The 56,306-nt window shown below is 36.2% G+C and carries 53 protein-coding genes and 1 riboswitch; of the genes, 8 read left to right on the plus strand and 45 right to left on the minus strand.

What is annotated here, in order from left to right; all coding sequences use genetic code 11:
• Positions 1–125 precede the first annotated feature (125 nt).
• The 5 genes from ACFO3L_RS09845 to ACFO3L_RS09865 form a co-directional block, all read right to left on the minus strand.
• Positions 126–944 carry a carbohydrate ABC transporter permease gene (locus ACFO3L_RS09845; protein ID WP_379966752.1) on the minus strand — a complete coding sequence of 273 codons (819 nt, stop codon included), beginning with the start codon at positions 942–944 and terminating at the stop codon, positions 126–128.
• On the minus strand, positions 944–1,807 hold the full coding sequence (locus ACFO3L_RS09850; protein WP_379966755.1) for a carbohydrate ABC transporter permease: 864 nt from the start codon (positions 1,805–1,807) through the stop codon (positions 944–946). Before ACFO3L_RS09850 ends, ACFO3L_RS09845 begins: the two co-directional genes overlap by 1 nt.
• Before the next feature lie 70 nt (positions 1,808–1,877).
• Positions 1,878–3,197 carry an ABC transporter substrate-binding protein gene (locus ACFO3L_RS09855; protein WP_379966758.1) on the minus strand — a complete coding sequence of 440 codons (1,320 nt, stop codon included), beginning with the start codon at positions 3,195–3,197 and terminating at the stop codon, positions 1,878–1,880.
• Positions 3,198–3,588: 391 nt separating this feature from the next.
• On the minus strand, positions 3,589–4,353 hold the full coding sequence (locus ACFO3L_RS09860; protein WP_379966761.1) for a hypothetical protein: 765 nt from the start codon (positions 4,351–4,353) through the stop codon (positions 3,589–3,591).
• Entirely contained in the window at positions 4,331–4,897 is a 567-nt protein-coding gene (locus ACFO3L_RS09865; RefSeq protein WP_379966764.1) for a sigma-70 family RNA polymerase sigma factor, read from the minus strand. Before ACFO3L_RS09865 ends, ACFO3L_RS09860 begins: the two co-directional genes overlap by 23 nt.
• Before the next feature lie 118 nt (positions 4,898–5,015).
• Here ACFO3L_RS09865 and ACFO3L_RS09870 point away from each other — a divergent pair, with 118 nt between their 5' ends.
• Positions 5,016–5,933: an AraC family transcriptional regulator gene (locus ACFO3L_RS09870; RefSeq protein WP_379966767.1), complete on the plus strand. Its 918-nt coding sequence runs from the start codon at positions 5,016–5,018 to the stop codon at positions 5,931–5,933.
• A 48-nt stretch (positions 5,934–5,981) separates the two neighbouring features.
• Here the strand turns inward: ACFO3L_RS09870 and ACFO3L_RS09875 are convergent, their stop codons facing one another.
• From ACFO3L_RS09875 to ACFO3L_RS09910, 8 genes are all read right to left on the minus strand, one after another.
• The gene (locus ACFO3L_RS09875; protein WP_379966770.1) at positions 5,982–7,208 is read right to left on the minus strand and encodes a DUF1015 domain-containing protein; all 1,227 of its coding nucleotides are present in this window, start codon (positions 7,206–7,208) and stop codon (positions 5,982–5,984) included.
• Positions 7,199–8,395, minus strand: a complete 1,197-nt coding sequence (locus ACFO3L_RS09880; RefSeq protein ID WP_379966773.1) for a 3-phosphoglycerate dehydrogenase family protein — start codon at positions 8,393–8,395, stop codon at positions 7,199–7,201. Before ACFO3L_RS09880 ends, ACFO3L_RS09875 begins: the two co-directional genes overlap by 10 nt.
• Positions 8,396–9,481, minus strand: a complete 1,086-nt coding sequence (gene serC / locus ACFO3L_RS09885) for a 3-phosphoserine/phosphohydroxythreonine transaminase (protein WP_379966776.1) — start codon at positions 9,479–9,481, stop codon at positions 8,396–8,398. It lies immediately after the preceding gene.
• A gap of 946 nt (positions 9,482–10,427) precedes the next feature.
• Positions 10,428–11,459, minus strand: coding sequence for a Gfo/Idh/MocA family protein (locus tag ACFO3L_RS09890; RefSeq protein WP_379966779.1), 1,032 nt, complete (start codon positions 11,457–11,459; stop codon positions 10,428–10,430).
• Between the two features lie 23 nt (positions 11,460–11,482).
• The gene (locus ACFO3L_RS09895; RefSeq protein ID WP_379966782.1) at positions 11,483–12,451 is read right to left on the minus strand and encodes a sugar phosphate isomerase/epimerase family protein; all 969 of its coding nucleotides are present in this window, start codon (positions 12,449–12,451) and stop codon (positions 11,483–11,485) included.
• Between the two features lie 5 nt (positions 12,452–12,456).
• Positions 12,457–13,167 (minus strand): ThuA domain-containing protein, encoded by a 711-nt coding sequence (locus tag ACFO3L_RS09900; RefSeq protein ID WP_379966785.1) that lies wholly within the window; start codon positions 13,165–13,167, stop codon positions 12,457–12,459.
• On the minus strand, positions 13,168–13,917 hold the full coding sequence (locus tag ACFO3L_RS09905; protein ID WP_379966788.1) for a sugar phosphate isomerase/epimerase family protein: 750 nt from the start codon (positions 13,915–13,917) through the stop codon (positions 13,168–13,170).
• A gap of 10 nt (positions 13,918–13,927) precedes the next feature.
• Positions 13,928–15,001 (minus strand): Gfo/Idh/MocA family protein, encoded by a 1,074-nt coding sequence (locus tag ACFO3L_RS09910; protein ID WP_379966791.1) that lies wholly within the window; start codon positions 14,999–15,001, stop codon positions 13,928–13,930.
• A 356-nt stretch (positions 15,002–15,357) separates the two neighbouring features.
• On the opposite strand from ACFO3L_RS09910, the gene ACFO3L_RS09915 reads away from it, so the two are divergent.
• On the plus strand, positions 15,358–19,215 hold the full coding sequence (locus tag ACFO3L_RS09915) for an Ig-like domain-containing protein (RefSeq protein WP_379966794.1): 3,858 nt from the start codon (positions 15,358–15,360) through the stop codon (positions 19,213–19,215).
• 91 nt (positions 19,216–19,306) lie between these two features.
• Here ACFO3L_RS09915 and ACFO3L_RS09920 read toward each other — a convergent pair whose 3' ends face one another.
• From ACFO3L_RS09920 to ACFO3L_RS09995, 16 genes are all read right to left on the minus strand, one after another.
• Entirely contained in the window at positions 19,307–19,975 is a 669-nt protein-coding gene (locus ACFO3L_RS09920) for an ABC transporter permease subunit (RefSeq protein ID WP_379966901.1), read from the minus strand.
• 423 nt (positions 19,976–20,398) lie between these two features.
• On the minus strand, positions 20,399–21,334 hold the full coding sequence (locus ACFO3L_RS09925) for a nucleoside hydrolase (protein ID WP_379966797.1): 936 nt from the start codon (positions 21,332–21,334) through the stop codon (positions 20,399–20,401).
• A 24-nt stretch (positions 21,335–21,358) separates the two neighbouring features.
• On the minus strand, positions 21,359–22,450 hold the full coding sequence (locus tag ACFO3L_RS09930; RefSeq protein WP_379966800.1) for a BMP family lipoprotein: 1,092 nt from the start codon (positions 22,448–22,450) through the stop codon (positions 21,359–21,361).
• A 349-nt stretch (positions 22,451–22,799) separates the two neighbouring features.
• Positions 22,800–23,666, minus strand: a complete 867-nt coding sequence (locus ACFO3L_RS09935; protein ID WP_379966803.1) for an AraC family transcriptional regulator — start codon at positions 23,664–23,666, stop codon at positions 22,800–22,802.
• Between the two features lie 37 nt (positions 23,667–23,703).
• Positions 23,704–24,576 carry a fructokinase ScrK gene (scrK, locus tag ACFO3L_RS09940; protein ID WP_379966806.1) on the minus strand — a complete coding sequence of 291 codons (873 nt, stop codon included), beginning with the start codon at positions 24,574–24,576 and terminating at the stop codon, positions 23,704–23,706.
• A 255-nt stretch (positions 24,577–24,831) separates the two neighbouring features.
• On the minus strand, positions 24,832–25,416 hold the full coding sequence (locus ACFO3L_RS09945) for a YesL family protein (RefSeq protein ID WP_379966809.1): 585 nt from the start codon (positions 25,414–25,416) through the stop codon (positions 24,832–24,834).
• A gap of 23 nt (positions 25,417–25,439) precedes the next feature.
• A complete protein-coding gene (locus ACFO3L_RS09950; protein ID WP_379966812.1) occupies positions 25,440–27,077 on the minus strand; it encodes an ABC transporter in 1,638 nt (545 codons plus the stop codon).
• Between the two features lie 18 nt (positions 27,078–27,095).
• Positions 27,096–27,968, minus strand: coding sequence for a carbohydrate ABC transporter permease (locus ACFO3L_RS09955; RefSeq protein ID WP_379966815.1), 873 nt, complete (start codon positions 27,966–27,968; stop codon positions 27,096–27,098).
• A gap of 16 nt (positions 27,969–27,984) precedes the next feature.
• Positions 27,985–28,845 carry an ABC transporter permease gene (locus ACFO3L_RS09960; protein ID WP_379966904.1) on the minus strand — a complete coding sequence of 287 codons (861 nt, stop codon included), beginning with the start codon at positions 28,843–28,845 and terminating at the stop codon, positions 27,985–27,987.
• Positions 28,846–28,943: 98 nt separating this feature from the next.
• On the minus strand, positions 28,944–29,885 hold the full coding sequence (locus tag ACFO3L_RS09965; protein WP_379966818.1) for an ROK family protein: 942 nt from the start codon (positions 29,883–29,885) through the stop codon (positions 28,944–28,946).
• 16 nt (positions 29,886–29,901) lie between these two features.
• The gene (locus ACFO3L_RS09970; RefSeq protein ID WP_379966821.1) at positions 29,902–30,906 is read right to left on the minus strand and encodes a LacI family DNA-binding transcriptional regulator; all 1,005 of its coding nucleotides are present in this window, start codon (positions 30,904–30,906) and stop codon (positions 29,902–29,904) included.
• Positions 30,907–31,060: 154 nt separating this feature from the next.
• On the minus strand, positions 31,061–33,217 hold the full coding sequence (locus ACFO3L_RS09975; RefSeq protein WP_379966824.1) for a glycoside hydrolase family 3 N-terminal domain-containing protein: 2,157 nt from the start codon (positions 33,215–33,217) through the stop codon (positions 31,061–31,063).
• A 2-nt stretch (positions 33,218–33,219) separates the two neighbouring features.
• The gene (locus ACFO3L_RS09980) at positions 33,220–34,659 is read right to left on the minus strand and encodes a 6-phospho-beta-glucosidase (RefSeq protein WP_379966827.1); all 1,440 of its coding nucleotides are present in this window, start codon (positions 34,657–34,659) and stop codon (positions 33,220–33,222) included.
• Positions 34,660–34,824: 165 nt separating this feature from the next.
• Positions 34,825–35,556, minus strand: coding sequence for a MurR/RpiR family transcriptional regulator (locus ACFO3L_RS09985; protein ID WP_379966830.1), 732 nt, complete (start codon positions 35,554–35,556; stop codon positions 34,825–34,827).
• Positions 35,557–35,722: 166 nt separating this feature from the next.
• Positions 35,723–36,214 (minus strand): LURP-one-related/scramblase family protein, encoded by a 492-nt coding sequence (locus tag ACFO3L_RS09990; RefSeq protein WP_379966833.1) that lies wholly within the window; start codon positions 36,212–36,214, stop codon positions 35,723–35,725.
• A gap of 22 nt (positions 36,215–36,236) precedes the next feature.
• Positions 36,237–37,112, minus strand: coding sequence for an SPFH domain-containing protein (locus ACFO3L_RS09995; protein WP_379966836.1), 876 nt, complete (start codon positions 37,110–37,112; stop codon positions 36,237–36,239).
• 219 nt (positions 37,113–37,331) lie between these two features.
• Here ACFO3L_RS09995 and ACFO3L_RS10000 point away from each other — a divergent pair, with 219 nt between their 5' ends.
• Positions 37,332–37,802, plus strand: a complete 471-nt coding sequence (locus ACFO3L_RS10000; RefSeq protein WP_379966839.1) for a TspO/MBR family protein — start codon at positions 37,332–37,334, stop codon at positions 37,800–37,802.
• 63 nt (positions 37,803–37,865) lie between these two features.
• Here the strand turns inward: ACFO3L_RS10000 and trhO are convergent, their stop codons facing one another.
• The 5 genes from trhO to ACFO3L_RS10025 form a co-directional block, all read right to left on the minus strand.
• Positions 37,866–38,819: an oxygen-dependent tRNA uridine(34) hydroxylase TrhO gene (trhO, locus tag ACFO3L_RS10005; RefSeq protein WP_379966842.1), complete on the minus strand. Its 954-nt coding sequence runs from the start codon at positions 38,817–38,819 to the stop codon at positions 37,866–37,868.
• Between the two features lie 90 nt (positions 38,820–38,909).
• Positions 38,910–39,650, minus strand: a complete 741-nt coding sequence (locus tag ACFO3L_RS10010) for an ABC transporter ATP-binding protein (protein ID WP_379966845.1) — start codon at positions 39,648–39,650, stop codon at positions 38,910–38,912.
• A gap of 5 nt (positions 39,651–39,655) precedes the next feature.
• Entirely contained in the window at positions 39,656–40,654 is a 999-nt protein-coding gene (locus tag ACFO3L_RS10015) for an ABC transporter substrate-binding protein (RefSeq protein WP_379966848.1), read from the minus strand.
• Complete coding sequence (locus ACFO3L_RS10020; RefSeq protein WP_379966851.1) at positions 40,620–41,423, minus strand: ABC transporter permease; 804 nt, start codon at positions 41,421–41,423, stop codon at positions 40,620–40,622. Before ACFO3L_RS10020 ends, ACFO3L_RS10015 begins: the two co-directional genes overlap by 35 nt.
• Positions 41,392–41,688 (minus strand): thiamine-binding protein, encoded by a 297-nt coding sequence (locus ACFO3L_RS10025; RefSeq protein ID WP_379966854.1) that lies wholly within the window; start codon positions 41,686–41,688, stop codon positions 41,392–41,394. Before ACFO3L_RS10025 ends, ACFO3L_RS10020 begins: the two co-directional genes overlap by 32 nt.
• A gap of 101 nt (positions 41,689–41,789) precedes the next feature.
• Positions 41,790–41,887, minus strand: a riboswitch (TPP riboswitch).
• 114 nt (positions 41,888–42,001) lie between these two features.
• Here ACFO3L_RS10025 and ACFO3L_RS10030 point away from each other — a divergent pair.
• The 3 genes from ACFO3L_RS10030 to ACFO3L_RS10040 all read left to right on the plus strand — a co-directional run bounded on the left by ACFO3L_RS10030 (position 42,002) and on the right by ACFO3L_RS10040 (position 45,147).
• Entirely contained in the window at positions 42,002–43,462 is a 1,461-nt protein-coding gene (locus ACFO3L_RS10030; RefSeq protein ID WP_379966907.1) for an amidase, read from the plus strand.
• A gap of 96 nt (positions 43,463–43,558) precedes the next feature.
• The gene (locus ACFO3L_RS10035) at positions 43,559–43,723 is read left to right on the plus strand and encodes a maltose acetyltransferase domain-containing protein (RefSeq protein ID WP_379966857.1); all 165 of its coding nucleotides are present in this window, start codon (positions 43,559–43,561) and stop codon (positions 43,721–43,723) included.
• A 110-nt stretch (positions 43,724–43,833) separates the two neighbouring features.
• Positions 43,834–45,147, plus strand: coding sequence for an ISL3 family transposase (locus tag ACFO3L_RS10040; protein WP_379966860.1), 1,314 nt, complete (start codon positions 43,834–43,836; stop codon positions 45,145–45,147).
• A 70-nt stretch (positions 45,148–45,217) separates the two neighbouring features.
• On the opposite strand, the gene ACFO3L_RS10045 is transcribed toward ACFO3L_RS10040, so the two are convergent.
• The 11 genes from ACFO3L_RS10045 to ACFO3L_RS10095 all read right to left on the minus strand — a co-directional run bounded on the left by ACFO3L_RS10045 (position 45,218) and on the right by ACFO3L_RS10095 (position 54,742).
• Positions 45,218–45,862, minus strand: a complete 645-nt coding sequence (locus ACFO3L_RS10045; RefSeq protein WP_379966863.1) for a V-type ATP synthase subunit D — start codon at positions 45,860–45,862, stop codon at positions 45,218–45,220.
• Between the two features lie 6 nt (positions 45,863–45,868).
• Complete coding sequence (locus ACFO3L_RS10050; RefSeq protein ID WP_379966866.1) at positions 45,869–47,248, minus strand: V-type ATP synthase subunit B; 1,380 nt, start codon at positions 47,246–47,248, stop codon at positions 45,869–45,871.
• Positions 47,249–49,027 carry a V-type ATP synthase subunit A gene (locus tag ACFO3L_RS10055; RefSeq protein WP_379966869.1) on the minus strand — a complete coding sequence of 593 codons (1,779 nt, stop codon included), beginning with the start codon at positions 49,025–49,027 and terminating at the stop codon, positions 47,249–47,251.
• Positions 49,028–49,045: 18 nt separating this feature from the next.
• Positions 49,046–49,363, minus strand: coding sequence for a V-type ATP synthase subunit F (locus ACFO3L_RS10060; RefSeq protein ID WP_379966872.1), 318 nt, complete (start codon positions 49,361–49,363; stop codon positions 49,046–49,048).
• Positions 49,356–50,357 (minus strand): V-type ATP synthase subunit C, encoded by a 1,002-nt coding sequence (locus ACFO3L_RS10065; protein ID WP_379966875.1) that lies wholly within the window; start codon positions 50,355–50,357, stop codon positions 49,356–49,358. The genes ACFO3L_RS10060 and ACFO3L_RS10065 overlap by 8 nt, the downstream gene beginning before the upstream one ends.
• A 10-nt stretch (positions 50,358–50,367) precedes the next feature.
• Positions 50,368–50,964, minus strand: coding sequence for a V-type ATP synthase subunit E (locus tag ACFO3L_RS10070; RefSeq protein ID WP_379966878.1), 597 nt, complete (start codon positions 50,962–50,964; stop codon positions 50,368–50,370).
• Positions 50,965–50,974: 10 nt separating this feature from the next.
• Positions 50,975–51,448: a V-type ATP synthase subunit K gene (locus tag ACFO3L_RS10075; protein ID WP_379966881.1), complete on the minus strand. Its 474-nt coding sequence runs from the start codon at positions 51,446–51,448 to the stop codon at positions 50,975–50,977.
• A 1-nt stretch (position 51,449) separates the two neighbouring features.
• Positions 51,450–53,426 carry a V-type ATP synthase subunit I gene (locus ACFO3L_RS10080; RefSeq protein ID WP_379966884.1) on the minus strand — a complete coding sequence of 659 codons (1,977 nt, stop codon included), beginning with the start codon at positions 53,424–53,426 and terminating at the stop codon, positions 51,450–51,452.
• Entirely contained in the window at positions 53,427–53,738 is a 312-nt protein-coding gene (locus ACFO3L_RS10085) for a hypothetical protein (protein WP_379966887.1), read from the minus strand.
• A 300-nt stretch (positions 53,739–54,038) separates the two neighbouring features.
• Positions 54,039–54,407 carry an HAD hydrolase family protein gene (locus ACFO3L_RS10090; RefSeq protein WP_379966889.1) on the minus strand — a complete coding sequence of 123 codons (369 nt, stop codon included), beginning with the start codon at positions 54,405–54,407 and terminating at the stop codon, positions 54,039–54,041.
• 101 nt (positions 54,408–54,508) lie between these two features.
• Positions 54,509–54,742 carry an HAD hydrolase family protein gene (locus ACFO3L_RS10095; protein WP_379966892.1) on the minus strand — a complete coding sequence of 78 codons (234 nt, stop codon included), beginning with the start codon at positions 54,740–54,742 and terminating at the stop codon, positions 54,509–54,511.
• 201 nt (positions 54,743–54,943) lie between these two features.
• Between ACFO3L_RS10095 and ACFO3L_RS10100 the strand changes: the two genes are divergently transcribed.
• Both ACFO3L_RS10100 and ACFO3L_RS10105 read left to right on the plus strand, forming a co-directional pair.
• Complete coding sequence (locus tag ACFO3L_RS10100; RefSeq protein WP_379966895.1) at positions 54,944–55,885, plus strand: hypothetical protein; 942 nt, start codon at positions 54,944–54,946, stop codon at positions 55,883–55,885.
• A 32-nt stretch (positions 55,886–55,917) separates the two neighbouring features.
• Positions 55,918–56,223, plus strand: coding sequence for a hypothetical protein (locus ACFO3L_RS10105; RefSeq protein WP_379966898.1), 306 nt, complete (start codon positions 55,918–55,920; stop codon positions 56,221–56,223).
• The last annotated feature ends 83 nt before the right edge of the window (positions 56,224–56,306 follow it).

Below are 56,306 nucleotides of genomic sequence, written 5' to 3' on the forward strand. Positions count from 1 at the left end.
GGCTCCGCCCCCTCTTTTCTAATATCAAAAAAATCGATAGAGAAACAATTTTCTCTACCGATTCTGACGATTATTTTTACTCATTTTGGGTCCATCAACACTATTTGACGTACAACCTATTTTTCTTATTTAACAGCGCCGTCAGAAACGCCTTTAATAATTTGTTTTTGCATGAAGAAGTAAAAAATGATTACCGGTAAAATGGCAATCACTAATCCAGCTAACGCTAAATGCCATTGTTTGGTATATTGTCCAAAGAAAAAGAACATTTTCAATGGAATGGTTTGTGTCGTTGGTGAGTTAATAACTAACGATGGTAATAGGTAGTCATTCCAAATCCACATTGTATTTAATACCGCCACCGTTACTGTCGTTGGTTTTAACATCGGGAAAATAACTCTCCAGAACAATTGCCAACGATTGGCGCCATCAATAATTGCTGCTTCATCAAGTGCTCGAGGAATCGATTTCATGGCTCCATGGTATAAGAAGATTGACATACTTCCGCCAAAGCCAAGGTACATAAAAATGATACCGACTTGATTTAGCATTTGTGCTTTACCAAAAATGGTAATTAACGGAATCATCACCGATTGGAAAGGTACAAGCATCGCAGCAACAAATGTCATAAAAATAACAATACTCAATTTTGATTTCACACGCTCAAGTGCATAAGCTGCCATTGCCGAGAAAACAATAATAATCACAACTGAAACGACTGTAATGATTAATGAATTGGCTAATGTTTTCATAAAATCTAATTGAGCGAATGCTTCCGGATAATTTTCTAACGTAAAATTTTGCGGAATTTTTAGCGGATTGGTAAAAATCTCTTGTTTGGTTTTAAAAGAGTTGGTTAGCATTAAGTAAAAAGGAATCAACCATACTAGACCTAATGCTAGCCCAAGAAAGGCTTTTCCTATCTGTTTTGATCCTTGTTTCATTATGCTTCAACCTCTTTTCGTTTTGTGACATAAACTTGTGTTAGGGAAATGATTGCCACACATAAGAAGAAAATGACTGCTTTTCCTTGTGCATAGCCCATTTTATTTTCCACAAAAGCCGTATTGTAGATATTCATCGAAATCATTTGCGTTGACTTATAAGGTCCACCATTTGTTAAAGACAAGTTTTGATCGTACAGTTTAAAAGCGTTAGACAACGTCATAAACAAACTAACGGTAAATCCTGGCATGATTAACGGGAATTTAACAAACCAAAATTTTTGGAAATCAGTAGCACCGTCTAAATCAGAAGCTTCCAATAATGATTCATCGACCCCTTGTAAATAAGAGATGTAAATAACCATGACATAACCTGACATTTGCCAACACATAACGATAACCATTGCCCAAAAACCAGTTTCAGTTGTCGAAAGCCATGTTTTTAATCCAGGTGAATTAAAAATTTCACTTAAAGCAGAAAAAGCATTGATAAAAATAAATTGCCAAATGAAACCTAGGATAAGCCCACCAATTAAGTTCGGCATGAAAAAGATTGTACGTAATAAGTTTGCCCCTTTAAACTTATTGGTAACTAACAGTGCCAAACCTAATCCAATGACGTTAATTAAAACAATTGTCACTGCTGAAAACTTGACTGTAAACCACATTGCTGACCAGAATTCTTGGTCTTGCATCAATTTAATATAATTGCTCATACCGACAAATATCTCTTTTGAAACGCCATTCCATTCTGTGAATGAATAATAAATTCCATAGAAAAATGGAAGTATCACGACTAAAATGAGCGCAATTACTACTGGCGCGGAAAACATATAGAACCACGTTTTCTTTTGATGTGTCATCAAAATCCCCCCTGCTTATCTTTTAAAAGAAGAAGAGAAAGCGAAAAGCTCTCTCTTACTTCCGCATGTATTATTTTCTTTCTTCAGCCCATTTGTCTTTAGCTGATTGCATTGCTTCTTCCCATGTTGCATCTTTTGCTACATATTTTTGGATTTCAGCACCTAAAGTTTGCTCTCCCCAACCTGCAGGATAGCCCATGAATACCCAACCAGTTGTTTTGCCTTCTGTATAGTATGTGTATACATCTTTAGATAATGGATCAGAAATTTTATCTGTATCGTAGCCTTTGTATGCAGGAACGAATTTGAATTCTTCTAAAACAATTTGTTTACCTTCTTCTGAAGTGTATAAGTAATCTAAGAAATCTTTTGAAGCTTGGATTTCTTCTTCAGAACCATTTGGATTTACGCCCCAATACATTGGCACGCCAACTGGGATTGTTCCTTCCGTTACGCCATCAATTGGAATTGGTAAAATACCGATGTTTTCAGCTAACTCTGGATTAATATCTGCAATTGTTGGATATACCCAGTTTCCTTGTTGTGTCATCGCAACTTTTCCATTTGAGAATAATTGTTCAATTTGTTGTGAGTAGTCTAAACTATTCGTTGGTTGCACAGAGTATTCGTTACTAATATCAATATATTTCTTGAATTGATCGCTGTATTTGAATTCAACTGTTTTTGATTCAAATGCTTTCATCACGTCATTATCAAACTCAGCATTTAAGAACGCATTACCTGAATGAAGTCCTGTAATCCATAATTCTTTAGCTGCTAAAGCAAATGGTGCCTCTAAACCTAATTCTTCCTTCTTACTATCTAAAGTTTTTGCTGCATTTTCTAAATCTGTTAATGTTTTAATTGCTGTTGCATCAATGCCTGCTTTTTCAAAAATTTCTTTATTATAGATGACACCATATCCTTCGATGTTATATGGTAATCCTAAAACTTTTCCATCTTTCGTTGCGCCAGTTAATGTACCTTCTAATGCTTCACCAGCAGCTTTTGTATCACTTAAATCAATTAAGTTTTCTTGCCACATATTAACATCTTCTGGTCCACCAATATTATAAATATCTGGTTCATTACCTGATAAGAATTTAGATTTTAAAGCTGCACCGTAGTCAGAACCACCACCAACGGTTTCAATGTTGATTTTAACACCTTCATTGGCTTCTTCATATTTTTTTGCTAACGCTTCAAATTGATCTTTAAACTCGACTTTAAATTGGAAAATATCAATTTCAACTGCCCCTGCTTCTGAACCACTGTCTGGCGTTTTACCTCCGTCACCTTGCTCGGCTGCATTGCCACAAGCTGCCAATGTTAAAAGTAAGCCTGCTGTTAAAAATCCTGTTCCCCATTTTTTCATTCGTTTATTTATCATTTTAAAGCCCCCTTTTCTTTGATAAGTCTATTATACAACCGATTGCGGTAAAAAGCAAGCGATTTCAATATAAATTTTTAAGTTTTATATTTTATATCTATAAAGGATATTTTTTAAAATACATTTAAATTCCTTATTTACTGTATTCCCTCTTCAACGCAACCGGTTCCACAAATAATCAAATAACAATCACTTAATCGAATAATTTCAGGAAGATTAAGCGATTGTATTATTTAAAAATAACGTTAATCAAAAAGTCTCATCTTTTTGATTAACGTTCATTATTTTGAGCCCATTTTCACTTAAAACAACATCCGAAAAATAAATCCAAGGTGTTGAAGCTCCTATCTGATATTCTATATAAATTGCTTAAATCAGTTATTTTCATTGTTTATGGGTAGAAATAAATCATCATCGCCACATAAACAAAGTATAAGAATAACGCCCCAAAAAATAGCCACGATAAAATCGTTACAGTCTTAACACTAAAATTTATATTACTAAATACATATGATAAAAATGAATTCCTTGTTGCCTTGTTCGTTAATTCAATTGCATTCAAGGCTGGAATTTTTTCATGTAGTTCAAGGAATGCCTCGCCGTCTTTTTCCGTTAAAATCTCGGTGAATATCCGATTTCCGGCTTGAAAATCTAACGTGTAGTGAATGCTCTCTTCTTTTTCAAAACGTCCGATCGAGCGCCATTCACGATAGCTTGTTTGACTCTTTTTAAATTTAATTTTTTTTATCGTATTATAATCGTAAGTATAAAATAAATTTTTTTCAATAAACTCAAGCACGACCATGAAGTACATTTTTTTGTTCGTAAAAACGAGTAAACGATGCCCTCTTAACTCATGAAATGTATTCAAATAATCCCGCCCTCTAGGGGTTGTGACTTGCATCATTCCTGCCCAGCCCATCGTACCAGATGTGGAATTTTCTTCATTACTAAACGCCAAGTAACCGGCAATCGCTTCATTTTCCTCAAAATTTTGACTGAGTTCTTCCATTATTTCTTGAAGAATTACGTACATTTTTGTTCGTAAAAATAACTGCTTCTTCTCGTTGGACGTCAAATCTTCTTTTGGCATTTGTTTTTCATTTGGTTTGTTTAAATCGGATATGCTTTGTTTAAAAATATTCCGAATCGTCATGCGTTTTTCCTCCTTTCAATAGATGTTCCCTAAGTTTCTTTTTCCCACGCGACAAGCGATTATAAATGATTTCTGTCGTTAAATTTAAATTTTCAGCAATTTGTTTTGGCTCTTCATTATAATAATAGTAACTAAGGAAAATTATTTGATCTTCTTCTTTGAGTTCATCAATTAATGTCATAAAGTTTTCTTGCTCAAATGCTGTGTTTTCTTCAGCAGCTAATTCTGCCTGTTTTTCTTCTAATGGTATTAGGTGCTGGTGTTTAATATCTTTTTTCTTGTAGTCTAAAGCCGTTCGTTTAGCAATAACACTAATCCACGTATGAAAGCTACTTTTCTCCGCCGAATAATACTGAGCATTTTTCCATATTTTATAAAAGGTTTCATTGGCGACATCATCAACCAGCGCTTTATCTTCTGGGCGATTGAGAATTTGATGAATCGCCGAAATAATATTAAAACTAAAATGTTCAATTAGTAATTCCAAGCCAATGAAGTCTTTTGCTTTTAAGCGTTCAATAATTTCATTTACTTGATCTTCCATCACAGCACCCCCTTCTAATACTATATACGATTGCATCTCGTGGAATCTATCCAAAAAAGAATTTTTATGTTTTAATTTTAAAAAGATGGACTTTTTTTACACTAAACTTTTATAATCAATGCAAGGAGGGATACACCTGCCAAACATCAAAAAACAAGAAGGTTTCAAAGATCAGCGTTACATTGCCTTACCATCGACGAATTTACCTTTGTACTTAAACCACCCGCTTGTCCAACATACGTATATTACTGAGTTGGGATTTTATCCCTCTGCCAAATATCATTTTTGTGAACGCTTTGAAGGTAGTAATGAAACGATTCTAATTTACTGTTTAGATGGCGAAGGTACGATTGAATTTCCCAATCAGCAAATTACACATCTCGCACGCGGAAATTTTATTTGTATTCCTAAACAAACCTTTCACCGCTATTATGCAAAAGAAGAAAATCCATGGTCCATTATTTGGATTCATTTTAATACGACACAAGCGATTCATTTTCCAATTGACGAATTAAAATTAATGGACTTTTCTTCACCTGAAAAAAATTATTTATTGCAAAGTCATCTGATTGATTTATTCCAAATTGCCGAAAAGAATTACTCGATTGGCAATATGATTTGTCTTTCTCAGTTGCTTTTACTGATTTTAACTGAAGCTTATTTACTTGAAGACGGTGCCTCTTATGATAAAAAAAATCAGTATTTAACGCGTTGTATTCACTATATGAATGAGCATCTGGACGAGGAAATTTCACTCGAATCTTTCGCCGATTATTTAAAAATTTCACCCAGTTACTTGAATCATATCTTCCAACAATATACTGAGAAATCACCGATTCAATTTTTCATCCAACTGAAGATGGAACAAGTAGCTAAGTATTTAGAACTAACCGATTTAAAAATTTACGAAATCGCCCGTAAAGTCAGTTATAGTGATCCTTATTATTTTTCACGAATTTTCAAACGCACGATGGGTCTTTCTCCCAAAAATTATCGCCAACAACATTACTTGAAAAACGTCTTTATCGAAAAATAAGACCATCAACTCCCCCGATAATTGGGTGATTTGATGGTCTTATTGCTTTTATTTTGTTTCTAAATCATGTAAGAATAGGCCACTTAATAGTTTTGGCTCAAACCAAGTCGATTTTGGTGGCATAATTTGCCCCGCATCAGCGACAGCTAATAAGTCGCTCATTTGTGTTGGATACATCGCAAATGCTAAGTTCCAATCATCTGTTGCAATCATTTTTTCAAGCTCTTTTGAACCACGAATACCACCTACGAAGTCAATACGTTTATCACTACGGATATCCATGATATTAAAAATCGCTTCAAAAACATGTTTTTGTAAATAAGAAACATCTAAACTTTCAACGATATCAGATGAAATTTTATCATCTGGAATCGTCAACGTATACCATTGATTATCCAAATACATTTGGATTTCACGTGGATTTTCTGATGTGTTTTTTGTTGTTTTTTCGATTTCAAATTGTTGCGCTAAAATGTCTAAAAAGTTTTCTGGTACTGGAACATTTAAAACACGGTTATACTCTAAAATAGCTAATTCATCCGCTGGGAATAAAATCGATAAGAAATAGTCACTTTCTGGACTATTCGTTTGATTTTCACGCTTTTCAACGCCAACTTTAACCGCTGACTCGCTACGGTGGTGACCATCAGCGATATATAAAGCATCGACACCTTCAAATAGATTACTTAGATGCTCTGTTGTTTTTTCATCATCAATTAACCAAACTTGATGTGAAACATCATGATAACTCGTAAAATCATACAAAGTTCCATGCGTCCGTTTCCAGTTTTCAACAATTTCTTGGATTTCAGCTTGATTTTTGTATGTTAAAAAGATGGGACTTGTGTTGGCATCACAAGCTTTCATGTGATTAATTCGATCAATTTCCTTTTCATAACGGGTAAATTCGTGTTTTTTGATTTTACCTGCCATGTAATCATCAATTGATGTACAAGCTACGATTCCTGTTTGACTACGACCATTCATCGTTAGTTGATATAAATAAAAGTTTGGATGATTGTCTTTGACTAACCAACCTTTATCTAAAAAATCAGCTAAGTTGTCGCCCGCTTTTTGGTAGACGGCTTCATCATATTGTGACATTGTTTCTGGCATATCAATTTCGGCCTTATCAATATGGAAATAACTATACGGATTATTTTGAGCCAATTCTTTTGCTTCTTGAGAATTCACCACATCATATGGCAATTCAGCGATTTTAGCTGCTAACTCTGATTTAGGGCGGATCCCCTTAAACGCTTTGACTAAGACCATTCGTTAAAAACCTCCGAATTTTTAATTGTTCGTACACGAATTAAGTTCTCTTTTTGTTCCAAGTGGCGTTTCACTCGTTGCATTTTCAAGTCATCTGTTTCACTAACATCAACGAGCGTATAGGCATAATCGCCACGCCCGCGATTAACCATATTATCAATGTTAATTCCCAGTGAGGCAATTTCAGTTGAAATACGCCCTAGAACATTTGGCTTGTTGTAATGAACAATTGTTAAACGATACGGTGAATGAAATTCCATTTCAACAGTTGGGAAGTTGACGGAACGTTTAATCGCGCCTGTTTCTAAAAAGCGTTTCAATGTACGTGCTGCCATTTTAGCACAGTTTACTTCCGCTTCCTCAGTTGAAGCTCCTAAATGTGGTAAAACTAAAATTTTAGGGTTATTTAATAACTTCGCATCCGCAAAATCAGTGGTAAATCCAGCTAACTCATCGGCTTCAATCGCTTTTAAAACCGCTTGAGTATCTACAATTTCTCCACGAGAAAAGTTAAATAATTTGGCAGTTGTTTTCATCATCGCAATTTCTTTTTCGCTAATCATGTTATTTGTTGCATCATTCAATGGCACGTGAACTGTGATGAAATCACACGTACGGAAAACTTCTTCAATTTGTTGCGCACGCTTCACTCGACGAGAAATAGTCCAAGCAGTATCCACAGAAACATATGGATCATATCCCATCACTTCCATGCCTAAACGGTAAGCATCATTTGCAATCATCGCACCAATTGAACCTAAGCCAATTACGCCAAGACGTTTGCCTTCCAGTTCCGTACCGGCAAATTGTTTTTTATTTGCTTCCGCAATTTCTTCTAAATTATCGCCTTCTAATTGTTGAACCCAGTTTGCCCCTTGTAAAATTGGACGCACACTTAATAATAAACTTGCAACAACCAATTCTTTCACAGCATTGGCATTGGCACCAGGCGTATTAAACACAACAACGCCTTTTTTTGTTAAATCTTCAACTGGGATATTATTAGTACCGGCTCCTGCACGAGCAACTCCTAAAACACTCTCTGGAAAGGCATAGTCATGCAGCTTTTGACTACGTAATAAAATACCATGAGGCTCTTGATTTTCTTCATTGATGCCATAATTTTCGCTTTCGAAACGATTCAAACCCTCAGTCGCAATCGCATTAAATGTTTTAATTTGGAACATTTACTTTACCGCCTTTTCTTCTTCAAATTTTTTCATTAAATTAACTAATGCTAAGACGCCCTCTTTAGGAAAAGCATTGTATAAGCTCGCACGCATACCACCAACACTACGGTGACCTTTTAAGTTTTGCATATTGGCTTCAACTGCCAATTTATTGAACTCTTTATCCCATTCTTCATTACCTGTGACAAAAGGAATATTATTAATTGAGCGATCTTCTTTAGCAATTGGACTTGAAAAAATGGCTGATGAATCAATCGCATCGTAAATTAATTGGGCTTTTTCTTGATTGGCCTTTAAAATTGCTGGAACGCCACCTAAATCTTCTAACCATTCAAAAACTAATTTGGCAATATAAATGCCATACGTTGCAGGAGTGTTATACATTGATTTATTATCGGTTTGGACACGGTAATCAAGCATTGGCGCAAAAACCGGCTCGTCATTTAATAAATCGTCACGAATAATCACGACCGTCACACCTGAAGGGCCAATATTTTTTTGTGCACCTGCATAAATCATACCAAAATCGGTTACTTTATAGTCATTTGATAGAATATTTGAGGACATATCGGCAATAATCGGAACCGCTCCCACATCTGGAATCTCTTGAAAGGCAATGCCCCCAATGGTTTCATTGGTTGTAATATGTAAATAAGCCGCGTCTTGATCGACCATCTCTTTTGTTATTTTTGGTACATATGTGTAGTTTTTATCTGCACTTGAAGCAATTACTTCGACTTCCACACCAGGTACACTTTGTGCCGCTTCAATCGCTTTTTTCGCCCAAGTACCCGTATTCACGTATAATGCTTTTTTACCCACGGCTAAATTCAACGGTAACATCGAAAATTGTAGACTCGCGCCCCCTTGTAAAAATAAAACGTGGTAATTTTCAGGAATCCCCATTAGTTTTCTTAATCGAGCTTCTGCTTCATTAATAATGCTTTCGTACAAGGAGGAACGATGACTCATTTCCATTACGGACAACTGGCTCCCGTTATAATCCAAAAATTCTTTTTGAGCTTTTTCCAATACTGGTTTCGGTAAAATTGCGGGACCTGCTGAAAAGTTGTAAACTGTCATGTTGCATTCTCTCCTTTTATAAGTTGTATCGCTAATTATAGCAAAGTTTCAGCTTTTTACAAACTAAAAACAATCATTTTTGTCTTAAAAAGGAATAACGTTCGTGTTATTTTATTCGTTGAAGGGTTTTCATTGTGAATATTCGGTTATTGATTGTAAAAAGCAAATAACAAAAAAATTCTGAATTTTTTTAATATAATCACAATTTTCTTATCGCACGTATTTTGGGGCTGATTTTTCGACAAATGCATTTTTGTTCAATCACGGATAATCCACCAATGATTCATCAAAATATTATAGGAAAAACCGAACTCATCGGCCAAATTTGGGATCCCTCATCAGTCAGATACATAGACAAGGCTCTTTTCACTTCGCATCGTTTGATTCGAATAACTGAGTGCTTCCTTTTTTCGTCCTAAAAATAAGCGATAAAAAAACACTTTTGAATCGCTAACCAAGCTCTTTTGTTAAAGATGTTTTTCACAAAGTTTTTTGATAGAAAAAAAATGACGCCCGATAAAATGAAAGTACCATTTTTTCGGACGCTATTTTTTTATTTCTCATGTCATAACGCTCTAAGAAATAACCTCTTGATAAACGGTATTGAATAAGCTGGGATTCGGTAATAAGCTAAAATCTTCCAAAAGTAAAAAACACTTTTGAAAAGATTTCTTGCTTATTACTCATCCCAAAACGCTTATTAAATAACCTCTTGTTAAACGGTATTGAATAAGCTGGGATTCGGTAATAAGCTAAAATCTTCCAAAAGTAAAAAACACTTTTGAAAAGATTTCTTGCTTATTACTCATCCCAAAACGCTTATTAAATAGCCTCTTGATAAACGGTATAAAAAAATCAGTGACTCGGAAATAAGCCAATCTGGAAAAAATGAAAGTGCCATTTTATTTCCAGATGCGTGCTTATTTCTCATCACTGAACAATTTTTTTATGCCTCTTGTTTAAACATTTCATCGATTAGGGCTAGGACTGTGCGGACTTCTTCGTTTTTAACGATTGGTTCTGCGCCTTCACGGATAACTTCGTAAACGTTTTGGTAGAATGGAATGAAGTCTGCTTCTGAAGATGGTAATGGAATATTTTCCATTGCTTCTTCAGATGGTGGTGCCATTGTTTTGGTTAAACCAACGCCGGCTTGGATTGGTGTCGGTGCACTCACGCCTTCTGCATTGGTTGCACGAATCATTTCACCTGATAAATCCCAATCTTCAATTTTCGCTGTTCCTTCTATTCCTTTAACGTACCAACGAGGTAATTTCGTATAGTTACTTGTTCCAACTTCGACAATCGCGCGAACGCCATTTTCAAAAGTGATGTAAGTGAAGAATCCATCGTCAACTGGATCACCTAAAATATAGCTGAAATCAACATTCATTGATTTAATTGGGCTTTCAACTAACCACAATAATTGGTCAAGTAAATGAACACCCCAGTCTAAAAGCATTCCGCCACCGTGTTCTTTAAGGTGACGCCAGTCTCCTGGAATACCATTGGCACCTTGAACGCGTGATTCAATTTGGAACACTTCACCGATTGGTTTTTGTTGGTACATGTTGCGGACCATTAGGAAATCTGGATCCCAACGACGGTTTTGGTGAACCATGAATGTTTTTCCTGTTTCTTTTGCAACAGCTAAAATTTCATCGAGTTCTTCAACGTTCATCGCAACTGGTTTTTCACATAAAACATGTTTACCAGCACGCATGGCTGTAATTGCTAACTCTTTATGACTATCATTTGGTGTTGCAATTAAAATCCCTTCAACTACTTCATCATTTAGAATGGCTTCAAAATTATCATATGTTTCAAAACCTTCTGATTTGGCTGCTTCTAAACGAGCGCCATCAATATCATAAACACCTGTAATGTTTAAACGTTCTGCTTGTGTTGGAATTAAAGTACGTGCATGGTATGAACCCATGCCACCGTATCCGACAATTGCGAAATTTACTTTTTGCATCGTTTATTCCTCACTTTATTTTATTAAGCCCACCACATGTCCGTTGGTTGGTCTTTAATCATAATACTCTTCAAGTTTGTTACTGCGCGAGTTAATCCCTCGTCAACAGACATCAATGGATCTTCATGTTCAATACTTAAAACGTAATCGTAACCATATAAACGTAATGCTGAAATGATATCTGACCATTCTTTTAAGTCATGTCCACATCCAACTGAACGGAATGTCCAAGCACGTGTTTGAACATCACCATATGGTTGCATATCCGTTAAGCCATACATGTTAATGTTGTCTTGATCTAAATACGTGTCTTTGGCATGGAAATGATGGATCGCATTTTCTTTTCCAAGAATTTTAACTGCCGCAACTGGATCAATTCCTTGCCACCACAAGTGACTTGGATCTAAGTTACAGCCAATTGCTTTACCTGCAGCATCGCGTAATTTCAACATAGTGTATGGTGTGTGTGCTAAGAAGCCACCATGTAATTCAATACCAATTTTCACACCTGCAGCTTCTGCTTCTGTATTAATTCCTTTCCAATAAGGAATTAATTTTTTCTCCCATTGGTAATCGTAGTTATCTGCATATTCTGTTGGCCATGGCAATACTGGCCAGTTAACTTGCGTGTCTGTAGCATTTCCGCCAGAAACACCTGAGAAGCCATTAACAACCGGTACGTTCATTAAGCTTGCTAACTTAATTGTTTTACGAATCGTTTCGTCTGATTCTTGTGCTTCTTTAGCAACTGGTGAAATGGGGTTATTGTGGCAACTAAATGCTGAAATTTCTAAACCTTTATCAGCTAATTTCGCTAAATATTCTTTACGAGCATCGCTGCTAACTAATAATTTTTCAACATCAATATGTGCATTACCTGGGTTTCCACCTGTTCCTAATTCAACCGTTTGAATCCCTTTTTTTGAAACGGCATCAATCATTTCTTCAAAACTTAATTGGTTAAATAATGGGGTAAATACGCCTAATTTCATACTAATTAAATCTCCTCTCTTGGTTGGGCATGTCCGTAACTTGGATAAGTATTCTCAGTTGGTGCACACCAACGAATACCATTTTTAATCACACGTTGAACTTGCTCATTGTAATAACTTGGGTACGTTTCATGTCCGGGTTGGAAATAGAAAACCTTTCCGTTTCCACGACGGTACGTACAACCACTACGGAAGACTTCTCCTCCTGGGAACCAACTAATCATCACTAACTCATCTGGAGCTGGGATATCAAAGTGTTCGCCATACATTTCTTCTTGTTCTAATTCGATAAATTCACCGACACCTTCAACGATTGGATGGCTTGGGTTGACATTCCAAATTCGGCAATGTTTACCGTCTTCACGCCATTTTAAGTCACAACTTGTGCCCATTAATTTTTTGAAAATTTTTGAGAAATGGCCTGAGTGTAAGACGATTAATCCCATACCTTCTAAGACACGCTGGTGAACACGATTAACGATTTCATCTTGAACTTCATCGTGTGCCATGTGGCCCCACCAAATCAGAACGTCGGTTTCAGCTAATACTTCTTCGGTTAATCCGTGCTCTTCTTCGTCTAATGTTGCGGTTTTTACCTTGAACTCTTCTCCGATAAATTTTGCTAATTGTCCATGAATCCCATCTGGATATACTTCTTGAACGGTTTCGTTTGTTTTTTCATGACGAAATTCATTCCACACGGTTACTTGAATCATTTATGACACTCCTTCAATAATTTGAGCTAAAGCGAGGTAATCTTCTTTGACTGCTTCCATCGGTGTCAATGCTTGGAACGCTTCTTGTTCCACAATCAACCATGGTAAATCAAAGGCTTGCGCTTTTTTCACGTAATCAACAATTGGTAAAATTCCTTTGCCGATTTCTGTACTTTCTCTTGGGTTTTCTTGCATTTCTTTAACGTGGAATAATCCAATGTTAGCTTGATGTTGATCCACCCACTCATTCACTGGTAATTCCGCATCATGTAGCCAATATAAATCAACTTCCAATTTTAAAGCCGGAACTTCTTTGACCATGTAATCTAGTAGGTCAACACCCTCGACTTCTTTAAATTCATGCGAATGGTTATGGTAATAAAGGGTCATTCCTTCCGCTTGTAGCTTTTCACTTAAGACTTTTAATTCAGAAATGAATTGTTTCCAAGCAGAAAAGTCACCTGGAAATGTCATATAAGGAACTGCGACACGAGTATTGCCAATCACTTTTTCGTAAGCAATGGTCACTTCGTAATCGTTCGCTAATTTCTCATAAGGCACATGTGAACCTGCGACTTCTAAGCCGATTTCATCTAAATAGGCTTTTAATTCTTCAGCTGGCATGTCATAGTAGCCGGCGAATTCAACACCGGCATACCCTGCTTCCTTGACTTCTTTTAACGCATTTTTGAAATCTTTTTGACAATCTTCTTTAACGCTCCATAATTGTAAGGCAATTTTTGGATTCATATTTTGCCTCCTAAAAAAAGACAGGGGCATTTGTTTTAGAAGATTCGTAAATTGCTTCTAAAATCTCAGTAACAACAAGCGCTTGCTCTGGTTTTACAACTGGCTCTGTATCATTTAAGATTGCGTCAATCCATGAGCGTGCTTCTAAAGTTGCTGGATCGGTACCCGCACCATCGTAGAAAGCTACACCGCCTGTTTCTAATTCAATTTTCTTCTCATATAATAAGCCATGAGATTCACCGTTAATCGTTAAGCCATCATTCATATCAGCTCCACCTTTAGTTCCGAATAACGTTGTTTTTGATTCTTTCACATCAAGTGAGTTTAACGCCCAGCTTGCTTCTAAGTAAACTGTTGCGCCATTTTCCATCACTACGAAACCAAATGCAGAATCTTCAACCGTGAATTTCTCTGGATCCCATGGTCCCCAAGCATTTGCGGCATTTTTAGTTTGTGATAGTTCATGGTATGTTTTTCCAACAACATATTTTGGTTTGTAGTTGTCCATCATCCATAAAGTTAAATCTAATGCGTGAGTACCGATATCGATTAGTGGTCCGCCACCTTGTGCTTCTTCGTCTAAGAATACGCCCCAAGTTGGTACCGCACGACGACGAACAGCATGTGCTTTTGCTGAATAAATTTCACCTAATTCACCTTCGTCACAAACTTCATGTAAGTAAATGGATTCTGTTGCGAAACGTCCTTGATAACCAATCGTTAATTTTTTACCTGTGCGTTTTGATGCTTCAATCATTGCACGTGCTTCTTCTGATGTTTTAGCCATTGGTTTTTCACACATAACGTGATTACCAGCTTCTAATGACGCAATTGAAATTTCAGCATGAGAAATATTTGGAGTACATACGTGAACAACATCTAAGTCCATTTCAGCTAACATTTCTTTGTAATCAGCAAACACTTTACTATCTTCTGTTCCGTATGTTTCTTGAACTTCTTCCGCTCTTTCAATGATAATGTCACAAAAAGCAACGATTTCTACTTCTTCAATTTTTGCAAGCGAAGGTAAATGTTTTCCTCTCGCGATTCCGCCACATCCGATAATTCCAACTTTTAATGTCATTTGTTTTCCTCCTGAAAGCCTTTTTATTTGATAACCCTATTATAAGTAAAGGCTTCCATTAATTCTTCCCACCTTCCACCTATAAAATTCCCGAATATTGCTTTCCAGCATTTTTGTGCAATGTGCCGAAACAATAAAAAATAAAATATAATCAGTTATTTAATTTTCGTCTTCTAATTAATAACTCCTTTAATTTTTCATTTTTTATCCGATTGTATAATTGTATTAGTTTGTACTGATAATTATTTAGACTAACAGAAAGGAGTTAAAAGAATTGTTTATTTTTAATTAAATAAACACCTCTATAATAATTATCTATACAAAATATTAAATAACAATCATTAAAGGAGAGAGAAATGAAAACCAGTATGAAACGATTTTTTACAAGTTTATCGATTGTGACTTTACTTGCACCTATTTTTTTAGCTAGTGTCGAAGTTTTTGCTGAAGACCTTTCAACAAAAAAATCTTCTGAAGTCATTACAGAAACAATGCCTGAAATTGTACCCCCAGTAAATGAACCGATACTGGAAAATGAGATTCCAGATGAACCGATGGCTTCCACTAATGAGGGTACTCCCGAAACCTCAGTGACTGAATCGAGTACAGACTCTTGGACCCCTGAGAATACAACTGACGGATTTCCTCAAGGTTCAACTGCGCCTTCTAGTACCGATGAAGGCATTCCAGAGAACTCGAATACTGAACCGAGTACAATGGACCAAACAGATGATGGCACCACTGACTCATCAAATAACCCTGAAGACACGTCTCCAACCGACGTTCCACCTGTGACAGAATCAACAGAAGAAACTTCGACACCCGAAGACTCATCTGACAATGAATGGACAGGCGGGATTGGATTAGATGATTTGGAGATTAATCAAACGATTAAAGAGACCTTTACTGTAAATGCTGCTGATATCGTAAAAAACAACCAAAATGAGAACTATGTTTTAAAAACTAAAGACGGAAAAATTAGTATTAAACTTGATTTGAACTATTACACCAATTCTTGGTCTGGTTTTGATAAAAAAGAGAATTTCTTATCTGGCTATGCACATGGAGCAGTTTCTCTAACGGATGATTCTTATGGTAAACTTTACTCGTTTAGTGACTATTCTCCCGGTTTTATTGAAGTTTATGATTTCAAATCTTCTTCTGTTCAAGCTTTTTATCTGAAAGATAAAAAAGGACTAGTTAACGAGTATCTTATAAGACTTGAACTTGAGAATCATGAACCCACATTGGAAGATACGTTTGAGATGTCAGAGACAAACTCTGGGAAGCCTTTCTCCACTAAAGACGGACTTGTAACAATTACTCCTGACTACGAACAATTTAATTGGAAACTGCAAACAAATAAGGACGATTGGGAAATCTTAAACTATGAACCTTATTCTATTTCTAAAGCTTATGAAAAAAGAACATACCATATCTCAATTTATTCAGAAGAATCACAACAAGTAAAAAGTTATGCAATCCCTGTTGAACGAGTTATTTCTGAAGATACCATCATCGAACATAAGGTAGATATTAAACTTTCTCAGAATAATCAATTTCGCTTTGAAAATGAGTTTTATCAAGAATATCCCGATATTTTCTCTGGTTTATCCATCACTGCCTATTTTAATGGTTGGGACTACATTATTGAATTAAATCAAAAAAACGAGTACTATCTAGAATCTTTATATTACGACAATATAAAAACAGATGCACAATATACCAGTTACTTTGAACAAAGCACTTGGACCGATGGATTCTACGATGATGAGTCGAACTGGGTTGAACCCGTTGAGACAAAAACAAAATTGAAATTAAATATTTCGATTGATAACACAACTGAAATCGATGAATCAAAAGAAAAAATCTTCACATTTAATCTCGATCATAATCAATTAATTATGAATTCAAAAGAGGATAAACCTTATGAAGTTTCTCTAAACTATGGTGGTCCATCCAATCATTCAGAAACCTTCCGTATTGCCTATCTAAACACTACTGACTTTAATGATAACAATGATTACAATTATAAAGGCGAGTACGTTGAGGTTTCTGAAGATAAATCTTATGTTAATCTTTTGCGCGAAGAAATTCTTGGAACTGTAGAATCTTCTACAAATTATGGAAACAAGATTATTTTCAATATCAACAATGCACCAACTTTAGAAGAATCTACTCTCAATATTGATGTTTCTCGTAAAAATGACTCGGATAATCCAATTGAGATTTCACCAGAATCAGATGACAATTTAATTTTCTCTGCTTACCATGATGGTTACGATTCTTATTATTTAAATTATGAATATGATTACGATGGCATTCACTATTATGAATTACTCGATGATTGGGAATATTCTGTTCACGAAGACACTGGTACACTTACCAAAACACTTTATAAACGTAAAGATTACGGCGGAAAAATCGTTGCCATCTATCACGTTCAATTTAATTTAGAGAAGATTGAATATCAATTACAAGAACCAATTGAACTCTTTATCCCTAAAAAATTAGGATTCAATCGCGTTTATGCGGAGACTCCTGACGGTCAAGCTGTTCTAGCAGGAGAATATTTCTTAGGTGAGAGTTACGATGGTTCTGCCTATTCTAGCTTCACAGTAGAGGCACTCCTTACTAAAAAAGGATTAGAAAATAATACCAACATTAATTTTGATTATTATCATTTTACCCCAGGTGAAGAACCGTTACCGACAGAAGAAAAATTCTTGTATACGGTGACTTCTGATGGAGAATATAAGAAATACCCTGTTATTATCACACCCGATGTCAACGCACCTGAGCCTACGATACATGAATACCATACTTTTGATATTCAAGTAACCGCACAAGAGCTCTCCCATGTATCAGAAGATGGTATTCCTGGAAAAGTTCTAGAACTTAAATACTCAGAATACGAATCGATTTGGGCTAAAGTTCACTTAGATAAAGAAACAGGGGAACCTGTCTTATTTGCATCTGGTTTCTTACCTCCATTGGAAAAAATTAGCGAATACCAATATACGACAAAAGACTATCTATATATCTTCAACTTAACGATTACTGATTGGAAAGTTGAAGAAGTTCTTCCGAAAAAGATTACTCTATCAGACAAGAAAGTGACGATTTCTGCTGGTGAAACCGCAACAATCAAAGCGACAATCACACCTGAAAATGCCACAAATAAATCCATCGCTTGGACAAGTAAAGAAGAGAAAATTGCCACCGTTACAAATGGTGTGATTACTGGTCTAAAAGCAGGTAAAACAACGATTACAGCTGAAACGGTTAATGGACTGAAAAAATCTGTTGAAGTTACGGTTGAGAAAGCACCTGAAAAACCAGTCGATCGTGAAGAACTGCCTGATTCGTCCGGTACTGGCGTCAGTGTTTCTGCTCCCAAAGGTGTTCTACCAAAAGGTGCCGAGCTAAAAGTTGAACCAATTAAAGAAAACAATAACGTTCACGAAAAACTTGATGAATTAACTGATGGGAAATTCATGCTTTTCGATATTAAATTACACAACACAGAAGCTGGACAAAATGTTCAACCAAATGGGACCGTTCAAGTGAAAGTACCGATTCCTACTGGATTTGATCCTAGCAAAATTAGAATGTACCGTTTTGATTCGTTAACTGGTAAACGTACAGCTCTAAATGGTTGGGTTGACGGGGCCTATTACGTCTTCGAAACCGATCAGTTCTCTTATTACGCATTAGTTGAAGAAGAGCCAACTGTTTCAAAAGAAGCTCTTAACGAACTGATTACAAAAGCAAAGGATTTACAAGGAGAAAATTACACAGTTGAGTCTTGGAAGACGTTAACGGAAAAACTTCGTGTAGCCAATGCAATTGCTGGAAACGAATTAGCCTCTGATTCCGATGTAAAACAAGCGATTGCTGAGTTAAACACTGCAATCGATGCTTTAGTGCAAAAACCAGTAATAAATCCCGATGATGAAAATCATAACGAAAAAGAACCTGAAGAGGATAAAGAATCCAATAATAACAGCAACAATAGCAATACATCAAAACCAAATAAACCAAGTGACCCAGAAGCGAAACCTTCTGAAAAAACAGATACAACACCTGAAACTAAGAAAGATAACGCCCTACCACAACTAGGTAGTAGCGCTTCTGTCTTATTACCTGCTTTAGGTTTATTATTAATGGGATTGAGTAGTTTGATTTATTTCGGACGAAATCGATTAAATTAAAAAATAAATAAGCAAGAGCCGCATGATCATTAAGTCATGTGGCTCTTGCTATTTATTCTCTCAACAATTTAGGGGGAGTTAAGAAAAAGAATTAGTTTTTACGGTGTTTCATTAAATCGATCGCTACTGCGACTGCGATAATGATCCCTTTAATGACTTGTTGCCACATTGGGCTCACGGCGATAAATTGTAGACCATATTGGATAACGGTGAAGATTAATACACCGCTGACAATCCCACTGACTTTACCAACACCACCGCTTAAGGATACGCCTCCGACCACACAGGCCGCAATCGCATCGAGCTCGTAAACATTTCCATAGTTATTCGTCGCCCCAGGTGTACGAGCTGCTTCTAAAATTCCTGCAACTCCGTATAAAACAGAAGCTAAAACGAAAATACCCATGGTTGTTTTAAATACATTGACACCTGAAACAATCGCTGCTTCACGGTTTCCACCGATAGCGTAAACATTTTTTCCAAAGACTGTTTTATTTAAAATAAACCAGACTAATACGATAAATAAAATGGCAATTGGCACTAAGATTGAAATTCCTGGGAAATCACCAATCTCAAGTAATTTCTTTTGGCCTAAGAAAATAAAATCTTTACGAATCCCACCAATTGGTTGCGATTTATTTGGATCCATATCGAAGTAAAGTGAATTAGCACCGTAAACGATAACTGATACCGCTAAGGTCGCGATAAAGGGATGCATATCAAATTTTGCAACTAAGAAACCTTGACGAGTCCAAATAATGCCGTTGCAATAACCGCAGCAATAATCGGTAAAATTACTGGTAACATTGGTAGATCTGGGAAGAACGGTGTTAAAAGAGTAGCGTCAGCGGAGCTAAGTTGTCACCCGAATAAAATCAAAGAACGATTTTTTTCTGGTGCCTTCTTACCTCTTGACGCTGACCACTCTTTTTACAACCTCTAATTAAACGGTGTTGTCGAAGTAATGACTCGGTAATAAGCTAGAATCTGTCCAAAAGTAAAAAGCACTTTTGAAAGCTTCTTTGCTTATTACTCGTCATTTAACACTTCTCCTACAACCTCTAGTTAAACGGTGTTGTCGAAGTAATGACTCGGTAATAAGCTAGAATCTGTCCAAAAGTAAAAAGCACTTTTGAAAGCTTCTTTGCTTATTACTCGTCATTTAACACTTCTCCTACAACCTCTAGTTTTGTTTGGCTAGGTTTGTGATATATTCAAAGAATGCGTCGTGGTCAACGTCATGTACAAGATTGACTGGGCGTCCTTCTTTGTCTTCATATGTTTGGCCTTGACTAGCACCGTGTGCATGAACTTTTGAGAGAACGACGTCTTTTTTCACTAAAGAATCTTTTCCAAAAGTTGCTGCAGTTAATACATCCCATAAGAAATAGGTTGAATTCGTTTGGAAATGGACTAATGGCGGAACAATTGCATAGGCTTGACCTAAGAAATCAATGCCTTCGTCTTTTCTTTTTTCTGCCCACATTTGGCGAATGCTTGGTGTTAATGGTACTTTATTTGTACTTTCTAATGCCACTAAATCAATTTCAATTTTCGATTGCCAAACACGAGCAACAGCTTCTGGATCCCAAAAGGCATTCCATTCTGCCGTTCCATCATGCTCAGGTTCTTCTACGTTACCTTTTTCTAAGAATGTGCCACCCATCCAGTATAATTTTTGAATTTTTTCTTCGATACTTGGATCAACATCTAGCGCACGTGCTAAATCAGTTAACGGTCCAACGAAAACTAAATCAATTTTCTCTGTTTGATTTTTCAGTGTTTCCACTAAGTGAAGATGTGCTGGCAGTTCTGAAACAGGTGTATCAATTTTGCCACTTTCATTTAAAATAGGTAATGCATCGACTGTGAAAGCGTGCATGCGCCAGTCTTTTGGAAACGGATTTTGAGGACGTGAATTTGATGCTGAAACACTAATTTTTTGACCATGTCCAAACTTATCAATAATTTTTTGGCTTGCTAAAACAGCGGGCTCTAAATAACAATCAGCTGGAATCACACCGACACCAACCACTTCTACTTCTTTCATTTGTAACATTAAAAAGAGGGTCACTAAATCATCAACGCCACCGTCATGATTTAAATAAACTTTACGCATATCTTGTTTTCTCCTTAAATCGAATTATTTTAATGTATCTTTAACTGTAATTGTACCATCAATAATTGCTTGACGTGCAGTCTCAATTTTTGCTTTCACATCATCTGTTAATTGACCATCCGTTAAACCAACGCCTTCTTCTTCTAAACCATAAACAAGGTGTTCACCACCAGGAAATTCACCGTTATCAGCTTTTGTCGCTAAGTCTTTTACGGTTTCACCCACTTGTTTCAATGTTGAAGCTAATGTAAAGTTTAGCGTCTTGCCATCTTTCGTGTAGTTTCCTTCTTCCGTTTGATCGCGGTCAACACCGATCACCCAAACTTTTTCGTCTTGAACTTCATTTAATGATTTCGCTTCTTGGAATAAACCATTGCCTGTCGCTCCGGCTGCAGCGTAGATTACATCAATATCTTTGGCATACATCGCTTGAGCAATTGTGCGACCTTTATCTGGTGCGTCAAAAGCTCCGGCATATTGTGAAACGACTTCGATTTCTTTACCTAATTCTTTCGCTGCATCTTCCACTCCTTGACGGAAACCAGCATCAAAGACTTCAATTACTGCTACTTGTACGCCACCGATAAAACCGACTTTATCTGTTTTAGTTGTATAAGCCGCTGCTAGTCCAGCAAGGTAAGCTGCTTCTTCTGATTTAAAAGTTGCTGAAACAACATTATCTAAATCAGAAATGACTTCATCGACCATTACAAAGTTTACATCTGGATTTGCCTTTGCTTGTTCTTCCATTGAAGAAACTAATTTATAACCAATTCCGAAAATGGTGTCAAAACCTGCATTTAACGCTTGATCAATATTGGGAATATAATCGGATTCATTGGCTGATTGAAAATATTGGTAACCTTGATTGCCTTGTTCTACTTTATTCTCGTTTCCCCACTCAACCATCCCTTCCCAAGCAGATTGGTTAAACGAACGATCATCAACTCCATTAGTATCTGTAATAAAAGCCACTGTTTTAACATCGCTATTTACTTGTTCACTACCAGTTGTCTCATTTGAAGTTGTTCCTTTTGAGTCATCGGTCGTTCCTCCACAAGCAGATAATAAAACCGCACTCGCGATAAAGAATAATCCTAATTTGTTGATTTTCATGAATATTTTCCTCCCGTTTTAGTTGATCGTATAGTAATTAACTAAAATTTGAATTTTTAATTGATATTAAATCATTTTTACTTGCTAAACACGTACAATAAAAACGACCACTTGATGAATTATACTCAACAAAAAGTATTTGTAAAGATTTATGAGTAAATTTCACGAACTTTCATGAAAATATAATGTAAAAACCCATAATTTCCGAACATTAGACGATAAAACCAGACTATAAATAGAGTTTTAAAACAAAAAAAGAAGCTCTCCATTTTTTGGAAAGCTTCATTATTTGTGAAAAACAATTGATTTTAGGCTGTTATTTTTTTCAAATCACTTTTTATCCCTCGTTTTAACTTGAGGTCATTTTCTTTTGATATTGTAACGGTGAAATACCAACTTCTTCTTTAAAGACATGATGGAACGTTTTGACACTTGAGAATCCAGATTTTTCTGCAACTTCTATCATCGGAATTTCTTCTTGTGCCAAAATAAATTTTGCACGATTAATCCGATATTCCGTTAAAAATTGAACGAAGGTTTGACCGGTATTCTTCTTAAAAAAACGCGTAAAATAATAGGGACTAAACCCAACAAATTTCGCCACTTCATCTAATGTAATCGATTCTTGGTAACGACTTTCGATATATTCAAAAACACTATTTAAACGTTCTAATGTATCTTTTCGATGAATAGCTGTCGGTGTTTGGCTAGAATGTTCCTCTGCTTTCTTAGGTAAATGCGCATAGCACTCGCCAATAAAACGAGCCAAGTTTGATAGCACCACATAATTTTTACCTTTTGGTTGTTCCACTTCCAACTCATACAACTCAACTAGTAATTCCCGCGTTTTTTGTTGCAGATGATCCGGCCAATAACGGCTATAGGCCTCGCCTTTTGCAAAGAGCCCCACAAGACTTTCTTCGCTTCCTCTTAAAAACGACTCATCAAATAGGCGCATTTCAAATTGAAAAACATAACGTTCACTATTTGGGGAGGCTAAAAAATAATGTGGCTCACCATTGGCAATCACTAAAATTTCACCTTCGCAAACTTCAATGACTGTATCATTAATCCCGACCTTCACTTCACCGCGACTCGCATAAATAATTTCAATTTCTTTATGCCAATGGGGATAAACAATCGTCATCCCGTCATTTAAAAAGGCTCGATATGGAAATTGGGGATTCAATTGTGGTATTTCTAAATACATACTCACAATATCACCCCCATTTCCTAATTTTTTTATTTTTCAATTATGCTTCTTTTAAAGCTTTTTCAGCTAATGCTAAACAACCGATTGTCCCAGCATTATCTTCTAAAGCAGGTGTCACAATATATTCTTCGATAGCTGGTGTTGCTACGTAGCCTTGCATAATACGTGTGAAGGCTGCGTGAACTTTTTCAACCATATGACGTTGTTTCATCACGCCACCACCAAAAATAATCACTTCTGGTGAGAACATTAATGTTGTATTGTAAGCACATTGTGCAATGTATTCTGCTTCGATTTCCCAGAATGGATCATCTTGAGGAATGTCTTGCCCTTTACGTCCGTTGCGTTTTTCAACAGCAGGACCTGCGGCCATTCCTTCTAAACAGTTTCCGTGGAAAGGACATGCTCCTTCAAAATGGTCATCTTTATGTGGAACAACTAACATATGACCCATTTCTGGATGACTAAATCCTTCGATAAATTTACCATCTTGTAACGCACCGGCACCCACGCCTGTACCAATTGTATAGTAAACCACACTTGATTTTCCTTGACCGTTACCAAATGCATATTCGCCGTAAGCTGCTGCATTAACATCGGTTGTCCACGCCATTGGAATATCGAAAGCGGCTTTCATCGCACCTAAGAAATTGTAATTTTGCCAAGCTAATTTTGGTGTTGAAGTAATATAGCCATACGTATCCGATGTTTTACGAATATCAATCGGACCAAATGAGCCCACTCCGATTGCTACTAAATCATCTTTATATTGATTAAAAAATGCAATTACTTGTGGCATTGTTTCTTCAGGTGTCGTTGTTGGAAAACTTACACGCTCTAAAATTTCTAATTTTTCATTACCTACGGCACAAACAAATTTTGTTCCACCCGCTTCAATAGATCCGTATAACATAGACGAAAATCTCCTTTTACGCTTTAATACATCCATTTTAAATACTTTCGACATATAAAGCTAGCTTTTTTCTAAATTTTAAGTGTCATCCCTTCACTTTTGTAAGAGCTTTCCAAAAAATGGTTTTATTTATGTGCAACGCGACAAGTATTAGCCCCCCCTAGAAATACTTCCTTTTATTTTAAAAGTAAATTACTTGTTTCTTTATACAAAACAACACTTCAAAAAAACTCGTTTGAAGTGTTGTTTTCACAATTATATATTTTTAGATTTAACTAACTGATACGTAAATAATTTTGTATATGCTAGAACAGGTAAACTAATTCCACATAAACTTAATACTATTGGAAACTGAAAAAAAAGAAATAAAAATACGCCTAAAAAAATGATCAGTAATAAGATATTTTGGTAAAAAATTCCTAGACTCCAAATGAAACTTTGTTGGAATAGTTCAAAATAATTTATTTTTTCATCAGATAGCCCAAAAATATAATAAAGATTTAGATTATACGATAATAGGAAAAACAGAAAAACTAAAGTAACCAATTTTAAAAACATAGAATCCTGTAAACTGATTGCTTGCAAGGATACCCCAAACATCAAAGAAAACAAATTAAAGATTCCTATCGGTAAAACTTTAATAAAATCTTGCTTTAGGTAATTAAAATAAGTCTTTATAATTCCTGGATTTTCAATTTCTTTCATCGTTTTTGTTAACGCGAGGAAGGAAGCTGGAAGCGAAATAATCAATATACTCGTTAATAAAAATAATAAATTAACCAATACTAAATGATAAATATAGATGGTCAATCGATAAAATTTACTTTCTATTGAAAACATCCGCTTCCCTCTTTTCTTCTACCTTATTTTAATTTCTCTATATTTTCTGCAATTTTTTCATTACGATAGTCAACAATGTCTTGCCATCCACTATTTTCACGACTTGCTAAGAAATCATCCCAAATTTGACGACCTTCTTCTTCAGAAGCCGATTGGATAACAGCCACTAAAGCTTGAACACGTTCTGTGTTAATCTTTGTTAAATTACGAGCTTGTGATCCACTCTTAGGATCGATATCTTCTATTTCAAAACGAGGTGCTAATTTGTCTGATGCCCATTCAACCATTTGACGGATTGATGTTGCAGGTTCTTGTCCCATTTGAATTGCGTAGTTATCATTTCCTACAAACCAATACGATCCTAAACCAACTTCCTTATCAAAGCGTGCAATATCTGAATTACGTAAATCTTCTGTTTCTTTAGCATATTCCACTTTGCCATCAACTAAATTGTAAGTTTCACCCTCAATACCGAAAGTAGTTACCATTGTACCATATTCACTAGCTAAGTAAGTCATTAGCTCCATTGCTTTTTGTGGTTCTTTTGTATTATTGGTAATAAATGTTTGTGTCCATCCACCAATATTTCCACCGGTAAATGTTGAGGTTTCACCTTTTGAATTTTTCGGACCATCAACGGCAATGTATGTTTGCTCTGGGTTTCGAGCGTTATTGTCTGACATAAATTCATTCAAACCTTTTGTATTCGTATGTAAATAAGCAAAGTAACGGCCTTGACCTAATTTTTCTTTCATCGTATTATCGTTATCTGAAAATTGATCGTTCGTAATAAATCCTTCATTAAATGCTTTACGGAAAACTTCTAACCAAGAAATATATTCTTCACTTGCATCACGATCATTAAATTTACCATCAACAGTTGGTGATACGTTTAAGAAATCTTGTAACACACCACCATAGGCACCATCGCCACCATTAGCAATGTCTAATGCTGTAGAACCAAATGCCACTAAGTCAGAACCATCATCAGCTTTGGGTGAAACTTCTTTTGCTTTTTTTAATGCATCTAAAAAGCCTTCTGGAGTCGTCATATCCGGTTTTCCAATTGCTTCATAAATATCTTTTCTAACAATAAAGACTTGGTCTCCAACAACATTTCCCGCTTCGTAATCTTCTTTAGTAGCAGAGAAACTTGGATAACCGTATATATTCCCATCTTCTAAAGTAAACCATTTCAACGATTCTTTCTTAGCTGCATGTTCTAAAAAATATGGATCATATTTTTCAGCGAGTTTATTAATTGGTAATGCAAATTTCGGTGCCTCTTGTGCAGCTGATAAATTTTTATCAAAAGTCATTAAATCTGGTAAATCGCCACCTGCTAACATCGTATTTAAGTTTTCATCATTTCCTGAAACAAATTCCACTTCAATATTCAAATCTTCTTTAATTTTACGAGTAACTGTATCTACACCCCAACCTGGTTGTGCATACCAATCAAAGTTTACATACCATTTTAACTTAGCATCATGATCGGTATCTTTTTGCCAACTTGGTGTTTCTTTATCCGCTTCAAATCTTGCTTCTGGTAGCTCAATATCTTTTCCTTTTTTACTATCCGCTGAGCCTGATCCTCCACATGCTGCTAAAAGGGTCATACTCGCTAATGCTAAACTGAATAATACTGTTTTTTTCTTCATACTTAATTCTCTCCTTTTTTATTCTTTTACTGAACCAAGAGTCATCCCTTGGATAAAGTATTTCTGTAAGAATGGATAAATAACAACTACTGGAACAGTCGTAACAACCATGGTGGCTAATTGTAATGATTGAGACGTTGTGTTACGTACAACGTTAGCTCCTGTAGCTACTGCTGGTGATAAGTTTTGGGAAACAATCCGATAAAGCAACATTTGTAATGGATATAAGTCTCGATTGTCCACATAAATATTAGCAGTCATGTAATCATTCCATTGGAACACCCCATGGAATAATGCAATCGTTGCTAAAACTGGTAGTGACAGTGGCAAAATAATTTTTGTGAAAATCACAAATGGATTGGCACCATCCATTGCTGCGGATTCTTCTAATGAATAAGGGATACTTCTGAAAAAATTCATTAAAATAACCATGTCGTAGAATGAAAATAAAACTGGGATAATATAGACCCAAAAATTATTTAAAAGACCCAACGATTTAAATAATAAGAATGTTGGAATCATCCCTCCTGAGACAAACATTGTTAAGATTCCCATATTCATATAAACTTTTCGACCAATCAAATCTCTGCGGCTCATCCCATAAGCCACAATTGAAGTAAAAGCCGTATGTAGAATCACTCCAATAAAAGTTTTTCCAACAGATATGATAAACGCCTTATAAATCGCATTATCTTCAAAAACAGTCAGATAACTTTCTAGAGAAAATTCTCTTGGCCAGAAATAAATACCTCCACGAGTAGAGTCTGTCGCATCATTAAAAGATAAGGCAATAATGTTCCAAAGCGGTAAGGCAATAATCGCTAAAAAGAATACCATGAACATTACATTGGCAATATTAAATATTTTTTCGTCTTTCGAGTACTTTATCATTCATACATCCTCCTTCTTAAAATACTGATGTATCACTTATTTTTTTAGTTAATAAATGACTACCTACAACTAAAATTAACGAAATTACAGAGACGAATAAACCAATTGCAGTGGCATAAGAGAAATCACCTTGTTGAATCCCCATTTTATAGACGAATGAGTTAATTACTTCACTCGTTTGGTAGTTAACCGGATTTTGTAATACTAATGTTTGATCCAAGTTTGATCCTAATAATCCACCGACTGAAAGGACAAACGTTAATGCAATAATATGACGTATTGACGGGATGGTTACATGTATAATTTGTTTCAATTTACTTGCTCCATCAATTTTTGCAGCCTCATACAAGGCTGGATTAATTCCGGTCATAGCTGCGATATATAAGATTGTATTCCAACCTACTTCTTTCCAAATATCAGAAATCACTGCGATACCCCAATATTTATTCGGATCGGTTAAGAAACGAATCGGTTTTTCTATCAGATTAGCATCAATCAAGATATTATTTATCAAACCTGTTTCTGATAGCCAAGAAATAAACATTCCACCTAAAATAACCCAGGATAAAAAATGCGGTAAATAAGAAACGGTCTGAACAATTTTCTTTAAACGGACATTCACAATTTCATTAATTAAAATGGCTAATAAAATGGCCGCTGGAAAGCCAAATAATAATTTCAAAAAACTAATCCCTAAGGTGTTTTTAATAACGGTCCAAAACATTGAATCTGAGAAAAATTCTCGGAAATATTGAAGTCCAACCCATTCGGCATTGGCAATTGTATCTAAGACTGAATAGTCTTTAAAAGCAATAATAATTCCGTAAAGTGGGATGAAGTTAAAAATAATCATAAAAATAACACCCGGCCAAACCATTGCTTGATAAAAAGATTGTGCTTTAAATTTATCACTTAACTTCGTTTTTCTTTTTTCCGAATTTTGAAGTTTTTCTTTTGCCACTTGTAATCCTCCCCTTACCTACTAGCTCTTTTCTTTATTTCTTTGTGTACTTGGTAAACAGCACCAATCATTCCTGCATTATTTTGTAATTTTGTCGGTACTACATTTGCTAATCCATATTGTTGAAAGTACTGCAAACTCTCATGTCTTGCGATTGCTTTTTGTAAACTTGCTTCTAAACGGTTCATAAAATCGACATCGCTACTAATTGCGCCACCGACTAAAATCATTTCTGGATCAAAACTACTAATAAGATTTAACAATCCAGTAACCAAATCCACAAAAAATGCATCAATAACTTTAATAGCTAACTTTTGGCCTTCTTTGGCTCTTTGGAAAATCAAACGAGCATCGGTTATTTTTTCGATATAACCATTCTCAGCTAAGGCTTTCTGATATTGAAAACATAAGCCACCGACTACTGAAGCACGTTGATTCAATGATGCTGTTTCAATACTTCCTTCACTTGGTATATCACCAACAAGCATCCAACCAAATTCGCCAGCCATCCCGTGTGCTCCTTGGAATAGTTCACCATTAATTACGATACCACCACCAATTCCTGTTCCAAGAACAAGACATAAATAATTTTGAACTCCTTGAGCATTACCAATCCATTGTTCCGCAATCGCTGCGGCATTTGCATCATTTTCAACAATTGTTAACAATTCGCATTCTATTTCCAATCGTTCTTTTATATTTGCTCCATAAAATGACTGAATTGAACCTGCGGTTTGCATTGTCCCATCTTTTAAAATAACGCCTGGTGCACTTACTCCAACTCCCATTATTGTCGGAAACTTCACTTGATATTCCTTCACTAGTTTTATTAAATCTAAAAATAGAAGTTCTTTTTCGTGATTCGTGGGAATGCTACCTTTTTCAATAATCTCACCAAAGGCATTAATTACTCCATGCTTGACAAATGTTCCACCAATATCAATACCTACATACATTGATTCACACTTCCTACTATAATTTTCTTACGGACTCTCGTATCAATAATTCTCCGGTCAAAGTAAAGGATTTCCCTTGCGTTTTGCCGTTGATTAAATCAACCAAGTGATTAACCGCTACTGCTCCTTGTTCACGAATTGGATTTTTAATTGTTGTGATACCTGGAGAAAAATAATTCAATAAATCAATGCCGTCAAAACTTGTAATACTAAAATCTGCTGGAATTTGATAATTTAAATCTTTTAAAGCATTTACTGCTCCAATTGCACTTACATCATTCCCAGCTACAAACGCTGTTGGAATCTTCTCAGGTTTACTTTGAAAAAATGCTTTAACGGCTTCGTATGATGCTTTTTCCTCGAAATAACCTGGAATCAAAAAATCTTGATTAATCGGAAGTTCCTTTTCGTTTAACGCATCCTTGTATCCTGCAAGTCGTTCATCGCTATCATAGGTACCTTCAAACCCCGTTAAAAAAGCAATGTCTTGATGACCTAGATTTAACAAATTTTCTGTTGCTGTTTTTGATGCTTGATAAGAATCAAAAACAACACTACCAATCGTCTTTGTCTCGATGTTTCGATCAATAAAAACAGCTTTAATTTGCTCTTTTTTCAATATTTCTAAATCCTCTGGTCCAATCATATCTTCAAAACTGATGATGCCATCGACCATACCACCTAAAATATTATTCATAACAACTTTTTTATTACTCGAAACCAAAACATTTAAGCTATAACCACATTTCTCAGATTCTTTTGCAATCGCATCGACTAGAACACTAAAATATGGACCACTAATGCTAGTAGTATAAAAGCCCATCATACCTGTTTTATGCGCTTTCAATTGCTTCCCTAAAATATTAGGAACATAATTTAATTTTTCAGCTGCTTGAATAATTTTTTCTTTCGTCACAGGTCGAACAACATCGACTCCATTTAATGCTTTAGAAACCGTTGCTATCGAGACATTTGCCTCACGCGCAACATCACGAATTGTCACTCTTTGTATCGAACTCATTTTTTCACCCCAAAAATAAAAACGTTTTTATTTGTTAATATCATAATACGTAAAAACGTTTTCAATTACAATATTCTTATTGTCTTTTGGTTCTTAATTCATCAAATTGAAATTTGTACCCGATTGGTACGAGTTGTACCAATCGGGAATTATTTTACATTGTATAAGCTACTTGGTGCTTAATACTCTCATCTTGACTGCTTAATCCTATGTACAAGTTAAATTCTCCTGTTTCAACACTACGAGATAAATCATGATGAACATAGAATAAATCTTCTGCACTGATCGTAAAGCAAATTTCTTTTTCTTCGAACGCTTCTAGATAAACTTTTTGCCATTGTTTTAATTCTTTCACAGGTCGAGCGACTTTTGTAACAAGATCTTCTATATAAAGTTGTACCGTCGTTCCTCCAGCTATTTGACTATTATTTTTAACAGCTAATCGGATTTCTATCGTTTCATCTTCTCTAAAAGCCTGATGTGAGATACCTTGATCCACACATTCAAACTGACTGTATGATAGTCCGTGACCAAATGGGAAGAGTGCATCATTACCTTCATCCATATAACGAGAAATATATTTTTGATCTTTATTTCCCTCATGCATCGGTCGCCCTGTTGATAAGCTCAAATAAGAAAGAGGTAATTGTCCAACAGAACGTGGGAAGCTCATTGGTAATTTTCCTTCTGGATTCACTTCTCCCATTAATAAATTGGCAATACTTCTACCACCTTGGGAACCTGGGAACCAAACTTCTAATATTGTTGGAACTTCCTCTACAATATTAGATAAATCAAGTGGTCGACCATTAAATAGCACAACAGCAACATTCGGATTTACTTGCGCCACTGCTTGGACTAATTTATCTTGATTACGCGATAAACTAATCTGTGCTAAACTAGCTGCTTCTCCTGACTCTTCACTCGTCTCACCAATTGCTAGAATAACGACTTCATTTTCTTTCGCTAAAATTAATGCTTGATTTATCGCTTCATCCGTAATAACTTGCCCATCTTCCATCGGTAAAACAGACAGCTCAAGAGATTTTTCTTGTAGACCAGAGGCCAACGAAATCGCCTTTTCAGACTCCCCAATCCATGACCAAGCACCTAAAATATCTTGTGAACTTGCTTTCGGACCGATTAAAGCAACTTTTTGACCTACTTTCAATGGTAAAATTTGATTATCATTTTTCAATAAAACTGGTGTTTTCTCTGAAATAGTTAAGATTGATTCTGCTAATTGTTTTTTTGTTGCAGCTAATTGATTATCATCTAGCTCCCTTAATCCACGATACGGATCTTCAAATAAACCTAATTTATTTTTTAATGTTAGAATTCGAAAAACGGCATTATCAAGCGCTACTTGCTGATTCGTATCTAAAACAATCTCCGCTAAATGTGTCTGATAAGAGTCACTCATCATGTCCATATCAATTCCTGCAGAAAAGGCCAAAGAAGCGGCTTCTTTTTTATCCTTTGCGATTCGATGGGCAATTAACTCAACCACAGCGGCCCAATCAGAAATAACAACACCTTCAAAATTTAAATCACCACGTAAGATCTTTTGGACCATTTCCTTATTTCCAGTAACAGGAATGCCATCCATTGTATTGAACGATGTCATTACAAGTTCAACACCCTCTTCAATCGCGGCTTGGAAGGCCGGTAAATAATTTTGATACAAATTCACATGTGATAAATCAACCGTATTATAATCGCGTCCGCCCTGTGCCGCACCATATCCTACAAAATGCTTTACACAAGCCGCTAAACGGTTTTTTTCAGTTGATAAATTTCCTCCTTGATATCCTCTTACATAACCCCGAGTTAAAGCAGCAGATAGAGTAGGATCTTCGCCATTACTCTCTAGAACACGCCCCCACCGAGCATCCATTACATGATCTCCCATCGGAGAAAACGTCACATGTACACCAGCTTGTGTTGCTTCTTTGGCAGATAATTGTGCCACTTCTTCAACTATCTCAGGACTAAAAGTAGAAGCTAAAGCTAATGGAATTGGATAGATGGATTCATAACCATGAATCACATCTGCCATGAAAACTAGAGGAATTTTCAAGCGACTTTTCTCAAGATAAGTTTCTTGAATTTGCATTACTTGTTCACTTGTATGAGTTCCTAAAACAGAACCAATTTGAAATAATTGCTCCTTGGACATTTGCCATTCTTGCATTGGACCGGTAATTTCACCACCTGCTAAAAAGAAATCAGGTGTTAATTGAACCAATTGTCCTACTTTTTCAGAAAGCGTCATTTCTGTTAATATTTGTTTCAACTCATTCGTTCTCAAATTTAGAGCTCCTCTCCATTTGTTGCAATAATATTTTGGTACCATTTAAACGATTCTTTTTTATATCGTTCTAACGTGCCTTTCCCTTGATTATCTTTATCAACATAAATCATTCCATAACGTTTTTCCATTTCACCGCTACCGAAGCTAACAATATCAATGATTCCCCAAGGTGTATAACCCATGAGCTCGACACCGTCTTCAATTACGGCTTTTTTCATTTCTTCCATGTGATATTTTAAGTACTCTACCCGATAAGGATCTTCAACTTTACCCTCTTCAGTCATTGTATCGTAGGCACCAAAACCATTTTCAACAATAAACATTGGAATTTGATAACGTTCATAAATCAAATTTAATGTATAACGCAAACCAACGGGATCAATCGGCCAGCCCCATTCACTGGATTTAATATATGGGTTGTTGACCATTTTAGCACCAGGATAATCACTTATCGCATGTCCTTTAACGTCAGGCAATGTTGTAACCGCATTAGACATATAGTAACTAAATCCAATATAATCGACAGTACCTTCTCTTAAAGCTTGTAGTTCTTCTAGCGTATATTTAATATTCAAGCCTTTTCTTTCCCATTGTTTTAAGGTATATGCTGGAATTTCACCTCTAACATGGATATCACTGTAAAAGAATCGACGATGCATCACTTTATTGGCTGCCATTAAGTCATCTGGATTTGATGTATAAGGGTAGACCGGAACATACGCCATCATACAGCCAATTTGAAAATCAGGATTTATTTCATGCCCTTTTTTGACAACTTTTGCGCTGGCAATTAATTCGTTTAATCCTGATTGGAAAATAATTTCCTCTTGGTTATCTCCTTCTTCAAAAAGAACAGCGGAATTTGTCCAAAGATGAACATCGTATTCACCATCTTGTTGGTTATTAATTTCATTAAAAGTCATCCAGTACTTCACTTTATTTTTATATCGTTTCATCACGGTTTCGCCATAGCGAACAAAAAAATCAATAACTTTTTTATTTTTAAAACCACCATATGTTTGATATAAATTATAGGGAATCTCGAAATGTGATAAAGTGACAATCGGTTCAATTCCATTTGCGAGTAATTCATCAAATAAATTATCGTAGAAAACTAATCCTTCTTCATTCGGCTCTAAGTCATCGCCGTTTGGAAAAATCCTTGCCCAATTAATCGATGTACGAAATGCTTTCAATCCTAATTCTTTAAATAGTGCAATATCTTCCTTATATCGATGATAGAAATCGATTGCTTCATGGTTTGGATAGTTCTCACCTTCGATAATTCCTTTTGTAATTTTTCGAGGAATTCCGTTCCCTCCTGCAGTCATTACATCGGCGATACTCAGCCCCTTACCACCTTGGTCCCATCCTCCTTCAATTTGATGGGCTGCCACAGCTCCACCCCATAGAAAATTTTCATCAAAATTTTTTTCCATTATTTGGACACCTCTTTCAGATCATACTAAAATCGAACTCACTTTTAGTATAAGAATAAATGAAACGGAAACAATGCCTAAACAAGCTTTTGGTTTGAAATAAAGCATTATGAAAAAAGCACCAACTTGGTACACTACGTACCAAGTTGGTGCTTTTTGTGATTTCTATCTTTCCAAACTTGCGACAATATTTGTCAAAGATTCTAATAAAAAGATACAAGGTATCTGACTGGTTAAATCATCGTGATGGTTTATTCGATAGCGCTCAACACGATAATCTAAAACATAATCTGCCATGTTTGATAGACTACTACTCGCATCACTTGTCACCGCAACAATTGTCATATCTTCTTCTTTAGTCAAACCACTAACGATTTCTAAAATTTCTGTTGTCATACCGGAAACTGAGACAGGGATGACCATATTATCAGCTGTATTTTTAAGTTTTGTACTAATCGGGTATGTAGCGTCTGTCATTGCAAAAGCATTGCAGCCTAAAATCGCCAAGCGTCGCGCGATATAGTCACAAACGTAACCGGAGTTCCCAATCCCAAACAAAATGACATTATCACATTCTATAATTTTTTCAGCAATTATTTGTAATTTATCTTGCAAATTTCTAGTAAATTGTTCTGGTGTTAAAGTTGGAAAAGATAACGAATATTGCCCTGTAACAATACTATCATCACCGCGAAATTCTTTTCTAAAATCGGAAAAACTTTCATAGCCAATTTTTCGAATGAAACGCATAACCGAAGATGAAGAAGTATGTGACTCTGTTGCAATTTCTCGTACTCTCATATAAGGAACTTTGTCACTATTAGAAGACAAATAATGATATATGGCCCTATCCGTATCCGATAGTGTATTAAAATCGATTTTTCCAAAAAAAGACATAACATTCCTCCTAAGATTGCTCTCTAGAAACTTATAGTAACACAAGCATTCTCTTGAAAAAAGCGCTTTTACACTTCTGGTCCTTAGAATTAATAAAAAAAACAAAGACACATAGCCTCCGTTTCTTTTTATGTATCTAAAACAAAAATAAAACTACGATAATATCTTAATTCACTGCATTATTATTTTGATCTTCTTTCACGCAGTCGATGGCTATAACGAGTGAGATAATAATCTCCTCGTACTTTTCATCTAAAACATTCACTTCATACGTATCTCCAAAGGTGAACCAGCGTTTGTTAATATCTGCGATTGCACGTCCATGACGTATTACTTGGAAGTCCATGTCCCACCAGTTTCCTTGAACTTCAATACCTTCTGCTGAAATGTGGTATTTCGCTTTAAAAAAAGTGAGTTCTTTATCAATGATAATTTGTGGATTGTTACGAATATCCACGTAGAATTTTGGTAACCAACTAAAAATTTTTTTGGTAATGGTCGCAATTTCTTCTTCCCGTTGATTCAATATTTTAAAACTTTTAGGAATTTGCATAAAACTCCCTTGAACGTGATATTGCGGACGTTCATGTTCATCATAGACAGTAAATTTCTCACCAATACTAAATATTTTTTGTTTAATATAAAGTTTTCTTCCCATCACTTTCCCCCCTAGACTTTAATTATTCAAAACTTCTTGTCGCGTCACCAGTATTAATGACTGGTTGCGTGCCTTTATCCGTAATGATTGAAACAAGTAAATTATTGATTAATTGAACTTTACGATCATCTGAGAACGTCATGCCTTGGCCTTCTTCGATTTGTTCTAGGGCCATTTGCGTCATGGAAACAGCACCTTCAACGATGGTTTGGCGTGCCGATAAAATTGCTTTAGCTTGTTGACGTTGTAACATCGCACTCGCAATTTCGGTTGCATAAGCTAAGTGATTCAAACGTGTTTCAATCACTTCAACACCTGCCACACCTAAACGTTCTTGTAATTCTTTAGCTAATTCAGCGGATACTTCACTTGTGTTGCCACGCAATGTAATATCATCATCATTAAATGTGTCATATGGATACTGTGTTGCAATGTGACGAATGGCTGTTTCACTTTGGATCTCAATAAATTCTTGATAATAATCCACATCAAACAACGCTTTTGCTGTATCGGTTACACGATAAACGACCACTGCTGAAATCTCAATCGGATTCCCATCTGAATCGTTGACTTTTAGTAATGAACTGTTAAAGTTACGAACTTTTAAAGAGACGTTAATTTTTTGTGTAAATGGTGTCGTAATAAACAAACCATTTGATTTAATTGTACCTAAATACTGTCCAAAAAATAAAATCGCTTTTGACTGATTAGGACTAACAATTGTCAATGAACTCATAAAAATAATTGCTATAAAACCAATAAGAATCGCCATAATTATCTGCCATGGTGTTTCATTTTCAACTCCTAGGTAAAACAAATATCCGCCACCAACTAATGAACCCAATAAGACGATTAACCCTAAATAACCATTTACATGAAACGTGTTTTTTTCTTGCATAGTACATTCCTCCCTTAACTCATTCTATTATCTCACAAAAATGTTTTTTGCATATCCATCCAAGGATGTATTTTTTGAATAGACTCTTTTATGCCTACTATTTAGCCTTTTTTCTTTACAAATTTTTCAAAACTCTCTACACTAATAGAAAGTCGATTGAACATCCGCGGTATAAATTCGCTTAGTCTTTTCTAGCCAATGTAGAAAGGTTGAAGTCATATGTCCTATATAAAAGATAAACGTTTATGGTTTTCAATGCTTGGTATTGTTGTACTTGGTTCGCTTTCTGGCATTACAATCGATAACCCTAAAAAGTATTATCTATCATTAGAACTCCCTTTTTTTGCACCACCTAGTTGGCTGTTTGGTCCAGTCTGGATTGTTTTATACTTAATGCTCGGGGCTGCTCTTTACTTTATCTGGATTGACAAATCTTCCAAACAAAGGCCCTTATTACTGACGCTCTTTATTGTTCAACTAGTTGCCAATTTACTCTGGAGCTTTTTATTTTTCAATCAAAAAAATATTTTAGCGGCACTCATCGATATCACGATTTTGTTCCTCGTACTCTCCTTACTTCAAGGATTTTTATTTTCAGTAAATCGTGTAACCTTCCTATTACTATTGCCTTACTATGCTTGGATTACTTTTGCCACAGCATTAACTTATGCTATCTTCTTTTTAAATTAATAGCGATAATAAATAAGAAGACACAAAAAAGCCTAGATTTTGATCTAGGCTTTTTACAACTAATTAAATTGTAACGGTTGCTTGTAATGCTTCAATACGTGCTGCACGTTCTTGCGCTGAAATGTTATTTTTCTTAACATAACGGTTTGCTTCATGTGTTGCACAATCAATTGAACAACCACCTAAATGTTTCGCTTCATTTTCTTCAGAAGCTAAAATTTGGCGGTTGCAAAACGGATTGGCACAATTGATGTAACGCTCGCATGGTTTACCATCAAACCAATCTTTTCCGATAACTTTTTTATCGACATGGTTAATTTCAACACTGATACGATCATCAAAAACGTACATTTTTCCATCCCAAAGTTCACCTTGAACTTCAGGGTCTTTCCCATACATCGCAATGCCGCCATGTAATTGAGAGACATCTTTGACACCTTCACGTAATAACCAGCCAGAGAATTTCTCACAGCGAATACCACCTGTACAGTACGTAACCACTTTTTTGTCCATGAATTGCTCTTTGTTTTCACGAATCCATTGGGGTAACTCACGGAAATTGCGAATATCGGGACGGATTGCGCCACGGAAATGACCTAAGTCAAATTCATAATCATTACGTGCATCTAAAACGATCGTATCTTCATCTAATAATGCCTCTTTAAAGTCTTTCGGATCTAAATACTCGCCTGTTATGCGTAATGGGTCAATATCTTCTTCTAAGTTTAATGCCACTAATTCTTTACGTGGGCGCACAAACATTTTTCTAAATGCATGGCCTTTCGCCTCATCAATTTTGAACCAAGTATCCTTGAAACGTTCATCGTTGTGCATCCAGTCCATATACTTTTGCGTATCCTCAATTGTACCTGATACAGTACCGTTAATGCCTTCTTCTGCTACTAAAATTCGCCCTTTTAAACCGATGCTCTTACAAAAAGCTAAATGCTCTTTTGCAAAAACTTCAGGGTCCTCAATTTTAGTATAATTGTAATAAAGTAATACACGATAGTCCATATATCGTTCCTCCTTAAAAATTATACCTTGAAAGTATAGTGGATTTAAAAGAGAAAGACGAGTTTTATGCTTGTTCAATAAATCGCATGACTATTGTGATAATCGATGCATAATTGATTTTTTATAGTTTAAAAAAGCATCCGATAATTCAAAATCTATCGTTTTTCTAAGTTTTTGATCAATCACCATTTCCTCAAAATCATGCGTGCCTGAACCTTTTAATAAGTAGATTCGATGTGATAATTTAATTGCTTCATCAATATCATGGGTGATAAATAACGTTGTCAAATTTAATTGTTCATGAATTTTCAAGTACCAATCATGAATTTCTTTTTTAGTAAAAGGATCGAGTGCGCTGAACGGTTCGTCCAATAGAATAAAGTTAGCCGAAAACAAGTAGGTTCGCACCAAGGCGATACGTTGACGCATTCCCCCAGACAAGGCCTTTGGATATGCTTTAGCAACATGTGCTAAGTCGAATTCTTCTAATAATAAATGCGCTTGTTTTAGCGCCTCTCCTTTTTTCACTCCTTTTAAAATCAAAGGTAAAGCGATATTCTTTTCAATCGTCTTATATGGAAACAGCAAATCTTTTTGTAGCATATAGGCGACATTTCCCGGTTGGTTAGTAATCGGATGATTATCGAGTAAAATCTCGCCACTGCTTGGTGCTAACAAACCCGCAATTAAGTTAAAGAGCGTCGACTTGCCTACTCCACTCGGACCGATAATACTCACAATTTCATTTTGAGCAACATGAAAATTCAATTGATTCAGTATTGTTTGTTCACCAAAGCTTTTCGAAAGATTCTCTATGACTAATTTTGACATTTACCTCACTCCATTAAATAGTCATTCGTGAAACCAGTATTTTCAGGGATGTTTTTTTCAACTAATTGGTTTTCTCCAAGCCAATGATAAAAATCATTCCAGCGCTTGGCATCAATCACTCCCCATTCAGTCGCTTCTGCTTGGTATTGTTTTGCTAACCAATTTTGACTTGCATAAACCAATGTTTGATTGAGCTCGGGTGCGGCTTTTAATAATACATCTGCGGCTTCTTTAGGCGATGCTATTGCAAATTCGTATCCTTTTTTGGCTGCTTGTAAAAATTTCTTTGTGACGTCACCTTTTTCGCTTAAGAAGTCATTATTGGCAATAATAACGGGTGTGTAATAATCAAAGACTGGATTCAAATCTTTGAAATAAAAATAATCGATTGGTACCTCAGCAACTTCTGCGGCAATGCCTCCCCATCCATAAAAGACCCAAACACTATCCGTTTGTTTTTCTTTCAAGGCTAATGGTTCATCGACAATTGTATTCGGGATTAATTTTACTTTTGAAAAATCACCACCATCTTCTGCCATGACATTTGAAATGGTCGCTTGTTCAACTGGTGAATCCCAAGTGGCATAAGTCGTGTTTTCTAATCCTTTTGGTCGATCAATTCCTTCCCCTTGGCGCGACATAATCCCCGATGTATTATGTTGTAAGACTGCCGCAACGGTCGTTATCGGCAATGGTTTTTCCGAAGCATAATTAGCTGCGAGTGAATCTTGGGCAGATATTCCAAACTGGGCTTTGCCGCTTGCAACGAGCATGGATGCAGAATCTTCTGATGGTTGTACGATTTCAACATCTAGACCTAATTCTTCAAAATAGCCCTTTTCTTGTGCGACATAAAGACCTGTATGATTCGTATTCGGGGTCCAATCAAGGACAAAAGTAATTTTTTCTAACGATTCTTCTATTTGCTGGTTCGTTGGTTGACTACAAGCACTTAAACTAAATAAACTGCTAACTGCGAGTAGAACGAGTCGTTGTATTTTCATTTTTTTCTTCCTCTTTCTTCCAAGGCATCGCCCATTTTTCGATTCCATTCACAAACACCATTAAGATTAAACTCAACAGTGAAATTAAAAAAATTACCGCAAACATTTTATCAAAAGCATAGGATTTACGAACTCGGGTCATATAAACACCGAGTCCTTCAAAGCCACCTAGCCATTCCGAGATAACCGCACCAATCACCGCATACGTTACACCAATTTTTAAAGCTGAAAAAAAGTTACCTAAACTTGCTGGTAATTTCATATGCCATAAAATTTGACGCTGATTGGCACCCATTGCCCGCATGAGTCGTAATTCATCCGAGTCAACAGATGAAAAACCATTTAACATTGCGACTGCAACGGGAAAAAAGATGGTAATAACGATTAAGACGACTTTAGGTAATATGCCAAAGCCAAACCAAATGGTTAAAAGTGGTGCTAAAGCGACTGTCGGTACTGTTTGCGTTAACACAAGAAGCGGATAAAATGCTTCTCTTATACGTGGAAAATGATCCATTAAGATGGCAACAACCACTCCTAAAACCACTCCAAATAACAGACCGAGTGCGGCTTCTGTGAGTGTGATTTTTGTATGAAACAGCAATAAAGGAAAATCATGAATGAGTGCTTCGCCCACTTGAACGGGTGAAGGGAGCATAAAGTTTGGAATCCATTCAAAGTAAGTTATCACTTGCCAAGTCAATAACAGAGCGATTAGTGTCAAAATTGAAGAAAAATTAATGTTGGTGCTTTTTCGTTTTTTCTTCAATCCCTAAGACGCCTCCTTCTGGACGATAAGCAATTTTTATATAAGAAGACACGCCCGATGCACCTGATTTAATCGCGATTAATTGACACTGCTTAATAATTTCCATCAACGTATCAAACTCTCCTTCAATACTCGTTTCAAACGCGCCCACTTGGTAGTTTAAACCTGTGCTCGCAATATAAGCGATGACTTCATCCACAATCCGAATGGTTTCTTCGGTACTTTCTACTTTAGGTAAAACTTGAATCGCAATACTTGCTTCCATTGTGACATCCTCTTTTCTTTATTTGAAATTTTTAAGCAAAACAAAAAGGCGTTTTCTCCAGACATAGAGAAAACGCCGAAACGAATCCAATCAAAAATTGAACTTTCATTTGACATGCTCCCTACGCTGGTATTAACCAACAGGTTCAAAGAGTCAGGTTTAACCTTCTCAACGCGGCCGCGTCCCTCTGCATTTGTATGTATTTGCCTTGCTCGACGATAGTATAGCAGACATTACGAGCCATTGCACGTAAAATATGATATGTTGATTCTAGACACAAGAGTCAAAAATAATTGGACGAGGTGAAAAAATGATTAAAGACGGTTTATATTGGTCTAACCAATTAAAGACAAAGCAAGTATCATTTGAAGAATACGTTACTCACTTAGAGGCAAAAATTAAGGTGATTAATCCCAAAATTAATGCCCTAGTTACATTTGAAAAAGAATCTGCCATAAAACAATATCACCGTACACCCAATCTTGATGAGCTACCATTTTCTGGACTACCAATTCCTTTGAAAATGCTTGGTCAAACGAAAAAAGGCTGGCTTAACACCGCTGGCAGTCGCCTGTTTCGTGACGTTCGTTCACCTTTCACTAGCCACTTCGTTCAACGTCTAGAATCGATTGGCTTGATTCCAATTGGTCAAAGTACGGCACCTGAATTTGGCTTTAAAAATGTAACCGATGCGACAATCTATGGCGATACACGTAACCCGGCTGATTTATCTCGTTCTGCTGGTGGTTCCAGTGGTGGTGCAGCAGCATTAGTCGCAGCGGGTATTTTCCCGATTGCCGGCGCAAGTGATGGCGGTGGCTCCATTCGAATTCCAGCTTCATTCAATGGTCTAATTGGTCTAAAACCAACTCGTGGCACGATGCCTGTCGGTCCCGACGGTTGGCGCGGTTGGCAAGGGGCATCCATTTCATTTGGCTTAACGGTTTCGATGCGTGATACGAAGACCCTTTTCTATGCGATGCGTGGCACTGAAAATGCGGCTCCCTATCAAGCACCAAAAACGGAATGGGCTCATCATGAACCTTCAAATAAAAAACTACGAATTGCTTTCTCAACTAGCTCACCTGTTGGGAGTCTTGTTTCAAAAGAGGCCATTCATGCAGTGGAAGAAGCGGTTATTTTTTTAACTGCCCAAGGACATGATGTCTTTGAAATTAAATATCCTGTTAATGGCGACCAACTGATTCGTTCTTATTATCAAATGAATGGTGCTGAAACAGCCGCGATGTTTGAAAATATCTCTACTCAATTAAAACGTGAACTAACGATTAACGATATGGAACTCATGACTTGGGGCTTATACCAGTACGGTCAAAAATTATCCGCTTCTAGTTACATTCATTCGCTCAACACTTGGGATGCAGCTGCTGTTGAAATGGAAAAACAATTCGAAAATTTCGATTTATTCTTATCACCAGCAACAGCGCACCCCGCTCCCAAAATTGAGACCGACTTACAAAGTGATGCTATCCGAGCGGAATTAACAACCATTGAGCAACGTTCAAAAGAAGAAGCCGCTACAATTATTTATCAGATGTTTGAAAAAAGTCTAGCTCTTTCCCCCTACACACAACTAGCAAATTTAACTGGCCAACCCGCCATTAGTTTACCGACTTTTACGACTAAAGAAGATTTACCTTTAGGAATCCAATTTATGGCAGCCAAAGGCAATGAGGACCTCCTTTTCCAGATTGGTTATGAATTCGAACATGCTCAACGCTTCCATTTACCAAAAGCCTATTTTGAACGTTAATCCCGACCGTCGTTCAATCTTTCGTTTAATAAAAAAACATCCCTTTTCCAAATGGATTCAAGTATAATAAAGAAAACGCTTAAAGGTGGGAAATTAATGGATTTACAAGAATCAGTCGAACGGATGCATTCAGGTAAGCTCTATTATGCCGATGCACCAAAACTGGTAGCCGAGCAAATGGTCTATTTAGATAAAGTCTTTGCTTACAATCAGCTACCTCCTTCTAAACAAGAAGAAAAACAAGGGCTGTATAATTTTTGATGTGGATGAAGAAATTCGTTCACATCTATTTTTTTATAAAAAAATAGAAACATAAGAATTTTCCAGTTAAAATGATAGTAACGACACCACATTTTGAAAGGATGGTTCTTATGTTTCATAACGATTGTATACGAAAAAGCATTGATTTAAAAGATAAAAATATTACTTTTGATCATTTATTTTGTGAGGAACTTGTGATAAAAGGCAGAAAATCAAAAGTTTATCACGCAAAACTTAGCTACCAGCCAGAGGAATGTAAAGAATGTAAAAAGGAGAACACCAAGCACTCCATTGTAAAGAATGGTTTTATGCTCTCGAAAATAAAGTGGATTAGTCACACTCGATACCCTACCTATCTTTTTTTAAGAAAACAACGTTTCCTATGCCGTCAATGTGGAGCGAGTTTCCTAGCGGAATCATTGGAATTTGAAAAGCATTGTTTTATTGCCCGGAGGGTGAAACAATCCGTGCTTTTTGAGATCACTGACGCTACTTCCTTCAAAGATATCGCTAAACGTCACGCAATCTCTAGTACGACAGTCATTCGAACCATGAGACAAGTTGGCAATGAAAGAAGAAATCATTTTAAAACTCTACCCGAGACCCTCTGTTTAGATGAGTTTACTTCAACTAAAAATAAAAAAGGAAAATACAGCTTTATTTATTCAAATGCCTCCTCTCATAAAATCATTGATATTTTAATTGATAATTTCTCCAGAACGATTCGTGATCATTTTTTAAGATACCCTTTAAAAGAAAGATTAAAGGTCAAAGCGATTGTCGTCGATATGAATGCTGGTTATTTTAAACGAGTGAAAGAATCATTCCCGAATGCGTCTGTTGTCATTGATCGTTTCCATCTCGTTCAACTAATCAATCGTGCACTCAACGTCACAAGAATTAAAACGATGAATACATATCGCACGGCTGCAGCGAAAGACTATCGAAAATTAAAGCGATACTGGAAACTCTTTCTAAAAGAATCCAATGACTTAGATTACCAAACGTATCATTATCATCGTCTCTTTAAGAAAGTGATAACGGAAACAGAAATTATGGATTATTTATTGAGCCTTAATTCTCAATTAAAAGAGACCTATCAACTTTATCAAGACTTACTTTATTGTTCGAAGAAAAACGATTATGAAGGGTTTAAAGACCTTATTTTGATGACGAAAAAACACGAGCTTTCACCTAGTATGGAGACGTCCATTCTTACCTTAAAGAAACATCTACCACGAATTAAAAACACTTTCCAATCTACCTTAAGCAACGGTTCTTTGGAAGGTTCAATTAATAAAATCAAGCTGATTAAACGAATTGCTTATAGTTACAGAAATTTTTATAATTATCACGATCGTATTCTATTAAGTTTTTCGGATAAAAAAATAGGCAACGAAAACGCCATGGTTTTCGCTGCCTAGATAACAGTTCATTTTAACAAAATATTAGTCATCCACATCATTTGACACAGAGCCATTTTTGGTTCCTTTTTTATTCTTCAGTCTCGGCTTCTAAAATATCAATGACTTTCATAAGACGAGTGACATTACCACGTTCGTTTTCATCAAGGGTATTTTCGATATATTGAATGGTGTCAGTTAAATTTGGAATGGTCAAATACTCAAGCGCATTGACACGACGCTTCGTACTTTCAATTTCTTTCCCTATTAACTGACATGTTTTTTCGATTTCCGCTAGTTGTAGCATCAATGGTAAGATCGATTCCAAATGTCCTAAAGAAACATCGAGTTCACTCGTCGTTGACATAAAACCGTATGAAAAATCATCAACGTCTGTTTCTTCTTTGAACATCGTATTTAACACGGGAACTTCCGTGTTCATAATACTTTTACTTTGTACATCGAGTGAAACAGTATTCAACGGAATGGCAAAGGCTTCTTGGAGGACATGGTCTGGAATGCTACTTGAAGCTAACACATATCCTTCCATTCCTTGGTATAAGGCTTGTTCCATTTCTTTTCTTAAGGTTTGATTTTTCTTCACCATCTGGATAAATTGACGCACAAGCTCATCTTGTTTATCTTTTAAAAGTTTGTGCCCGCGAGTTGCGGTACCAAGTCGTTTACGTAAACGACTGAGTTCCATTCGTGTTGGTGTGACATTTAAAATGGCCATCTACGTTCACTCCTTCGTCTCAGGGAAGAATTCCTCAATATACGCTTCTTTGATACGATTCAGTTCAGACTTAGGTAATGTTGCAAGTAATTTCCAACTTAAGTCTAATGTTTCTTCAATGCTTCGATTATTATAAAAACCTTGGTTTAAGTATTCTTTTTCAAAACGATCGGCGAAATGGGCATACTTGCGATCGACTTCTGATAAGGCTGCTTCACCAAGCACAACTGCCAATTCTTTCGCATCTTTTCCATCGGCATAAGCTGCAAACATTTGGTTCATTGTAGCTGCGTGGTCTTTTCTTGTTTTATTTTCTCCCGTCCCTTTATCTTTAAGACGAGAAAGGCTCGGTAATACATCAATCGGTGGATTAATATTCCGCTTTTCTAAATCAGGTGACAAAATAATTTGTCCTTCCGTAATATAACCTGTTAAATCTGGAATTGGATGGGTTTTATCATTGTCCGGCATGGTTAAAATTGGTATTTGCGTGATTGAACCCGGTTTATCTGTTAACATCCCCGCACGCTCATATAAACCGGCCAAATCGGTATATAAGTAACCCGGATAGCCACGACGACCTGGTACTTCGCGACGGGCAGCCGAAATTTCACGCAACGCTTCACAGTAATTCGTCATATCCGTCAAAATAACCAAGACGTGCATGCCTTTTTCAAATGCTAAATATTCAGCGGTTGCTAGTGCCATTCTCGGAGTTGCAATCCGCTCAATTGCCGGATCATTAGCTAAGTTTAAAAACATGACCGAGCGATCCAAAGCTCCGGTTTTACGAAACTCATCAATGAAAAATTCCGACTCTTCAAAAGGAATCCCAATTGCCCCAAAGACGATGGCAAAATTGCCCTCATCATTTGGTACAGTCGCTTGACGGGCAATCTGTGCAGCCATTTCTTTATGTGGCAAACCTGCTGATGAAAAAATTGGTAACTTTTGTCCACGAACGAGGGTGTTCAAATGGTCAATCGCCGAGATACCTGTTTGAATAAATTCATCTGGGAAGGCGCGCGCCATCGGGTTTATAGAAGCCCCATTTACATCGACGCGTTTATCTGGAATGATACGTGGTCCATTATCAATTGGTTGACCTAAACCATCAAAAATTCGACCGAGCATGTCTTGGGAAACACCGACAGTCAGACCTGTTCCTAGAAAACGCACGCGGCTTTCTTCGGCTCCAAGGTTACTGGTACCTTCAAAGACTTGAACAATCGCTTTGTCCTTTGAAACTTCTAGAACTTGTCCACGTCGAACTACCCCACTATCGGTCCGAATTTCTACCAGTTCATCGTATTTAACCCCTTCAACATTTTCAACGACCATAATCGGCCCATAAATCTCCGAGACGGAACGGTATTCTTTTAGCATTTATTCCATCCCTCCCTTTTCAACAATTTGTTGAATAGTCTGTTTCATTTCTTGCTCTAAATGCATTAATTGATCTAAATTTTCTTCGGCAATGTATTTACTACGCGCAATTTTTTCACGGAAATCAGTGGTACCTTGAATGATTTCATTGAAATAAGCACCCAGTTCAATCGCTCGCAACGCTTCATGATAAAATGACAAAATATTCTTCAATAAGTAAAATTGTTTTTCTCGTGAAGTAAATGTGTCAACGTCATCAAAAGCATTTTGCTGTAAATAATCTTGACGAATCGAACGGGCAATTACTAAAGTCATCCGATCACGCGGCAACAGCGACTCAATTCCAACCAATTGAACAATTTCATCTAAACGTTCTTCTTCTTGTAATAAAGTCATCGCTTCATGAACTTGTTTCGACCACTGACCATCAAAGATATCATCTAAATAACTTAATAGTTCGCTCTCATATAACGAATAAGAATTGGTCCAATTAATTGCTGGGAAGTGACGTTTTTGAGCTAAGGAACTATCTAAAGCCCAGAACACTTTGACGATTCGTAACGTATTTTGGGTGACTGGCTCACTAATATCGCCCCCTGCAGGTGAAACTGCCCCAATTGCCGTAATACTTCCTTCACGATTGTCACTACCTAGTGTCTCATAACGACCGGCACGCTCATAATATTCCGCAATCCGGCTACCTAAATAAGCTGGGTACCCTTCATCACCTGGAATTTCTTGTAAGCGACCACTCATTTCACGCAAAGCTTCTGCCCAACGTGAAGTTGAATCAGCCATAATCGCCACGTCATAACCCATATCACGATAATATTCGGCAATCGTAATCCCTGTATAAATCGAAGCCTCACGTGCCGCAACCGGCATATTTGACGTATTGGCAATCAAGACCGTACGCTCCATTAACGATTTACCGGTTTTTGGATCGATTAATTCAGAGAACTCGTTGATAACATCTTTCATTTCATTTCCACGTTCACCACAACCAACATAAACGACGATATCAACATCCGACCATTTGGCAATTTGGTGTTGCACAACGGTTTTCCCAGCACCAAACGGTCCCGGAACAGCTGCCGAACCACCTTTGGCAACTGGGAAAAACGTATCAACGACACGCTGTCCTGTAACAAGTGGACTCCCTGGTTTTAATTTGCGTTGGCTTGGTCTCGGACGGCGAACGGGCCAACGTTGTAACATTGGTAATTTTTTTTCAGTACCATTGTCTGTTTCTAATACACAAATAGGTTCCGTAATACTAAAATTACCGGCTTTGATTTCAGTAATCACACCACTAATGCCATTTGGAACCATCACACGGTGTTCAATAACTTCAGTTTCTTGTACAACACCAATAATGTCACCGGCTTCTACTCGCTCACCGACTTGTTTTTTCGGAACAAAAGTCCATTTTTTTTGCCAATCAAGCGCATCAATTATTACGCCGCGTTCTAAGTAATCGCTTTGCGCTTGCGCCATAAATTTATCTAATGGACGTTGTATCCCATCAAACATTTGGCCCAGTAATCCTGGCGCTAATTCAACCGAAAGTGGTGTTCCTATCGATTCCACTACTTCCCCAGGTCCAATTCCATTTGTTTCTTCATAAACTTGAATCGATGCGATTCCTTTTTTTAATTCAATTATTTCGCCTAGTAGTCCCTTTTCACTGACTTTACAAATCTCATGGATCTTCGCGTTTTGTAAGCCAACAGCTTGGACTAAAGGACCGGAAACTTTGATAATTTTTCCAATTGCCAAAGACGTTCCTCCTCTACTTTAATCATCTTGTAAAATTGCCATTCCAATGGCTTCTTCGACAGTCTTTTGCAACCGCTGCATGCCAATTCCCAAAATCCCACTACTACTTGGAACTGGGATAATTGCTGGCGTCACCTGATTGTCGTATTGTGCAATTTCGTTTTCTAATTGTTCAACAATGCGTTCCGTAATAAAAATAACGCCATATTCTGGTGCCATCTCGGCTAATTGTCTTTTGGCTTCCTCAAGATCCGTCACTGGAAAAACATCAATCCCTAGTCCTTTAAACGGTAAAATCGAGTTTTTACCACCCATCATGCCAATTTTTTTATACATACGAATCACGCACCCGACTTCTTAACTTTTCTTCTGGAATTTTATTAATTTTTCCAATAAAAATCATTCGTAAATTTTTAATTTCGATTTCTTTGGCATACAAGTAACCTAAAATCGCACTTGGTCCAAAGGGAATAATCTTTTTTTCTTTAAAATAATTCATAATAAAATTATCTTTTAATAAATCAAAATGATTCAATGTTTGGTTTTCTTTCATTTCTTCAATTAATAACTGGCCCACACGGCGGTAAGGAGTATTTTCTAAGTACGCCGCTAAACTATCAAGCGATTGATGAATCTGCTCAACCAGTTCAGCCGCGGGGATCGTCCCACCATCAGCCATTACCGCATGCATAAAGCCTTTTTTACGCCCCATCAAATAACTGCGTAAAATCGTCGATAAGTTAAACATATCGATCCAACGCTGACTTAACTCGATAAAGCTTGGTTCTTTTGACTGTTCGGCAACTTCTAAAAAATGACGCCAATAATAGTTATCAAAGATAATATCGATTCCTTGAACCTCTTCATAGTCTTCAATATATGAGAAAACTTCTTCCAAACAGTCGATTAAAATTTGTGGTACCCCTTTATGTGCCCGTGTTTGGACAAGTTCTTTTAATGTATTTAAATCAAAAGCACCAAAAGGGACGATTAGTTCACTCAAATCTTCTTTTGTGTACCAGCTTTTGACGAGAACTTTTAAATTATGGTAGTCATATTTCAAAGAGAAAATATCGACAACTCCTCGGACAGGAGCTAGTTCATAAACTTGTTCAAACGTCCGCTTTTGTTCTAGTAAAAGCACTTTTTCAAAATCATGTTTCGAAGTACTTTCTTCGATAAAATCACCATAAGTTGTTTCAAGTAAAATAGGGTACAAATCTCTTGCTCTTTCAACACTTAGCAAACGCTCAAAAAAAGCACGATCAAGCAAGCGTCCTTCATATGTTCGAATTCTTACGTTTGCACTGCTATATTGAATATCTTTCAAGCAATCCCTCCTATTCTTGTTCAAAAATGAGCTCAATTAATTGATAACTCAAATCCTCTTCTTTTGACTCTAATAAGGCTTCGAATAAGTAATTAAATTCTATTTCGCCTTGTTTAAAAACGACCCCACTACGATTAGGAATCGTGTGTTGTGCTTGTCGAATGGTCACTGTTTCACCTAAAGCTTGTTGCCAGCGTCGATGCATTTCGCTAGTAATTATAGGGCAAGTCTTTTCACCAAAAATTAACTCCACATCACCTGTTACTTGAATCAATTGAAGTTTACGTAAAACAAAAGCTTCAATTTGATCAGCTGAAAGATTTTGTAATTGGACTCTAGCTTCTTCAAACAACTCATCTAAAATTTGTTGTTTGGCCGCTAAAATGCGGTTACGTGATTTGACATGAAGTTCAGAAACTCTCAAACTTAACTCTCTTTGTAACTCACGTTCATAACGTTTAAGATTTTCTTTTGATTCTTTTTCTAACTGTGCTTTTTTCAAATGTTCGGATTGAGAAAGTTCTCTTTCTGCTTCCTTAACGAGTGAAGCTTGTTTTTTGACCGCATCAATTTTAATTTTTGTCGTTAATTTTGTAATATCAGACATCTTTTTCCTCCTAGCTCATCACCAATAAGAAAGAAATAACGAAACCTAAGATAGCGTATGTTTCCATCATCGCTACAAAAATAATCCCTTTTGTCGTATGTTCTGGCTTTTTGGCTAAAATTTGCATAGCTGCAGCTGATCCGCGACCTTGCCATAATCCATTGGCTAACGCCGTAAACGAAATTGGTAATGAAGCAATAAATAAGAACAAGCCACGTTGGAAAGAAATGTCTCCCGTGATTTGTAAGAAAATCATAAAGGAAATAACGAATCCATATAACCCTTGCGTCGCTGACAGTAATTCCAAAATCAAAGCTTGACCAAATTTTTCCGGCTCTTCAGCAATCAATCCTGCAGCCGCTTGGGAAGTCATCCCAACTCCAATCGTTGAACCGATTCCTCCACAAATCGTCGCCGTTGCAACACCTAACCCGGCAAAAAGTAAGCCGCCATTCTCATAAAAAAAACTAATCCAATTTTCCATACTATTGTTGTTCCTCCTGTTGTTTTTTTTCATCTGACACAATGGTCACGTATTTGTTACTTGCTTTAAATGGTTTAAAAGCACGTCCGCCTCCGGTAAAGAATTTACCAAAAAACTCTAAGTACTGTAAACGAATGCCATGAACATAAGCACTTAAGTAACTTAAGAAAATGTTAATCGCATGCAGTAAAACAAAGAGAACTGCTCCAATGGTAAACCTTGCTGCTGTCGGGAAATAACTAATGATTAAGTTAAAAGCCGCAGCGATACTTCCACCTGCCACACCAAGTGCCATCAGACGTGTATAACTGACCAAGTCACTCATATAATTGGTTAAATCCATTAAACTATAGAGTCCAGTTCCAATCTTTCCAACAAAGGTTTCTCCTTCTGTACTTCCACCAATTACGACTGAAATTAGTGAAATAACAAGTCCAATTGAACCGATTGTACCTAAACTCGTCTCTGGTAAAACCATAAATCCCAAAGCTAGCAGTCCAACGCTAAATAAGAAAAGCATCCATGAACCCGCTTGGAATACCGCTTTGAATTTTTGCTCTTTCTTCGCCCATAAAACATAAAATTTTAATATCAAGGCAAAGAAGATCTGAATATACCCAAAAATAACAGATATAATTAATATTTCAGTAATATCTGATTGGTTAGACAATAGTTGAAACGGCATGGTCATTCCGAAGAAGCTTCCATAAATTAAGCCCCACATCATGGTAGGAATCGCACATAGTTGGAAAAAAGTTAGACTACGTTTCATACTTGCATCAAAGTAAAAAATCTTTTTAATAAGTAAAATTGCTAAAAATAAGAATAAACCATACCCAAAGTCAGCGACCATCATCCCAAAGGCTAAAGCGTAAAAAGGTGCCATAAAGGGTGTCGGATCAATTTCATTGTATTTCGGTAAACTGTACATCTCGATTAACGTTTCAAATGGTGCTACCCAACGATTGTTTTCTAGTAAAATCGGCACTTCATCGATTTCTTCTTCGCGAACTTCTTCGAAAACCAAATAATAATCGCCTTTCGTCACCTGACTGATTTGCGCTTCTAACGCTTGTGCTTGTGTTTTAGGTATCCAACCAGCAAGACTCGTAACGGCTTTTGATTGGAATAATCGTTCTTTGTTGCGACTTTGAATCACCTTGCTACTGTAGTATTCAGCAACCACATTTAATTGAATCTCTTCTGCTTGCATTTGCCTTAACGCGTCTTTGATTGCTTTTTCTTCAGCCACAATCGCAGCAATTTTGTCTTTTATTTCTGAAAGCGCTTCTTGTGGTTTACCTTGAAATGGGTAATGGTACTCATTGAAGCCCACTGTCGCTAATGAATATTGAACTTTTTTCTCATTCGTTTTATGAAAAAGTAACAATAAATAAGTCGTTGAATTTGTTTGTTGGATGATTTGATAATATGAACTCGGGTACTTCTCTAGTTCATGGTTTAATGTAGGTATTTGCTCATTCGATATCGTGCCTAAGAGACCGACGGAATGTTTCAAATCATTTAGAACTGCAGGGGATTCGTCAAAGTAGCGCCAACGGTTCAGTTCATTTTCTTCTTTAGAAAGGTCTTGTTTTTCTTGGGAAATCATACGCAAACGGCGATCTTTCGCACGTAAGTCTTCAACAAAAGATTCCCAATCAGATGTTTCGGTGATTTGTTCTAACTGTGCCAGCGTATAAGTTGGTGACTGGTTTCGTAATTTTTGAATAAAAGATTTCTGGGGAACATAATTGGTTAGAAATTCTTTCGCCCACAGTACTCGCGCGAGTTGATTTTCTAATTTGTCTGTTTGAATCGATGAATCATCTTTTACAAAGTGATTATCTGAAAGTAGTATGCCTTCATCGGCAGGTAAGATTTCTACCTTCTGAAAGTTTTGAAGTGTTTGTAGTAATTTCTCGTGCGTCTTTTTAAAAGTTAAAACGTGGAACTTTTGCATTTGAACAATAGCCAATTAACCCACCACCTCTTCAATCATTTTTGCGATGGCTTTTTCACGTAACACGGGAGAAATTTGTTGCAGTTTTTCAATCTCTCCATTTGTTTTTACGGTTAGCGGTGCTTTGATTTGCTCAAATTCTCGCTCTGATTTTTCGAGTAATCGTTGCTGTTCGATTTTTTCTTTTTCACGTAACTCTTTGCGAAAAGCAGCCAGTGCTTCTTGGCTTGCTTGTTGTTTCTCTTGAATTAAAGTCGCGGTTTCTTGAATAATCGTTTCCGCTTCAATTTCCGCTTCAATAATTTTTTGAATGGCATCTACACTCATTCATTCTCCTCCTTACTCATTTCTTATGAAAGCTATTACAGGTAAACTTAACTGTTATATAAATGTTAACGAAAATCAATAAGCACGTCAAGGAATCTGAGGGAATTTTCTTTAAAAAAACGAAAATTTCTTAAAAAAATCACAATTTAGCTGTTTTTTCCCTTCATATATATAGTCTATTCTAACATTCAATTTGAAAAAAGATGAATACAATGACTTCAACTATCCAATAATTACACAAAACTTGTTTTCTAATAATAAAAAACCAACGCGTAAAAGCGATGGTTTTAAAAATCATTCTTAATTAAATAAATCTGGGGAACGAGCTAAATAGCAAATCTTATCTGCAATTGCTTGCTCAAAATCTCCCTCTAGCGTTATCTGTTCGTTCGCTAATATTGTTAATGGTTGATATTCCCCAATTTGCACAGCATAGTGGGCGTTTTTAAACATTGTTTGGTCGTTTGCATCGTTGCCATAAGCGATATATGCTTGTTTTTCTACACCAAGTACTTGTAGTGCCGACCATTTATGGACACCTTTTAGACTAATATCAAGGACACCTTCTTGGCCATGCCGATTGACATAGACATTTAGCGCTTCTAATTTCATAGCAAGCTTGTCCATTTGATTAGCCGTCAAAAAAAGAACTTTTACTATCGGCTTCAATTCTCCCAAAGAGCACTCTTTGGCCAATTTCCCTGGATCAACATTTTGACGAATCGGATGATTTTCCGCACCGGTATAAGCGTAATCCCATTCACTATCGACTAAATAGGTCGCTTGATGTTCATGAATCTATTGCTTGATTTGGTTGTTTCATCCTCAGAAAAAGCCGTCGATTGAATGACTTTCCCATTTACAGAAATAAGCGAGCCATTCCCACCAATCATTGAATAATGATGAAAATCTGACGCAATCACAGGCAACATGTCACGAATTGGCCTAGCCGACGCAAAAATCACTTCATGTCCTGTAGCCGTTACTTCTTTTAAAGCCGCCAAAATACTAGCCCAATTGGTTGGCCCTTAAAACAAAGCGTTCCATCTAAATCAAAAACAAATTTTATTTTGTCATCCTTTCCTTATATAAATATACCTTGATTTATTATACTTCAATTTTAATATAACTGATAATATATCATTTTTATAAAGAAAAATATGATAATATAAATTTAACTATTAAATCAATTAAGGAGGGATAATATGCAAAAAAATGAGTTAAAGGAAACTGATAACTCTCTAGAATTAAAACGAAGTCCACTTTTTAAAAATGTAAAAACCACGAGAGGAGAAAAAGGGATTAAATTTTTAGCTGATTGGGCACTCATGATACCTGGTTTAGTTGAATCACTACCGCTTGAAACAAAATATGTAGTCGATATGTCATCTGAAATTAGTACCCAAATATCATCTGGTGCTTTATCTTTTTTGAAAAAAACGAATGGGGAAACCTTGGCAATTCTTAAAGATCCAAATACACATGAAATTGTCAAGAATTTGCCTATAAAAGCTGAATTAGCCACACCTATGCTAGGACCGGCAATGCTAGCTGTATCTCTTTTTATTCAAATGAAAAAAATAGAAAAAGGCATAGATGACTTAAATAAAGGAATTAGTGAAGTCCTACAGAATTTTGAAAATGACCGATATGCACGTGCTTTTGCAGCGAAAGAAAAATTTGAACAAGCTCTACTTTTTACAGATACTCAAACAAAAAACAATTTTATATTGAATATCCTAGATGATGTAACAAATACTAAACATATGCTATACAAACAATTGACTTTTAAAACTGAGAAAATCATAAATCAAAAAACTAGATTTAATGATAAATCAAAATTTGAATTAGCAAATGAAGCCCTCCAAAACTTATATCTATTTAATGAATGCTTTAAAATTCAAATACAATGCTACACAGAACTCGAAGAATATTATTCACTAAGTCATGCTCTAGATACATATAAGAATGAAATGGACACAGTATTAACTAAAGAAGTCCAATTAGCAGTTGATGGCTATTTTAAGGATCCCACGAACCCGTTTAGTCAAGCAATATTCGAAGTAATTACGACCGTGTACCAAACAAATGACTTCTTATTGGACAACGAATCACTAATTTTAACTCAGCCTAAAATACATCTATAGAATTTATTAGTTTCAAGAAAGGATTGTCTTTTATGATTACATGTACTGAATGTGGAAGGGAAATAAATGCGGGACAAAAAAGATGTAACTATTGTAATTCTCAAATAATGAAAATCACTGCATCAAAGATTTTGAACAAAACAAAAATAGCATCTAGTCACGCTTTAGAAAAAACAACAAAAACTTCTTCTCTGTTCTACAATAAAGCCGCGGATAATTTTAAAAACTTACAAGAAAAAAAGCAAGAAAAATCAATTAAAAACACACAAAAAAAAATAAATAAATTACAACAGAAACTGGAAAATAAGAAGGAAACTTCAAAATCCCTTGAAGAATAATTTTATAGTTAGATATATCCTGAATAATTCATAGCTTTAATTCTTTGGCACATTTTATTGAAATATGTATCACTAATATCCCT

The organism is Enterococcus eurekensis (assembly GCF_042654605.1).
Classification (GTDB): Bacteria; Bacillota; Bacilli; order Lactobacillales; family Enterococcaceae; genus Enterococcus_I; species Enterococcus_I eurekensis.

Excerpts from the sequence above, each read along its gene's own strand:
- ACFO3L_RS09845 (WP_379966752.1), bottom strand. The coding sequence starts at position 944 with ATGAAACAAGGATCAAAACAGATAGGAAAAGCCTTTCTTGGGCTAGCA.
- ACFO3L_RS09850 (WP_379966755.1), bottom strand. The coding sequence starts at position 1,807 with ATGACACATCAAAAGAAAACGTGGTTCTATATGTTTTCCGCGCCAGTA.
- ACFO3L_RS09855 (WP_379966758.1), bottom strand. The coding sequence starts at position 3,197 with ATGATAAATAAACGAATGAAAAAATGGGGAACAGGATTTTTAACAGCA.
- ACFO3L_RS09860 (WP_379966761.1), bottom strand. The coding sequence starts at position 4,353 with ATGACGATTCGGAATATTTTTAAACAAAGCATATCCGATTTAAACAAA.
- ACFO3L_RS09865 (WP_379966764.1), bottom strand. The coding sequence starts at position 4,897 with ATGGAAGATCAAGTAAATGAAATTATTGAACGCTTAAAAGCAAAAGAC.
- ACFO3L_RS09870 (WP_379966767.1), top strand. The coding sequence starts at position 5,016 with ATGCAAGGAGGGATACACCTGCCAAACATCAAAAAACAAGAAGGTTTC.
- ACFO3L_RS09875 (WP_379966770.1), bottom strand. The coding sequence starts at position 7,208 with ATGGTCTTAGTCAAAGCGTTTAAGGGGATCCGCCCTAAATCAGAGTTA.
- ACFO3L_RS09880 (WP_379966773.1), bottom strand. The coding sequence starts at position 8,395 with ATGTTCCAAATTAAAACATTTAATGCGATTGCGACTGAGGGTTTGAAT.
- serC (WP_379966776.1), bottom strand. The coding sequence starts at position 9,481 with ATGACAGTTTACAACTTTTCAGCAGGTCCCGCAATTTTACCGAAACCA.
- ACFO3L_RS09890 (WP_379966779.1), bottom strand. The coding sequence starts at position 11,459 with ATGCAAAAAGTAAATTTCGCAATTGTCGGATACGGTGGCATGGGTTCA.
- ACFO3L_RS09895 (WP_379966782.1), bottom strand. The coding sequence starts at position 12,451 with ATGAAATTAGGCGTATTTACCCCATTATTTAACCAATTAAGTTTTGAA.
- ACFO3L_RS09900 (WP_379966785.1), bottom strand. The coding sequence starts at position 13,167 with ATGATTCAAGTAACCGTGTGGAATGAATTTCGTCATGAAAAAACAAAC.
- ACFO3L_RS09905 (WP_379966788.1), bottom strand. The coding sequence starts at position 13,917 with ATGAATCCAAAAATTGCCTTACAATTATGGAGCGTTAAAGAAGATTGT.
- ACFO3L_RS09910 (WP_379966791.1), bottom strand. The coding sequence starts at position 15,001 with ATGACATTAAAAGTTGGAATTATCGGATGTGGCGGAATCGCGAGAGGA.
- ACFO3L_RS09915 (WP_379966794.1), top strand. The coding sequence starts at position 15,358 with ATGAAAACCAGTATGAAACGATTTTTTACAAGTTTATCGATTGTGACT.
- ACFO3L_RS09925 (WP_379966797.1), bottom strand. The coding sequence starts at position 21,334 with ATGCGTAAAGTTTATTTAAATCATGACGGTGGCGTTGATGATTTAGTG.
- ACFO3L_RS09930 (WP_379966800.1), bottom strand. The coding sequence starts at position 22,450 with ATGAAAATCAACAAATTAGGATTATTCTTTATCGCGAGTGCGGTTTTA.
- scrK (WP_379966806.1), bottom strand. The coding sequence starts at position 24,576 with ATGTTATACGGATCTATTGAAGCGGGTGGAACAAAATTTGTTTGTGCC.
- ACFO3L_RS09945 (WP_379966809.1), bottom strand. The coding sequence starts at position 25,416 with ATGTTTTCAATAGAAAGTAAATTTTATCGATTGACCATCTATATTTAT.
- ACFO3L_RS09950 (WP_379966812.1), bottom strand. The coding sequence starts at position 27,077 with ATGAAGAAAAAAACAGTATTATTCAGTTTAGCATTAGCGAGTATGACC.
- ACFO3L_RS09955 (WP_379966815.1), bottom strand. The coding sequence starts at position 27,968 with ATGATAAAGTACTCGAAAGACGAAAAAATATTTAATATTGCCAATGTA.
- ACFO3L_RS09960 (WP_379966904.1), bottom strand. The coding sequence starts at position 28,845 with ATGGTTTGGCCGGGTGTTATTTTTATGATTATTTTTAACTTCATCCCA.
- ACFO3L_RS09965 (WP_379966818.1), bottom strand. The coding sequence starts at position 29,885 with ATGTATGTAGGTATTGATATTGGTGGAACATTTGTCAAGCATGGAGTA.
- ACFO3L_RS09970 (WP_379966821.1), bottom strand. The coding sequence starts at position 30,906 with ATGAGTTCGATACAAAGAGTGACAATTCGTGATGTTGCGCGTGAGGCA.
- ACFO3L_RS09980 (WP_379966827.1), bottom strand. The coding sequence starts at position 34,659 with ATGGAAAAAAATTTTGATGAAAATTTTCTATGGGGTGGAGCTGTGGCA.
- ACFO3L_RS09985 (WP_379966830.1), bottom strand. The coding sequence starts at position 35,556 with ATGTCTTTTTTTGGAAAAATCGATTTTAATACACTATCGGATACGGAT.
- ACFO3L_RS09990 (WP_379966833.1), bottom strand. The coding sequence starts at position 36,214 with ATGGGAAGAAAACTTTATATTAAACAAAAAATATTTAGTATTGGTGAG.
- ACFO3L_RS09995 (WP_379966836.1), bottom strand. The coding sequence starts at position 37,112 with ATGCAAGAAAAAAACACGTTTCATGTAAATGGTTATTTAGGGTTAATC.
- ACFO3L_RS10000 (WP_379966839.1), top strand. The coding sequence starts at position 37,332 with ATGTCCTATATAAAAGATAAACGTTTATGGTTTTCAATGCTTGGTATT.
- trhO (WP_379966842.1), bottom strand. The coding sequence starts at position 38,819 with ATGGACTATCGTGTATTACTTTATTACAATTATACTAAAATTGAGGAC.
- ACFO3L_RS10010 (WP_379966845.1), bottom strand. The coding sequence starts at position 39,650 with ATGTCAAAATTAGTCATAGAGAATCTTTCGAAAAGCTTTGGTGAACAA.
- ACFO3L_RS10015 (WP_379966848.1), bottom strand. The coding sequence starts at position 40,654 with ATGAAAATACAACGACTCGTTCTACTCGCAGTTAGCAGTTTATTTAGT.
- ACFO3L_RS10025 (WP_379966854.1), bottom strand. The coding sequence starts at position 41,688 with ATGGAAGCAAGTATTGCGATTCAAGTTTTACCTAAAGTAGAAAGTACC.
- ACFO3L_RS10035 (WP_379966857.1), top strand. The coding sequence starts at position 43,559 with ATGGATTTACAAGAATCAGTCGAACGGATGCATTCAGGTAAGCTCTAT.
- ACFO3L_RS10040 (WP_379966860.1), top strand. The coding sequence starts at position 43,834 with ATGTTTCATAACGATTGTATACGAAAAAGCATTGATTTAAAAGATAAA.
- ACFO3L_RS10045 (WP_379966863.1), bottom strand. The coding sequence starts at position 45,862 with ATGGCCATTTTAAATGTCACACCAACACGAATGGAACTCAGTCGTTTA.
- ACFO3L_RS10050 (WP_379966866.1), bottom strand. The coding sequence starts at position 47,248 with ATGCTAAAAGAATACCGTTCCGTCTCGGAGATTTATGGGCCGATTATG.
- ACFO3L_RS10060 (WP_379966872.1), bottom strand. The coding sequence starts at position 49,363 with ATGTATAAAAAAATTGGCATGATGGGTGGTAAAAACTCGATTTTACCG.
- ACFO3L_RS10070 (WP_379966878.1), bottom strand. The coding sequence starts at position 50,964 with ATGTCTGATATTACAAAATTAACGACAAAAATTAAAATTGATGCGGTC.
- ACFO3L_RS10075 (WP_379966881.1), bottom strand. The coding sequence starts at position 51,448 with ATGGAAAATTGGATTAGTTTTTTTTATGAGAATGGCGGCTTACTTTTT.
- ACFO3L_RS10085 (WP_379966887.1), bottom strand. The coding sequence starts at position 53,738 with ATGAGTGTAGATGCCATTCAAAAAATTATTGAAGCGGAAATTGAAGCG.
- ACFO3L_RS10100 (WP_379966895.1), top strand. The coding sequence starts at position 54,944 with ATGCAAAAAAATGAGTTAAAGGAAACTGATAACTCTCTAGAATTAAAA.
- ACFO3L_RS10105 (WP_379966898.1), top strand. The coding sequence starts at position 55,918 with ATGATTACATGTACTGAATGTGGAAGGGAAATAAATGCGGGACAAAAA.